The sequence below is a fragment of the [Micrococcus luteus] ATCC 49442 genome (assembly GCF_010367585.1).
GTDB classification, from domain to species: domain Bacteria; phylum Actinomycetota; class Actinomycetes; order Actinomycetales; family Micrococcaceae; genus Arthrobacter; species Arthrobacter luteus_A.
This window is the reverse complement of the sequence record NZ_JAAAXP010000002.1, coordinates 115,344-171,180: the sequence shown is the minus strand read 5'-3', so window position 1 is coordinate 171,180 and position 55,837 is coordinate 115,344. Positions and strand designations below refer to the sequence as shown.

The 55,837-nt window shown below is 60.5% G+C and carries 55 protein-coding genes and 3 pseudogenes (2 of these 58 only partly in view); 32 read left to right on the top strand and 26 right to left on the bottom strand.

From position 1 onward, the window contains the following. The 3 genes in view from GUV69_RS22520 to GUV69_RS22510 are tightly spaced (each overlapping or abutting the next) and all read left to right on the top strand, a layout consistent with a single transcriptional unit that may run on beyond the window. Positions 1–252: the 3' end of a zinc-dependent alcohol dehydrogenase gene (locus GUV69_RS22520; protein WP_164207135.1), read on the top strand. 897 nt of this gene lie to the left of the window's left edge; 252 of the gene's 1,149 nt are visible here — the last part of the coding sequence; its start codon lies off the left edge, out of view; its stop codon occupies positions 250–252. Beyond that, complete coding sequence (locus GUV69_RS22515) at positions 252–959, top strand: 4-carboxy-4-hydroxy-2-oxoadipate aldolase/oxaloacetate decarboxylase (RefSeq protein ID WP_164207133.1); 708 nt, start codon at positions 252–254, stop codon at positions 957–959. Before GUV69_RS22520 ends, GUV69_RS22515 begins: the two co-directional genes overlap by 1 nt. Then, complete coding sequence (locus tag GUV69_RS22510; RefSeq protein WP_164207131.1) at positions 956–1,951, top strand: amidohydrolase family protein; 996 nt, start codon at positions 956–958, stop codon at positions 1,949–1,951. Before GUV69_RS22515 ends, GUV69_RS22510 begins: the two co-directional genes overlap by 4 nt. A 94-nt stretch (positions 1,952–2,045) precedes the next feature. On the opposite strand, the gene GUV69_RS22505 is transcribed toward GUV69_RS22510, so the two are convergent. Then, positions 2,046–3,308 carry an NAD(P)/FAD-dependent oxidoreductase gene (locus GUV69_RS22505; RefSeq protein ID WP_164207129.1) on the bottom strand — a complete coding sequence of 421 codons (1,263 nt, stop codon included), beginning with the start codon at positions 3,306–3,308 and terminating at the stop codon, positions 2,046–2,048. 720 nt (positions 3,309–4,028) lie between these two features. Next, positions 4,029–4,748, bottom strand: coding sequence for a FadR/GntR family transcriptional regulator (locus GUV69_RS22500; RefSeq protein ID WP_208786741.1), 720 nt, complete (start codon positions 4,746–4,748; stop codon positions 4,029–4,031). Positions 4,749–5,547: 799 nt separating this feature from the next. Between GUV69_RS22500 and GUV69_RS22495 the strand changes: the two genes are divergently transcribed. The 4 genes from GUV69_RS22495 (at position 5,548) to GUV69_RS22480 (ending at position 10,278) form a co-directional block, all read left to right on the top strand. Next, on the top strand, positions 5,548–7,068 hold the full coding sequence (locus GUV69_RS22495; protein WP_164207127.1) for a tripartite tricarboxylate transporter permease: 1,521 nt from the start codon (positions 5,548–5,550) through the stop codon (positions 7,066–7,068). Positions 7,069–7,079: 11 nt separating this feature from the next. Next, entirely contained in the window at positions 7,080–7,661 is a 582-nt protein-coding gene (locus GUV69_RS22490; RefSeq protein ID WP_164207125.1) for a tripartite tricarboxylate transporter TctB family protein, read from the top strand. Positions 7,662–7,714: 53 nt separating this feature from the next. After that, entirely contained in the window at positions 7,715–8,764 is a 1,050-nt protein-coding gene (locus GUV69_RS22485) for a Bug family tripartite tricarboxylate transporter substrate binding protein (protein ID WP_164207122.1), read from the top strand. 392 nt (positions 8,765–9,156) lie between these two features. Beyond that, a complete protein-coding gene (locus tag GUV69_RS22480; RefSeq protein ID WP_208786740.1) occupies positions 9,157–10,278 on the top strand; it encodes an MFS transporter in 1,122 nt (373 codons plus the stop codon). A 165-nt stretch (positions 10,279–10,443) separates the two neighbouring features. On the opposite strand, the gene GUV69_RS22475 is transcribed toward GUV69_RS22480, so the two are convergent. From GUV69_RS22475 to GUV69_RS22470, 3 genes are all read right to left on the bottom strand, one after another. Next, a complete protein-coding gene (locus GUV69_RS22475) occupies positions 10,444–10,644 on the bottom strand; it encodes a hypothetical protein (protein ID WP_164207118.1) in 201 nt (66 codons plus the stop codon). 370 nt (positions 10,645–11,014) lie between these two features. Next, entirely contained in the window at positions 11,015–11,137 is a 123-nt protein-coding gene (locus GUV69_RS23490; RefSeq protein ID WP_280113784.1) for a hypothetical protein, read from the bottom strand. 325 nt (positions 11,138–11,462) lie between these two features. Next, the gene (locus tag GUV69_RS22470; RefSeq protein WP_164207116.1) at positions 11,463–11,915 is read right to left on the bottom strand and encodes a MarR family winged helix-turn-helix transcriptional regulator; all 453 of its coding nucleotides are present in this window, start codon (positions 11,913–11,915) and stop codon (positions 11,463–11,465) included. Positions 11,916–12,253: 338 nt separating this feature from the next. Here GUV69_RS22470 and GUV69_RS23035 point away from each other — a divergent pair, with 338 nt between their 5' ends. Beyond that, positions 12,254–12,739 carry a hypothetical protein gene (locus tag GUV69_RS23035; RefSeq protein ID WP_208786739.1) on the top strand — a complete coding sequence of 162 codons (486 nt, stop codon included), beginning with the start codon at positions 12,254–12,256 and terminating at the stop codon, positions 12,737–12,739. Between the two features lie 322 nt (positions 12,740–13,061). On the opposite strand, the gene GUV69_RS22460 is transcribed toward GUV69_RS23035, so the two are convergent. Beyond that, positions 13,062–13,385 (bottom strand): hypothetical protein, encoded by a 324-nt coding sequence (locus GUV69_RS22460; protein ID WP_164207114.1) that lies wholly within the window; start codon positions 13,383–13,385, stop codon positions 13,062–13,064. Positions 13,386–13,587: 202 nt separating this feature from the next. On the opposite strand from GUV69_RS22460, the gene GUV69_RS22455 reads away from it, so the two are divergent. The 5 genes and pseudogenes from GUV69_RS22455 to istB all read left to right on the top strand — a co-directional run bounded on the left by GUV69_RS22455 (position 13,588) and on the right by istB (position 17,331). Continuing rightward, a complete protein-coding gene (locus GUV69_RS22455) occupies positions 13,588–13,791 on the top strand; it encodes a hypothetical protein (RefSeq protein ID WP_164207112.1) in 204 nt (67 codons plus the stop codon). Further along, positions 13,757–14,068 carry a hypothetical protein gene (locus GUV69_RS23370; protein WP_431197137.1) on the top strand — a complete coding sequence of 104 codons (312 nt, stop codon included), beginning with the start codon at positions 13,757–13,759 and terminating at the stop codon, positions 14,066–14,068. The genes GUV69_RS22455 and GUV69_RS23370 overlap by 35 nt, the downstream gene beginning before the upstream one ends. A gap of 16 nt (positions 14,069–14,084) precedes the next feature. After that, on the top strand, positions 14,085–14,582 hold the full coding sequence (locus GUV69_RS22450) for a MarR family winged helix-turn-helix transcriptional regulator (protein ID WP_164207110.1): 498 nt from the start codon (positions 14,085–14,087) through the stop codon (positions 14,580–14,582). 436 nt (positions 14,583–15,018) lie between these two features. Further along, positions 15,019–16,547, top strand: a pseudogene (gene istA / locus GUV69_RS22445) (IS21 family transposase). Then, positions 16,544–17,331 (top strand): annotated as a pseudogene (gene istB, locus GUV69_RS23725) (IS21-like element helper ATPase IstB). The pseudogenes istA and istB overlap by 4 nt, the downstream one beginning before the upstream one ends. A 1,139-nt stretch (positions 17,332–18,470) precedes the next feature. Here istB and GUV69_RS22435 read toward each other — a convergent pair. From GUV69_RS22435 to GUV69_RS22410, 6 genes are read right to left on the bottom strand one after another with little or no spacing between them, the layout of a single operon-like run. Continuing rightward, complete coding sequence (locus tag GUV69_RS22435) at positions 18,471–19,826, bottom strand: dihydroorotase (protein ID WP_164207108.1); 1,356 nt, start codon at positions 19,824–19,826, stop codon at positions 18,471–18,473. Between the two features lie 8 nt (positions 19,827–19,834). Then, entirely contained in the window at positions 19,835–21,331 is a 1,497-nt protein-coding gene (locus GUV69_RS22430) for an aldehyde dehydrogenase family protein (protein ID WP_164207106.1), read from the bottom strand. Further along, a complete protein-coding gene (locus tag GUV69_RS22425; protein ID WP_164207104.1) occupies positions 21,328–22,329 on the bottom strand; it encodes an amidohydrolase family protein in 1,002 nt (333 codons plus the stop codon). The genes GUV69_RS22430 and GUV69_RS22425 overlap by 4 nt, the downstream gene beginning before the upstream one ends. After that, complete coding sequence (locus GUV69_RS22420; RefSeq protein WP_164207102.1) at positions 22,326–22,952, bottom strand: cysteine hydrolase family protein; 627 nt, start codon at positions 22,950–22,952, stop codon at positions 22,326–22,328. Before GUV69_RS22420 ends, GUV69_RS22425 begins: the two co-directional genes overlap by 4 nt. A gap of 8 nt (positions 22,953–22,960) precedes the next feature. Further along, the gene (locus tag GUV69_RS22415) at positions 22,961–24,220 is read right to left on the bottom strand and encodes an alpha/beta hydrolase family protein (protein WP_164207101.1); all 1,260 of its coding nucleotides are present in this window, start codon (positions 24,218–24,220) and stop codon (positions 22,961–22,963) included. Positions 24,221–24,248: 28 nt separating this feature from the next. Beyond that, positions 24,249–25,517 carry an MFS transporter gene (locus tag GUV69_RS22410; RefSeq protein WP_164207100.1) on the bottom strand — a complete coding sequence of 423 codons (1,269 nt, stop codon included), beginning with the start codon at positions 25,515–25,517 and terminating at the stop codon, positions 24,249–24,251. Between the two features lie 39 nt (positions 25,518–25,556). Between GUV69_RS22410 and GUV69_RS22405 the strand changes: the two genes are divergently transcribed. Both GUV69_RS22405 and GUV69_RS22400 read left to right on the top strand, forming a co-directional pair. Further along, positions 25,557–26,639 (top strand): asparaginase, encoded by a 1,083-nt coding sequence (locus GUV69_RS22405; protein ID WP_348272268.1) that lies wholly within the window; start codon positions 25,557–25,559, stop codon positions 26,637–26,639. A gap of 43 nt (positions 26,640–26,682) precedes the next feature. Continuing rightward, positions 26,683–27,357, top strand: coding sequence for a GntR family transcriptional regulator (locus tag GUV69_RS22400; RefSeq protein WP_164207098.1), 675 nt, complete (start codon positions 26,683–26,685; stop codon positions 27,355–27,357). A gap of 789 nt (positions 27,358–28,146) precedes the next feature. Here GUV69_RS22400 and GUV69_RS23475 read toward each other — a convergent pair. Next, on the bottom strand, positions 28,147–28,779 hold the full coding sequence (locus GUV69_RS23475; protein WP_280113782.1) for a GlxA family transcriptional regulator: 633 nt from the start codon (positions 28,777–28,779) through the stop codon (positions 28,147–28,149). Positions 28,780–29,241: 462 nt separating this feature from the next. Here GUV69_RS23475 and GUV69_RS22390 point away from each other — a divergent pair, with 462 nt between their 5' ends. Next, on the top strand, positions 29,242–29,880 hold the full coding sequence (locus GUV69_RS22390; RefSeq protein ID WP_164207097.1) for an HD domain-containing protein: 639 nt from the start codon (positions 29,242–29,244) through the stop codon (positions 29,878–29,880). 411 nt (positions 29,881–30,291) lie between these two features. Here the strand turns inward: GUV69_RS22390 and GUV69_RS22385 are convergent, their stop codons facing one another. The 4 genes from GUV69_RS22385 to GUV69_RS22370 all read right to left on the bottom strand — a co-directional run bounded on the left by GUV69_RS22385 (position 30,292) and on the right by GUV69_RS22370 (position 33,379). Beyond that, complete coding sequence (locus GUV69_RS22385; RefSeq protein WP_164207096.1) at positions 30,292–31,773, bottom strand: NAD-dependent succinate-semialdehyde dehydrogenase; 1,482 nt, start codon at positions 31,771–31,773, stop codon at positions 30,292–30,294. A 197-nt stretch (positions 31,774–31,970) separates the two neighbouring features. Next, on the bottom strand, positions 31,971–32,270 hold the full coding sequence (locus GUV69_RS22380) for a DUF1330 domain-containing protein (RefSeq protein WP_164207095.1): 300 nt from the start codon (positions 32,268–32,270) through the stop codon (positions 31,971–31,973). Between the two features lie 55 nt (positions 32,271–32,325). Next, positions 32,326–32,670, bottom strand: coding sequence for a VOC family protein (locus GUV69_RS23675; protein ID WP_164207093.1), 345 nt, complete (start codon positions 32,668–32,670; stop codon positions 32,326–32,328). A 538-nt stretch (positions 32,671–33,208) separates the two neighbouring features. Next, positions 33,209–33,379, bottom strand: coding sequence for a hypothetical protein (locus tag GUV69_RS22370; protein ID WP_164207090.1), 171 nt, complete (start codon positions 33,377–33,379; stop codon positions 33,209–33,211). A 316-nt stretch (positions 33,380–33,695) separates the two neighbouring features. On the opposite strand from GUV69_RS22370, the gene GUV69_RS22365 reads away from it, so the two are divergent. Next, positions 33,696–34,883, top strand: a complete 1,188-nt coding sequence (locus tag GUV69_RS22365) for a PucR family transcriptional regulator (RefSeq protein ID WP_164207088.1) — start codon at positions 33,696–33,698, stop codon at positions 34,881–34,883. A 262-nt stretch (positions 34,884–35,145) separates the two neighbouring features. Here the strand turns inward: GUV69_RS22365 and GUV69_RS22360 are convergent, their stop codons facing one another. After that, complete coding sequence (locus tag GUV69_RS22360) at positions 35,146–35,355, bottom strand: hypothetical protein (RefSeq protein ID WP_164207086.1); 210 nt, start codon at positions 35,353–35,355, stop codon at positions 35,146–35,148. A gap of 191 nt (positions 35,356–35,546) precedes the next feature. On the opposite strand from GUV69_RS22360, the gene GUV69_RS22355 reads away from it, so the two are divergent. From GUV69_RS22355 to GUV69_RS22345, 3 genes and pseudogenes are all read left to right on the top strand, one after another. Then, entirely contained in the window at positions 35,547–35,963 is a 417-nt protein-coding gene (locus GUV69_RS22355) for a nuclear transport factor 2 family protein (RefSeq protein ID WP_164207084.1), read from the top strand. Positions 35,964–37,054: 1,091 nt separating this feature from the next. Then, a pseudogene (ribB, locus tag GUV69_RS22350) lies at positions 37,055–37,760 on the top strand (3,4-dihydroxy-2-butanone-4-phosphate synthase). A gap of 8 nt (positions 37,761–37,768) precedes the next feature. Then, a complete protein-coding gene (locus GUV69_RS22345) occupies positions 37,769–38,080 on the top strand; it encodes an HAD family hydrolase (protein ID WP_164207081.1) in 312 nt (103 codons plus the stop codon). Between the two features lie 72 nt (positions 38,081–38,152). Here the strand turns inward: GUV69_RS22345 and GUV69_RS22340 are convergent, their stop codons facing one another. From GUV69_RS22340 to GUV69_RS22315, 6 genes are all read right to left on the bottom strand, one after another. Continuing rightward, positions 38,153–38,428: a hypothetical protein gene (locus tag GUV69_RS22340; RefSeq protein ID WP_164207079.1), complete on the bottom strand. Its 276-nt coding sequence runs from the start codon at positions 38,426–38,428 to the stop codon at positions 38,153–38,155. 915 nt (positions 38,429–39,343) lie between these two features. Further along, positions 39,344–39,565, bottom strand: coding sequence for a hypothetical protein (locus GUV69_RS22335; RefSeq protein ID WP_164207077.1), 222 nt, complete (start codon positions 39,563–39,565; stop codon positions 39,344–39,346). Between the two features lie 550 nt (positions 39,566–40,115). Beyond that, positions 40,116–41,267, bottom strand: a complete 1,152-nt coding sequence (locus GUV69_RS22330; RefSeq protein ID WP_164207066.1) for an LLM class flavin-dependent oxidoreductase — start codon at positions 41,265–41,267, stop codon at positions 40,116–40,118. A 477-nt stretch (positions 41,268–41,744) separates the two neighbouring features. Then, positions 41,745–42,155, bottom strand: coding sequence for a RidA family protein (locus GUV69_RS22325; protein ID WP_164207075.1), 411 nt, complete (start codon positions 42,153–42,155; stop codon positions 41,745–41,747). 307 nt (positions 42,156–42,462) lie between these two features. Next, on the bottom strand, positions 42,463–42,957 hold the full coding sequence (locus GUV69_RS22320; protein WP_164207073.1) for a riboflavin kinase: 495 nt from the start codon (positions 42,955–42,957) through the stop codon (positions 42,463–42,465). A gap of 26 nt (positions 42,958–42,983) precedes the next feature. Then, positions 42,984–44,378: an NAD-dependent succinate-semialdehyde dehydrogenase gene (locus GUV69_RS22315; protein WP_164207071.1), complete on the bottom strand. Its 1,395-nt coding sequence runs from the start codon at positions 44,376–44,378 to the stop codon at positions 42,984–42,986. 400 nt (positions 44,379–44,778) lie between these two features. Here GUV69_RS22315 and GUV69_RS23720 point away from each other — a divergent pair, with 400 nt between their 5' ends. The 8 genes from GUV69_RS23720 (at position 44,779) to GUV69_RS22280 (ending at position 51,119) form a co-directional block, all read left to right on the top strand. Continuing rightward, positions 44,779–44,994 carry an RsbRD N-terminal domain-containing protein gene (locus GUV69_RS23720; protein ID WP_488759658.1) on the top strand — a complete coding sequence of 72 codons (216 nt, stop codon included), beginning with the start codon at positions 44,779–44,781 and terminating at the stop codon, positions 44,992–44,994. Positions 44,995–45,041: 47 nt separating this feature from the next. Then, on the top strand, positions 45,042–45,266 hold the full coding sequence (locus GUV69_RS22310) for a hypothetical protein (RefSeq protein ID WP_164207070.1): 225 nt from the start codon (positions 45,042–45,044) through the stop codon (positions 45,264–45,266). Positions 45,267–45,799: 533 nt separating this feature from the next. Next, positions 45,800–46,087 carry a hypothetical protein gene (locus tag GUV69_RS22305; RefSeq protein WP_164207069.1) on the top strand — a complete coding sequence of 96 codons (288 nt, stop codon included), beginning with the start codon at positions 45,800–45,802 and terminating at the stop codon, positions 46,085–46,087. A 24-nt stretch (positions 46,088–46,111) separates the two neighbouring features. Continuing rightward, positions 46,112–46,405, top strand: a complete 294-nt coding sequence (locus GUV69_RS22300; protein WP_164207068.1) for a hypothetical protein — start codon at positions 46,112–46,114, stop codon at positions 46,403–46,405. A gap of 145 nt (positions 46,406–46,550) precedes the next feature. Next, complete coding sequence (locus tag GUV69_RS22295; RefSeq protein WP_244292967.1) at positions 46,551–48,260, top strand: amidohydrolase; 1,710 nt, start codon at positions 46,551–46,553, stop codon at positions 48,258–48,260. Between the two features lie 11 nt (positions 48,261–48,271). Continuing rightward, the gene (locus GUV69_RS22290; protein ID WP_164207067.1) at positions 48,272–48,805 is read left to right on the top strand and encodes a flavin reductase family protein; all 534 of its coding nucleotides are present in this window, start codon (positions 48,272–48,274) and stop codon (positions 48,803–48,805) included. A 620-nt stretch (positions 48,806–49,425) separates the two neighbouring features. After that, positions 49,426–50,577 carry an LLM class flavin-dependent oxidoreductase gene (locus GUV69_RS22285; RefSeq protein ID WP_164207066.1) on the top strand — a complete coding sequence of 384 codons (1,152 nt, stop codon included), beginning with the start codon at positions 49,426–49,428 and terminating at the stop codon, positions 50,575–50,577. A gap of 242 nt (positions 50,578–50,819) precedes the next feature. Then, complete coding sequence (locus GUV69_RS22280; protein ID WP_244292965.1) at positions 50,820–51,119, top strand: FCD domain-containing protein; 300 nt, start codon at positions 50,820–50,822, stop codon at positions 51,117–51,119. A gap of 213 nt (positions 51,120–51,332) precedes the next feature. Here GUV69_RS22280 and GUV69_RS22275 read toward each other — a convergent pair whose 3' ends face one another. Further along, positions 51,333–52,055, bottom strand: a complete 723-nt coding sequence (locus GUV69_RS22275) for a TetR/AcrR family transcriptional regulator C-terminal domain-containing protein (protein ID WP_164207064.1) — start codon at positions 52,053–52,055, stop codon at positions 51,333–51,335. A 231-nt stretch (positions 52,056–52,286) separates the two neighbouring features. On the opposite strand from GUV69_RS22275, the gene GUV69_RS22270 reads away from it, so the two are divergent. The 4 genes from GUV69_RS22270 (at position 52,287) to GUV69_RS22255 (ending at position 55,407) form a co-directional block, all read left to right on the top strand. Further along, a complete protein-coding gene (locus GUV69_RS22270; protein WP_164207063.1) occupies positions 52,287–52,757 on the top strand; it encodes a hypothetical protein in 471 nt (156 codons plus the stop codon). 142 nt (positions 52,758–52,899) lie between these two features. Further along, on the top strand, positions 52,900–53,907 hold the full coding sequence (locus GUV69_RS22265; RefSeq protein WP_164207062.1) for an NAD(P)-dependent alcohol dehydrogenase: 1,008 nt from the start codon (positions 52,900–52,902) through the stop codon (positions 53,905–53,907). Between the two features lie 281 nt (positions 53,908–54,188). Then, positions 54,189–54,788 (top strand): LURP-one-related family protein, encoded by a 600-nt coding sequence (locus tag GUV69_RS22260; protein WP_164207060.1) that lies wholly within the window; start codon positions 54,189–54,191, stop codon positions 54,786–54,788. Positions 54,789–55,158: 370 nt separating this feature from the next. Further along, a complete protein-coding gene (locus GUV69_RS22255; RefSeq protein WP_164207058.1) occupies positions 55,159–55,407 on the top strand; it encodes a hypothetical protein in 249 nt (82 codons plus the stop codon). A 381-nt stretch (positions 55,408–55,788) separates the two neighbouring features. Here the strand turns inward: GUV69_RS22255 and GUV69_RS22250 are convergent, their stop codons facing one another. Then, positions 55,789–55,837, bottom strand: the end of a protein-coding gene (locus GUV69_RS22250; protein ID WP_164207056.1) for an ATP-binding protein. It continues 1,571 nt past the right edge of the window; the window shows 49 of its 1,620 coding nt (coding positions 1,572–1,620); its start codon lies off the right edge, out of view; it ends in the stop codon at positions 55,789–55,791.

The following is a 55,837-nucleotide window of genomic DNA, read 5'->3' as shown; positions in this document are numbered from 1 at the left end:
CCGGTCAAGCAGGTCACCGAGAAAGCAATCACCATCAAATCGGCCCGTGGCCACTCCTTCAAGGCTTGCGAACTTGCGGTGGCTCAGCTTGCCTCCCACCGCTACCCGTTGGAGAAGCTCGCCACACACCGCTACGGCATCGACCAGGTGGACCACGCCATCCGCGTGCTCGCCGGCGAAACCGATGAGGATGCCATCCACGTCTCGATGATGCCCGAACTGATCGGTCAGCCCGGCGGAGCGGTGCACTGATGGCCGGCCTTGTTGTGACTAACCCACCGCGCGCCGAACAGGACATTGTGGACGCCTTCGCCAGCTACGGCGTCGCCACTGTGCATGAGGCCCAGGGTCGCGAGGGCCTGCTCGGCTCCCACATCAACCCTGTGCAGACGGGAGCCCGGATCGCCGGCAACGCCGTCACTGTCACGGTCGCCCCGGGTGACAACACCACCATCGGCGTCGCGGTGGAGCAGTGCGCCGACGGCGATGTGCTGGTTGTTGCACCCACCGCGCCATGCGATATGGGCTACTTCGGCGACCTCCTTGCCACCTCGCTTAAAGCACGCGGCGTACGGGGACTGGTCATCGAAGCGGGGGTGCGGGACGTGGCCGATCTTCAGGAGATGGGATTCCCGGTATGGTCCAAGACCGTATCGGCCGAGGGAACCGGCAAAGGAACCCTTGGCGACGTTAACGTCCCCATCTCGATCGCCGGCCGAATTGTTAATCCCGGTGACGTGGTGATCGCCGACAACGACGGGGTCGTCGTCGTGCCTCGCCTCAAGGCAGCCGAGGTGCTCGCAGCCTCGAAGGCGCGCGAAGAGAAGGAAGCGAGGGCGCGTGCGCGTTACCAAACCGGCGAGATTGCCTTGGACGTCAACAACATGCGTCCGTTGCTTGAAAAGGCTGGCATCCGTTACATCTCCTACGAGGACTGGACACAGGAGGCCCAGAAGTGATCATCGACATCCACGGCCACTACACCACTGAGCCTGCGCAGCTGTTTGCCTTCCGTAAGGCCCAGCTCACGGGTGAGAACGCCGCGCTCCCGGCGATCAGCGACGACGAGCTTCGCGAAAGCGTGGAGCCGAACCAGCTGCGCGTGCTGCGGGAGCGCGGCGGGGACCTCATGGTCTTCTCCCCGCGGGCTTCGGGCATGGAACATCACATCCGGGACGCCAGCATCGCGAATGCCTGGGCGCAGGCCTCGAATGACCTGGTGCATCGTGTGAGCGAGCTGTATCCGGAGCACTTCGCGCCGGTGGCGCAGCTGCCACAGACACCGGAGGGCAACCATGCGGGTGTCATTGCCGAACTGCGACGCACGGTTACCGAGCTCGGCTTCGTGGGCGCGAACCTTAACCCGGATCCCTCAGGGACCTGGGCAGGAAAGCCAGTGACGGACGAGTCCTGGTTTGACCTCTACGAGGTCATCCAGGGACTCGACATCCCCGTCATGATCCACGTGTCCACGGCGTGCAATCCGAACTTCCATACCCTCGGGGCGCACTATCTGAACGCGGACACAAGCGTGTTCATGCAGCTGCTGCAGTCGGACCTCTTCCAGCGCTTCCCGGAACTGCGTTTCGTGATCCCGCACGGCGGCGGCGCAATCCCGTACCACTGGGGTCGTTACCGTGGCCTGTCCATGCGTAACGGCTGGCAGGATCCCTCCGAGCTGCTGAATAACGTCTTCTTCGATACCGCTGTATACCACCAGCCGGGCATCGACCTGCTGACCCGCGTTGTCCCTTCCCGCAACATCCTCTTCGCTTCCGAGATGCTCGGTGCCGTGCGTGGCGCGGACCCGGAGACCGGTGTGGAGTGGGACAACACCCTGGTCTACGTCAAGAGTGCCGGTCTGTCTGAGGAGAATGAACGCCGGATCCTCCTAGAGAACGCCCTTGAGGTCTATCCGGGACTGGCCGCGCGCGTTCCCGCGGCTTCCTGAGTCGAGAATCCCGGCTGTAACGACGGCGCCCCTCACCTCCGCGGAGGTGAGGGGCGCCGTCGTTTGCTGAATGCCGCTCAGACTGCCGGCTGGATCAGACTGTCGGGGCCGCTACGAGGTCCTTGAGCGATATGTTCGTGTCTCCGGCGAGCTCAGCGGGAATGGTGCCGCCGGTGCCGAGGAGCTTGCGGACCGCCATGTAGTCACGGGGGGCATTGATGGAGTCGATCGCGATCAGACGTCCGGCAGCGTAGTAGAGTACCGAGAACTGCTCGGTGTCAGGCTGGCCACGAACCACCACTTCGTCGTATCCGTTGGAGAGGCCAGCAATCTGGAGCTTGAGGTCCGCCTGGTCTGACCAGAACCACGGCACGGCGGCCGGACCCTGCGGGCGTCCCACGAGCGTTGCTGCGGCGATCTGCGCCTGAGCAATTGCGTTCTGGACCGACTCGATGCGGTGGCGCCCTTCCCCGGTGAGCGGGTGGGGGAGCGTGGCGCAGTCGCCAGCGGCCACGATGTTCGGGTTGCTCGTACGTGCGAGCGTGTCCACGACGATTCCACGATCGATCTCGAGGCCGAGTGTCACGGCGAGATCGGTGTGTGCCATGAGCCCGATGCCCACGAGTACGATGTCGGCCGGCAGCACCGTGCCGTCGGCGAGGCGGATGCCGGTCACGGTATTCTTCTCGTCGCCCTCGATCGCGTCGATGCCGGTGGACAGGAGCACCTTGGTGCCGCGGCGCCGGTGTGCTGTCAGGTAGAACGCCGAGACCTCCGGGGCCACGGCTCGGCCCAGAAGCCGATCGGCGACGTCGACCACGGTTACGTCTTTGCCAGCGGCCGTCGCGGCGGCAGCCGCTTCCAGTCCGATGAACCCGCCACCGATGACGACGACATTGGACGCCGCCTCCAAGCGGGTGCGCAGATCATCAGCGTGCGCAATATCGCGCAGCACGCAGACGCCCTCGAGATCGGCGCCGCGAATTGGGAGCCGGCGCGGCGTGCCGCCCACGGTGAGTGCAAGGCGGGCGAACAGGAGCTTCTCTCCGGTGCTGGTGACGGCGACGCCGCTGCCCGAGCCGGGGACGTCAAGCTCGATGTTCTCGATGTGGGTGGAGAGGCGTAGTTCGATCTGCTTCTCGGCGTACCAGTCCAGTGAGCGGAAGCCGAGGGACTCGACCGTTGCCTTGCCAGCCAAGTAGGCCTTGGACAGTGGCGGGCGCTGGTACGGGGCAACGTCTTCGTTGCCGACCAGGACGATGGGGTCGGTGTCGCCGAATTCGCGCAGCGACGTTGCGATCTGCAAGCCGGCCTGGCTGGCGCCGATGATGAGGGTTCCGGGAGCGGAGATGGTCATGTAGTCCTCCTTTGGTTAGTCCATTATACCTTAGTGCCGAAGATGCCCCTTGGGGAAGTTGAAGTGCAAAAATGTCGCGAACTTTGGAAACTTTGGGGGCTGTGGTTACGGATTGAATTCGAGGCTGGAGCGAGGCGCTGGTCTGCCGATGCAGGATTACGAAGTTTTATGCGTTCCAACACGAAAACCCTTACCTTGCGGCGACTTCCCGGGAACTAAATTCCCGACGCGACGGCCTACATCGCATTAACGGATCGTCAGACGAAGAATGCTCGCTTGGTGGTCTTCTCAAGAGCAGCGGGGAGGGCCTTCTACCAGTACGACTTGGGCGACACTTGGCTGCACCGGATTGACCTCAGCCGCCGGCGCCGTGGGCCTCAATGGCGCCCGACGCGGCCAGCTGGAAAATATCGGGGAATGCGTGGACGTGTCGGCAGACCCGCCCGTGAGGCCACGATCAGGCATGGCCTGGGTAGCCGGGGCCACCGCCGACATGCCGTTCGCCATCAGATTCCTGAACGTAGCGGAAACCAGCCGCGCCTCAAACAGTAACAACACTGGTTGCTGGCACAGAGCCCGCCTGGAGATGAATCTCCCGGCCCCGACTCACGGCAACCACCAATAGCGGGTATCGCACTAGGGCCTCCTAGCCAGACCCGGCGCGGCGACCTTTCCGGGTCGCCTTAAGACTCTAGGGGTGATTCTTTGCCCGGGCCCGTCCTAGAAGATGTGAGTGCGAACGCGCTCGGCAGTCCTGCCGAGGTGCTCGGTCATGACCGTTCGCGCGGCTTCAAGGTCGCGCGCTTCAATGGCCTCGGCAAGCCTGCGGTGCTCTGCAACACCCTGCTGACCCATGGGCGCGGAAATGTGCGATTCCTCGAGCGACATCCGCATGGGGCCGTTGAAGCTCTGCATCAGCATCTCGATCGCCGGGTTGTGTGTGCACTGCGCGATCCGAGTGTGGAACGCGGCGGAGAGCTCCACGTTGTACCGACCCGCCTTAACGGCCTGCTCGGCCTCCTCGACCATCGCGAAAAGAGCGGCGACATCCTCCTCCGCGGCCCGCTCGACCGCCAGAGGCAGGGTGCCGAGCTCGACGATGAAGCGCGCTTCGGTGACGTTGTGTGCCGTGACAGGCGCGAGCGAAATGAGGTCGGCCAGACCCACGCCGAGTCGCTCGGCCGTAGGGCTGGTGAGGAAGGCGCCACCATGGGAGCCGACGCGGATGGTGAGCAGTCCGTTCGTCTCGAGCACCCTTAACGCCTCGCGGACGGTCACACGACTGACATTGAACCGCTGGCACAACTCGCGTTCGCTGGGCAGCCGATCGCCCGGCTGTAACTTACCCGCGCGAATGAGAACTTTGATCTGGTCGACGATGACCTGGGAAGCCCGGTCGACGTTGACGGGGACGAACATATCCGGGGTATCGGTGGCCATTGTCCCCCTATCGACCGTCAATCAGACGGTGTGGCGATGCGATCAGAACAAGAATGTCAGCCTTCCCGCGATCACTACGGGGTAAATAAGCCTAATCGAATGATACAGCAATGGAATAATAAATAGACTCTTGCCGCGCCAGCAGAGTTCGGTGTCCTGCGACTTCATTTCGCTGTGTGCCCCGCTGTCACCGTCGATGGTCTAATGGATCCACCATGAGGCGTTCAGCTCACAGTGGTCACGTCTGCTCTCCTCTGCGGGGAAACGGGTACGTGCCCCACGCCCCCCACATGTCGGGGACGGGCCTCTCCGGCCCCGGCAACTCGACTTCGGTCCGAGGCCGCTCCAGTGTCGCGAAACCAGCGCGGGGGAGGCCAGGGTTCGGAACCGGGTGCAGACTCGGGCGGGTCGCGGCATAGAGGCCCGCTCGACAGCGCGATGAGGCCGGCAAGGTTCCCATGTCGGCCTTTGTACCCTGGCGGCGGGAACGTCAACCAGCAGGCGCTGCGTCTTCGCCTGCTCCGCAACATGATGGTAGGGCCGTTGATAATCTACTTGCCCCAGCACGACCTGCTCCGGCGCGGCCAGAGATCCGTGCTACGAGGCGGGAGATCATGGGCCGCCCGGCATACGCCCGCAAGGAAGTTCTCCACAAAGTTACGGAGAAATGTAACGGGCATCGCGTTCTTATGGCATATTGGTTAGTCCAAGGCCAAGATGTGATGCAGTGCATACGCAAAAGCTTTTGTCCGGGCGCGATGAGGCGCCTCGGAGGACATGAGAGTAGGTAACCTTTTCAATGCTTGAAGCAATATCCAATGGCCTCACAGAGGTTCTACAGCCAGCCACCTTGGCGATCATGCTGCTGGGCATACTTATCGGATTCCTGGTGGGTATACTCCCGGGCCTTGGGGGCGCCGTCACACTGGCGATCATGCTGCCGTTCACCTTCGGCATGGAACCAGTCCAGGGATTCGCATTTCTCCTCGGCATGTGGGTGGTGACCTCAACTACAGGGGACCTCACCTCCGTCCTCTTCGGCGTACCGGGAGAGGCCACCTCCGCAGCGGCAGTAATGGATGGCTATCCACTCACCAAAAAGGGCCAAGGGGGAAGGGCCCTCGGTGCCGTGCTCACCAGCTCTGCGATGGGCGCCATCTTCGGTGCCGTCGTTCTTGCCTTGTCGATTACTCTCATCCGGCCCGTGGTGCTCGCCCTCGGCGCCCCTGAGTTCTTCGCACTGACGATTCTCGGCCTCACCTTTGTTATTACTCTGGCCGGAAAGAACCTCATTAAGGGCTTCATCATGGTATCCATAGGCCTGTTGGTCGCCCTGGTAGGTGTCGATCCGCAGGTCGGAGTCGAGCGGTTTACCTTCGGCCAGTTGTACCTCTGGGATGGTATCAACCTGATTCCGATCGTTGTCGGCTTGTTCGGAGGCGCTGAAGTGCTGCAGCTCATGCTCAGCAAGAGCAGCATCGCCCAGCCCTCCGGCCCTGGGCAGAACAAACTGCATGGGACTGGACAGGGAGTGCTGGACGTATTCAGGCACTGGAGCTTGGTTCTTCGTTCTGCCGGCATAGGGGCCCTTATAGGAATGCTGCCCGGACTGGGCGGATCTGTCGCTCAATGGATGGCGTACGGACATGCCAGACAAACCTCGAAAAGCCCAGAGCAGTTCGGGAAAGGCGCCATCGACGGCCTCATTGCCGCCGGTGCCACCAACAACGCCAAGGACGGGGGGTCACTCATTCCAACAATCGCCTTCGGCATTCCTGGAGGGGCAGCAACCGCTGTCCTGCTCGGCGGCTTCATGATCCTGGGACTTACCCCCGGCAAGGAAATGCTCACCACCAGGCTGGATGTCACCATGTCCATGGTCTGGATTGCAATCATTTCAAATCTCGTCGCAGTAGGCATCGCGCTCCTGTTCATCCGTCCGTTGATGAAACTGACCAGACTTCAAGGCCCGGTCCTTATTCCGGCACTTGTACTGCTCCTCGTCATCGGCTCCTACACGGCAACGAACAGTTTCGCAGACGTACTGGTCATGATTGCAGCCTCCGCCCTCGGCGTCGTGTGTCTGCGATGGGACTGGCCGCGGGTTCCATTCCTACTCGCCGTTGTTCTCGGCGGGTTCGCTGAAACCTACCTCAACCTCGCCACGTCAATGTTCGGCACAAGCTGGGTAACACGTCCCATCGTGCTGGGACTCGGCGTCATCATCCTCGCCTCCATTGTTTACGGTATCCGTACAAACCGGCGCGCCGCTTCCCGGCTGGAACCTGAGCCTTCTTCCCCGGCCCGTACTTCGAAGTGAGGAAAGCTGATATGAAAACCGCACCGACGATAGGTTCCTCCGTGACAGCTTCTGCTGGTACATCCCTGAATTCGTCCAGAAGAGCAGACATGGTCTTTACGCTCACGGTTGCCGTAATCATGTGTGCAGCTCTTATACAGACCTTCACTTGGCCGTCCCAAGCAGCCGTTTTCCCCAGAGTGGTTATTGTCTCCGGCCTGGTGTTCAGCCTTGGACTGGCTGCGATCATCGGCTGGAAACAGCTTCGACGCAGGAATACGGGCGAGCTCCCAGCTGAAGCAAGCGGTGACAGGCCAGATCATAACCAAGATGACGACGCCGAGAGCGACGAGGCCGAATATGTATTTGCCACAGCGGGAACGCGGGCTTGGGTCAAGGCACTGCTCTGGGTCACAGGCTTTCTCATCTTGACAGGGATTCTGGGAATATTCGCTTCCAGCGGTATTTTCGCCCTGTTCTACCTTCGATGGGGGGCGCACAAGTCCTGGAAGTTTTCAGGAATCTACGCAGTCGTTCTGACCCTATGCCTTCTGACTATGTTCCGGTGGCTACTCTACATTCCCACCCCGGTAGGAATTCTAACAAGCCTATAGCGCTTTCCAATTACCCCCCCATTATCCATTTTACAAAAAAGGCAGGAACAAGAATGCGTCATATATCCCTCGCGCGTCGGTTGAGCATAGGTGCTCTCGCGACCTCGGCAACACTAGCTATTGCCGGATGCGGTGGCGCGTCCGGCAATCCTCAGTCCGGGCCATCGGCTGAGGGTTGTGAAAGCCTCGAAGGCAAAACCATTTCAGTGGTTGTTCCGTTCGCTCCTGGCGGCGGCTATGACAGTTATGCCCGCTTGATTGCCCCCAATCTGGGGAAGGCTTTGAACGCCCAGGTGATTGTCAAGAACCAGCCTGGGGCCGGCGGGCTGGTGGCCATCAACAGCTTGGTTCATGCAAAAGGCGACGGCACCCAAATCGCAATCATGAACGGTGCAGGCGTTGCTGCAGCCGTTCTTGCGGAAGCCGAGGGAGCCGGGTTCAGCCTGGATGACCTGAGCTACATAGGCCGTGTTGGTGAAAATAACACTGTGCTCGTAACTGGGGCCGAAAGTAAATACGAGACTTGGGACGACGTGAAGGCATCTGAGGGCTTCCGGTTCGGTTCTTCCGGCCGCGGGTCATCGGACTTCATCACTCCTTCGATCCTCATGGAAGCGTTCGATCTCAAAAACGCCCAAATAGTGACGGGATTCGGAGGCCAGAGTGAAGTCGAACTCGCTCTCCTCCAAGGGAATGTTGACGGCCTTGCAGGTCCTGCAGACTCCCGTCGTGCGGGCATTGCCAGCGGAGAACAGACGCCCTTGTTATCTATAGCATCTGAACGGGTCCCGGAAGCCCCGGAGACACCGGTGTTCAGTGAGCTGGACCTGACCGAAAGACAGGAAATGCTTCTGACCGCGCACCAGACGGTAAACGAGCTAGGACGGCCGCTGGTCGGACCTGCGAATATGGACCCGGCTGCGCTGGAGTGTCTTCGCGACGCTCTCGGCACAATTGCCAGCGACGAAAACCTGTTGGCTGAGGGGGAAAAGCAGTTCCGACCAATTAGCTACGTCCCCGGAAAAGACCTGGAAGAACAGGTGATCAACAAGATAAAGAAATTGCCTGAGGAATACCTCTCTGTCTTGAAAAAATCGTTCTAATCCTTCACCAGCCCTCGACGGTATAGCTGTCGTACTCAGCCCTCCGCCACCATTCCGGCCCGGTAACGGCCAAAGGGGGTTTCTACCGCGAGGACTTGGCGGTAGGAACCCCCCCAATGGTCACAGGTCTGAACCGGAAAACGCAGTGTTCTGGCTGGCACCGAGCGCTGAGGGCGGAGCATTAGTCAAAGCTCCTATATCAATTAATAAACGTTGAGACTTTATCCAATTGAGCTGGGCTAAGAAGCTAACTCACTGCTGCACAAGCGAATCGGCCATTTGCTTCGCGAGAGTAATCAGGTTGAGCTTAAGCAGCCAAGGCCTTCTTCTTTCGGTAAACTAATTCAACAAATCAATCAGGGAAGGCTATGGCGCCAGGGAAAAGAGATCGCGTGCTGAGCCTCCTGATGGCAATGATGTTCTCATTTGCCCTCAGCAGTCTTGCGCTCGTGGTGCCTTTGGTAGCAGTGAGCATTGGATATGACGCGGCACAGGTTGGTCTTCTCGTAGCGTTAGCCGCTGTCACCCAGATCGGCACGCGGTTGTTGATGGGGCCGCTTATGCGGAGGGTGGCAGACAAGATGTTATTAACAATGTCTGCCATGCTGATTGCCCTGTCCTGCGGCCTGATTTTGCTCTCGACGACGTTGTTCATTTTCGTCGCTTCCCAGCTTGTTCAAGGAGCCGCCCGCGCTCTTTTCTGGACAAGCGCTCAGACGCACGCGGTGCGTTCAGCGTCGACGTCCGTCAAGGGCTTGCAGCGGTTGAACCTCGCCGCCGGAGTAGGCTCTCTGGCCGGCCCCGCATGCGCCGGACTTCTTTGGGGCGTATCCCCACCCTTGCCACTTCTGGTTGCAGCGATTGTGGGGTGCGTCGCAATCATACCTGCGGCCTTACTTCACCGATTTCCGTTGTTCGCGAGCACGGTCTCTTCAGAGGGCAGGAACAAGAACATTTGGCAGCGGCCGGGCGTCGGTGCTGCATGCGGGATGAATGTTGCAGCGGGTGCCTGGCGAAGCATTGTTGACTCTTATATTCCAGTCGCCCTTTCCCTGGCCGGCCAACCCGCTGTCGTTATAGGCCTGCTTCTCACCCTTGCGAACGGCGCCATGCTGGCAGGAAGTGCGGCCAGTAGTTGGATTCGGAAACGAGGAATCAGAGCTTCCTTCGCTACGGGCCTGCTGTGCACGGGACTCGGCCTGGCGGCCACCGCACCCCTAGCGGCCCTCACCCTTGCCGCTGCTGCTTCACTCGCCCTGTCGGGGCTCGGTGCAGGAATCCTCCAAACAGTCGGTCCCGCGATTGCAACCGACCAGGTGGGGCCCGAAGAAAAAGGCGAGGCGCTGGCACTTACTGGTACTTATCGAGCTGTCGCGCTCCTCCTGGCACCAATCGGAATGGCCGGAATACTCGTCTTCATGCCTTTGGCTCCATCCCTAATCTTGGCCGGGACCCTCATCACAACGCCAGCCGCAATAGCCCTACGACCACATCAGAAGTGGAGAAGGATCTAAACCTTCACCCACTTGCGGCAACGATATCCAGCTGGAAGGTTGGTGCGGCGCACCTCCGGATTAGCGTGAGGTTACGGTCCAACGACGCTTGCCGTATCTCGTAACCCTCTCTTTCTCTACCCGGGTGCGTCAAGCCAAAGACACGGAAGGAGAGACAGTTAGGCCCTATATCCTGCCGTGCCATGCCAGGACAACGCCCTCACCGAATGCGGGACTCGACCCGGCGGCATACCGCAATACGGCTTTGACGCGAGGCAAGCCTTTCAGCGCCTGTTCGGCCTTGGCCAAGGCGTCATGGAAGTCGCGGCTGTCGATGGTGGAACGACCGACAGCATGATGGGTCACGTACTCAATGAAGTACGCCATGAACTTCAGTCTGGTACGTGTCCGCCACCTGATACAGAGGCCTTGGTCACCTCTACTGGTCAGCGTGAGTCCACGGTGCGATCCCTCCTGTCCCCCCAACTCCGCAGAGGTCTTAAGGAGCAAACGCGGGCCCCATCGAAGATACCGGGAACCGCTGGTCGCTGCTAAGGCGCGGCCCATAGCTTGACGGAATCCTCCTTACCGGCGCTTCGAAAACCTGCGGGAGAGTGCCCGAAGAGGGGCGCGTCAGAGGCCGTTGCTCGACTTTATTGACGCGAAAGACGGCGGCTTAGAAGTGGTCAGCCAAGGCGGTGCGCCCTCTGGCCGCCGTTTGAATTTAGCGGGGTGTCTTCCTATCGCTTTGGCGGATCTAGCGGGATTGGAGAGCATCCAGTGCCACTGCCATGGCCGCGGCAATCCGGCCATCAAGTCGGGCGCCGGGGAGGGTGATGAGGTAGCGGTCGCGCAGGGACCGTCCCCGTTCTGATGTCATGAGCACTTCTCCTTTCGGGTCGATGAAGTCGAAGTGGAAACGGAAGGGCGAAGGGATCACGTCTCCCAGAGTCGCCGGGTGATCCCCAGGATGAAGTTCCGGTGCGTCTGAAACCGCGAAACTCTGCATGCACGCCTAGGCCACCCGACCTATGCTCAAAACCGCTCGGCATTGCAACGCCTTCCCGCTGCGGCTCCCGAATGAGAAGTACTCCCAGCCTTTTCGAGCGAGGCTGAAGGGTAACGATGGTGCGTTCCTGGCGCCGACGTCGCGGGCGAACTGTCTGCCTTTCAAGCGGACACACAGTTCAAGCGGCCCCCGTACGTCAGAGTTCGACCCGGGCCGACCGAGCCAGTCGGGTCATACGCTCCTGCAGGTCTTCGGCCTCCGCCCGGGTGAGACCCAACGTTTCCAATATGGCGCCGGGCACGGTAAGGGCCCTGTCTCGCAGGGCGGCTCCCTCGGGGGTCAGCGCCACTGCCAGGGATCGTTCATTTCCCACGGCCCGTTCACGGGTGAGATACCCGTGACCCTCGAGCCGCTTGAGTAAAGGCGAAAGGGTCGCTGATCCCAGCAGCAGCGTCTGGCTAAGGTCCTTCACCGAGCGCGGACTTTTCTGCCACAGGGCCAGCATCACCAAATATTGCGGATGGGTGAGGTTTAGTTCCTCCAGCAAGGGTGTGTAGGCATGGATGACGGTGCGCGCAGCGACGGCCAGGGCGAAACACAGCTGCCGTTCGAGCAAAAGATCATCTTCGCTCCCTGAAGGGGAAGTCATGCCTGCAATGGTAACGGTCCAGTTCCGCCAACAATGAATGACAAGCATTTCGAGCACGAATAGTTCGTGTACGAATCTATGCTATTTTGGTCACCGGTTCCACTCCCGGCATGCTCTATCCCCCAATGCAGGCCTGCCGGGGGTGGAACCCTGCCGTGACCGTTTCTCTGCATGTATTGCAGAAGCTCGGCTCAGAAGGCACCCCTTCCATGCCACCCACCTCTTCACCTGGACAACGTCAAGAGCTCAAGAGAGGACGGACCAGCAATCGCAAACAACACTGATCTGCCCAAAAGACAGCAAAAAACTTTCCAAGACTCTCGGAGCAGGACAACAAGATGATCACCACCGTCCAGGCGGGTAGTGCGTGGCACGTCAAGGGCGACAATCCGCGGTCGATCCAGGAAGACCTAAGCTCCGCCGTTGAAATCGCCCGTCAACAAGCGATGAAAAATGGCCAGCACGGCATCTTGGTCACGCGCCTCGGGCCAGGATCCTTCACAGTGGCGCTGAGCACCAAGGTTCCCTACGGAACAACTCAGGAATCCTGCCAAATGACATCCAGGCAGCGACGACTAGGCCCAGAACCTAAATCGATGAAAGCCGACCTTGAGGCCGTTCCCGGAATCCCGGACCCTAATGAAATTCTGGACGCTCTGCTGATCCGCGTTGAAGTGGCTATCCAGGAGACTGCGAAGGCCGCCAGCGGCATGCCGCTCATTGCTATCGAGGCGGACCTCGCCGAAAGGCTCCACATTGCCTTGCCGGACGCGCGCTTTTCCCCGGAGGACATCAGGGCCTGGTCAGCACAAATCTCCAGCTGAGATGAAATGCCGGTCGGCAGCTACGGGCTCCCTGCGAACTGTCTGCATGCAGTGGATCGGTCTCGTTCGCCTTCACGCGCAGTCTGTTGCCTGGGGAGGACGGATCATGCCCGAACCACGGATCCAGGGCGACAATGTGGGTCAGCAATAGCGCAAGCAGCTCCTGGCCCAAGGCAGGGAGCATGGCATCGGCCTCGTCGGTCCTGACGGGCACTTGCACCGGTTGACTGCAAAAGGGCATGGGACGCAGAAGCGCGCGAGTGGGTGATCACGCAATTGGCCGCCGCGGCCGAGGAACAGCAGGACACCGAAGGCTGCAAACCTAGGGCACGTATCCGGGGCCGGGAAGGCAGGCTGCGGGGGAGAGGCCCCACCAGGTGGACCCACCGCAAGGGGTGGTGGCCGCAACGGAAAGGGTGGGTTGTGCAGACAGTATCTGCACGTCTTCTTCGTCGTTCTCCCCTTGGATGCCGAGAAGGCCGAAGGTGGTGAGGGGTGCCGGGCTATCGTGCTGTAGATCCTCGACCTCCACGTGCTGAATGTTGGAACTGACAGCGGGGTCTTCCGGGTGTTGGAACAGAGCCCAGAGCTGCAGATCATCCCCGTGCCGGGACGCGAACCTCACACCCTCGAAGTCCGCCATCATAGAGCAAGGAGGCAACCGCCTGGGTCAGGCGCCGCCAGCTTGCGTCCTTCAGCGCCGTGGCGTCAAAAATCCCCGAGCCCCAGGCACAGCGACAGGCCAACGAAGCGCGGGGGCAGGGAGCGATAGCCTCTCCCGTTTCATTAGTGCACTAACTCTTAGTACACTAACAGTGTCGCCAGTAGGAAAATTCGGAAGGAAGCGCATGATCAGTAAAGAGACCCCGGTTCAGAAGTTCATGCGTCGGACAGGGAAGCTTCGGGCCATTTTCGGGCCTGCCCAGCAGGGCTCCGTTCAGGGGCGCGTGATAGTTCGGCAGGACGCGGCCCAGCGCCAACGCGAAGAGCAATTGCGCCAATGGACCACGGTGCGCAATGCCGACGGCACAGACTACCTCGTGCCCCGATAGACACTCTTGTAGAAAACGGAAGCACAGGAAACACCGATGGCTTTTGTGGAGAAAATGGGTGAACGCAACGGGCAAGTTACGGGCCGTCTTCGGACCCGTCCACCACAGAACTTCCCTTGATCACGACATGACGAGTGCGAACAGGGAACTGCCGGAAAAGCGCCAAGCCGAGACACCGCAGTGGGAAACCCTTCACCGTCCGGACGGCAGCATCTACGTTGTGCCGAAGAATACTGAGGACAAGTGCCTGCCTCATCACGTCCGAGCGGACGATTAGTGGTTTGGAGATTGTAATGACTGAGTTGAGCATCCGGCATACCGAAAGAGCAGGCGTTGAGGAAGACCTTCTGCTGGAGAAGCAATTGTGCTTTTCCTTGACAGTCGCAGCCCGCAACGTTGTCGCGGCGTACAAACCTGTGCTCGACCGCTTAGGGCTCACGCACCCCCAATATCTGGTGATGCTGGCACTATGGGAAAAGAGCCCCAGGTCAGTGCGTGAAATCAGCACAGAATTGGACCTTGAACCCGCAACGATATCTCCGTTGCTCCGACGCCTCGAAGCCTCCGGATTTCTCTCCCGCCGCAGGGCAGAAGGGAACGAACGCTCCCTAGCTGTCGAACTGACGGACGCCGGCGCCGCACTCAAGAAGGAAGCGATGTCCGTGCCCGAAACCATGATGCAGAAACTGGGATTAGAGCGCGAGGACGTTGTACAGCTGCACAGGGCAATGACACGGCTCATCGCTGTAACAAAGACTGAACCTACGACCGCAGAGACGAGCAACTCCTAACGCCTCAGCCCCGTCAGGGACACGGGAGTGGAATGTCACCGAGCTCCAGGTGGGTCCGGCCCAACCCCTTAAGCGCCGGATCCCTCCAGACGTTCACTCAACTTGATGGCGACGAGGGACGACGCCTCGACCGAGCCCGCATAGTTTCCGCCACGCAACGTGGGTAATTAGCTCCAAAGTCCGCGGCATCTACGAAAGAACAAGCACCGCGCCGAAAGGGGCGGCCTCGACAAATCAGGGTGTTAGCGGCCATGAAAAACTGCCCGTAGGCGGCCACGAAAATGCCCACTGACGGCCAGTAAAATTGCCCGCCGGTGGCCATGAGATCTGCCCACTTCCTTACTGAACCTGCCGCGTCTTAAGCGGCGGGGGCCTCTCCCCGGGATTTGATGACGGTGTCTAGTCGCACCAAATGTCGCCCAGGAAGAGGCCCTGTATGAAGCATGACGGAGAAATCATGGAAATTCTTGCTGCCTACGATCTGACCGGATCGTTGCGCGCCACGGCGGAGCTCACGGGCTGCTCGCACCACACTGTTGCCAGGCATGTCGCGGCGCGGGACGCCGGCCGGCCGATCGCCGAACCGGCGCCCCGGCCACGGGTCACCGACTCCTACCTGCCCAAGATCGAGGAATGGATCGAGGCGTCCAAAGGGCGGATCCGCGCTGATAAAGCCCACGAGAAGCTCCTCGCCCTGGGCTATACGGGTTCGGAGCGGTCCACCCGCCGGGCCATCGCACAGGTCAAAGCCGCATGGCGACTGGGCCACACCCGCGTTCACCGGCCATGGATCACAGAGCCAGGGATGTGGCTGCAGTACGACTTCGGCGACGGGCCCCGGATCGGCGGGGTGAAGACCATCCTGTTCGTGGCCTGGCTGGCGTTCTCGCGGTTCCGGATCGTGATCCCGTTGCGTGACAGGACCGCGCCGAGTGTCTTCGCGGCCTTGGACCGCTGCTTCCGGATCTTGGGCGGGGCACCGACCTATGTTCTGACGGACAACGAGAAAACCGTCACCACCGCCCACGTCGCCGGGGTCCCGGTGCGGAACCAGCAGACCCTGGACTTCGCCCGGCACTACGGGATCACCGTGCTGACGTGCCAGCCCGCGGACCCCGCCACGAAGGGCGGCGTCGAAGCGTCCGTGAAACTTGCCAAGGCCGACCTCGTGCCCAAGGACACTAACCTCCGGCCCGAGTACGGTTCTTTCGCCGAGCTCGAGACCGGCTGCCAGGCATTCATGGACGAAGTGAACAACCGGGAACACCGGGCGACCCGCCGCAAACCGGCCACGGTCCTGGACGAGGAAGCGCCAAGGCTGCACCGGATCCCGGAACCGCGCACACGGTCGCGTTCGGACTGGCCCGTATCGTTCCGGAGAATACCCCGATGGTCACCTTTGAAAACGCTCAGTACTCCGTGCCCGCGCACCTGCTCGGAGCCCGGGTGTTCGTCCGCTCCCACGGCACCGGGCCCGACGAACAGATCGTCATCGTCCACCACGGCTCCGCCGGCCCGGTCGAGGTAGCCCGCCATCACCGGGCCAGGCCCGGCAGCCCCGCGATCATCGATGAGCACTTTCCCGGGACCAGGACCAGAATCCCGGGCGACTATGCCGTGAAGGCCCGCAACGCCGGTGAGGCCGAGTTCCTGGCCATCGGCGAGGGCGCCAAGACCTGGCTTCTGGAGGCCGCCGCTGCCGGCACCGCCAGGATGAACGTGAAGATGGCCGAGGCCGTGACCCTGGCCAAAATCGCCGGCACCGCCGAAGTTGATAAAGCCCTGGGCAACGCGGCAGTCCACGGCCGATTCGCCCACCCGGACCTCGCCTCGATACTGAACGCCAATATCCAACGCACCACCGCCCACTCCGCGGACGAGACCCGGTCCCTGACCCAGGGCACCGGCGCCTGGGCAGCTATGGGCGCCGGACCGTTCGCTACGCCGAAGGAGCAGAACCGATGAGCCCGGTTACCACCACGAACACCACCGCACCGGCACTGCCGGCAGACCTCGAAGCGCTGATGCGCCAGTTGAAAATGCCCCACGCCCGGGCCCTCGCCCCGGAACTCATCGCCACCGCACGGGCCCAGCGCTGGGAACCGGCCGAGGTCATCAAGGCCCTGTTCACCGAAGAAACAGCTGGCCGGGCCCGGTCCATGCTCGCCACCCGCCGCAAAGCAGCAGGCTTCCCCACGGGTAAGACATTCGACGCATGGGACCCCGCAGCCTCTTCGATCCCGGCCCCGACCCAGCTGGCATTACGGACGCTGGAATGGATCACCCGGCGGGAAAACCTCGTCGTCTGCGGGCCGTCCGGGACCGGGAAAACGTTCTTCCTCGAAGCCCTCGGCCAGCAGGCCGTCGAAGCCGGGATGCGCGTGGCGTGGTTCCGGCTCGAGGACCTCGGAGCCCTGATCCGGGCCCACCGCACCGATGACAGCGTCACCCGCGCGGTCTCCAGAATCCTCCGCGCCGAACTCGTGGTGATCGATGACATTGGCCTGTGCCCGTGGCCACCGACGCCGCCGAGGGCCTCTACAGGGTCGTGGATGCAGCCTACGAAAAACGCTCCGTCGCGATCAGCTCGAACCTGCACCCGGCCGGCTTCGACGAGCTCATGCCCAAAACCTTGGCGACGGCCACCGTCGACCGGCTCCTGCACCACGCCCACGTCTGCCAAACCAGCGGCGACTCCATCCGCCTCACCCAGGCCCTCGCCGGAAAAGGAGTAACCCAACTGAACTAACGCGACCCGAGATGGCCAATCCCGCCGAACCATTCAGTGGGCAGATCTATTGGCCATCACCGGGCAGTTTTACTGGCCATCAGCGGGCACATTCACTGGCCGCCGGTGGGCAGAAACTAATGGCCATTGACATCAGGGGACACATCATGGAAGATCCGCGACTCACGGCACTAAATCTCATCCGACAGGACAGGAGTTACCTCGACGAACTCTGGCTAAAGTATTGGGCCCAGGGCGGAAGCGCCGGTTCAGCCCGATTTGAGGCGTACCTGCACGGCCTGACCCGGCGCGACAGCTACGATCTACAGATCCTCCGTTGGGCGATCGCTGACATAAGCTCCGCTGCTCGTCCTCGGCTCTCACCTGCGCCAGGAGAAAGTCAAAACGTGTAAGCCCGGTTTATCAGGCTTCTTCGGTGTGCTCTAGAAGGCAGTCAGTACTGCAGCTACGCCCCTTTTGAATACACAAGGATGTTCTGGTCCTTTGGCCGGCTGGACCTCTACAGACGCCCATCGCCAGAGGTATCATCCCCGACCAGAACAGCCCTTGCAATGACCGGGCCGACTGCGGCGGACTAGATCCTTTCCAGTACGCCCGGCCTCGCAAGAGGTGACGGCCTCCTGACTTCCTCGACCTCGGGCTGAGGGACTGATTCGAAGCATCCAAGGGGCGGCTTCCCAAGCACTTAGACGCGCCGGTAACGGATATTCTGTCAAGCTCGCTGGTGTCAGGCTGAGGTGTGTCTTGACAGAAGGGGACTCTCAGTGTCTGCGGGCAACGTCGGCTGTGACTCACGGTGGTAACTGGCGGTCTTTCTGCGGCGCTAAAAGTCGCCCTACCCTGCAGACTGTTCTCACGGCTTCAACGGCCGGTCAATCCACTTGTCCTTAGCTTGGTGTACTTCAACGCAGGGCTCCAGTCGCGCAGCTGGTGTTCAACATGTTCACCTCTGGGTAGGGGCTGAATACGGCGATCCCAAGAGGGGCCTGTCCTCCGCTGGGGGCGTGGAGAGCGTTGGTCGAAAGGGACTGGCACCCAATATTGGTGCCAGTCCCTTGTTGTACAATCCACAGATTTCAAGCAGGGCACTTGCCAGTACTAAACCAGTCCTCCTTGCGATTCTTGTCGGGATAAGTTTCTTAGCGCCCGGAGAAACCTCCGCCGGGGGTAAAGCGGCCTGTCCTTTCGTCGACGGGTTTCCCGTTTTCCGCGATGAGGTTGCCGCGCAGGAAAGTCTTTAGGACCTGACCCGAAACCTTGCGCCCGTCGAACGGTGTCCATCCGGCTTTCGATATCACTGCTTCGTTGCTAAGTATTCGTGAAGCTTCAGGATCAACGACGATAATGTCAGCGTCGGCTCCTGGGGCAATACGGCCCTTTTGAGGCCATAGACCATAGGTTTTTGCCGGCGTTTCGCTGTAAACGCGAACCACGTCCTCGTAAGCCAGATGCCCGCGGGCCGCGGCGTCGAGAACTATTGCCATGGTGCTGTCGAGACCGGGGAGGCCGAAGTGAACATTCCAGATGTCACCGTCTGCTTTCTGCTCCAAGGTTGAGGGCGCGTGGTCGCTGGACATGTGGGTCAGGACGCCTTGGCGAAGCAGGCGCCACATTTGAGTTTCATCATCATCGATGCGCGCGCGCGCCGGAGGCGTGAATTTACGCAGGGTGCCGTGCCTGTGAACCTCAGCTTCGCGCAGGAGAAAGTACTGTGGGCATGCTTCAGCTCCCAGTTTTGCTCCTTTGGCCCTTTCGGCAGCAAGGTAGGAGGCGACTTCCTGGTTGCTCACATGCGCTGCTACTGCTCGTGCGCCCGTCCGCCGGACCAGCAGGGCAGCAACGGCCGCCGCGACGAGTTCGGCATCCAGGCTTCGCCATTCTGGTAATACGCCCGGGTCCTTCCGTCCTTGTCCCTGCAAGAGGGCTTCCGCGGCCTCGGTCAGGGATTCGTCTTCGCAGTGTAAGAGGCTCACAGCGTCGATCATTGCCGTGGCTTCGAGATGGCTTTTCAGGGTGGCGGCGTTATGACCCGGTACGCCATGGGTCGTGCAGGTGAAAACCTTAAAGAAGGCCACGCCGGCCGCCCATAGTTCCGGGATCACCTGGGTCTGGCCGGGCCAGGCATGGGCGGCGAGGCCAAAGTCAACGTTTGATCGGCCATCAAGGTAGTCGATTTTTTCCTGCAAATCTGCCGTGGTGCGGACAGGTCTGCCATGGGTGTGTTCGATGATGGTGGTTACTCCGGAGGCGGCCGCGGCTCGTGTACCAGTGGGAAAGTCCTCCCGGTCCGGGCTTCCTGGGTCCATCAGGTGAACGTGGGTGTCGATTCCGCCCGGCATCACAAGCAGGCCTGATGCGTCGAAGATTTCTCGGGACTGTGGGAGCTCGTGGCCGACAGAAAGTATTTTGCCGTCCTTTATTCCGATGTTTGTCAGCATTCTGCCCCGCGGGCCGACGACGGTTCCGTTGGCGATCAGCAGGTCCAATTCAGGCATGCAGGCTCCTAGGAGTAGCGCAGGTCTTCAACTGATGCGAACCAGTCGAAGTGCGAGTCGGATGTGTTGATGATGAGGCTCTGTTTCTTGGTACAGGCGTTGTAAGCATCCAGACCGTTCTCTGAGCCAAGACCGCTGTCTTTGAAACCACCCCATGGTGACGCTGGGTCGATTCTATGGTGGTCATTGATCCAGACGATTCCGCACTGCAGTGCTTTGCTGACGCGGATGGCCCGGCCTATCTCTTGCGTCCACACGGACGCCGCGAGGCCGAACGGGGAATCGTTGGCCTGCTGGATTGCGTCCGCTTCATTGTCAAAGGGGACTACAAGTGTCACGGGTCCGAATACTTCTTCGTACCAAAGGTCCTGTAGCGGTCCGACATCGGCGACCAAGGTGGGTTCGTAGAACCACCCTCTTTCGTACTGTTGGCCTTCCGGGGCTCTGCCCCCGGATAGCACGGTGGCTCCCTGAGCCCGTGCCCTGTTGACTGCATCGGCAGTCTTCTCCCGTTGAGCCTCTGAGACCATCGGGCCCATTTGGGTTTGCAGGTCGAGGGGATCACCGAGACGCAGGGCAGACACACGTTTGGTTAGTGCTTCTACGAAGTCGCCGTAGATGCGGCGGTCGACCAGGATCCGGGCCCCTTGAACGCACGTTTGGCCTGTGGCGATGAAGGCGGCAAAGAGCGCACCGGCCGCTGCCCGGTTGATATCGACGTCTTCGAAAACGAGAACCGGTGCCTTGCCGCCCAGTTCAGCGGTGACAGGGATCAGGGAGTGGCCCGCGTTCGCGGCAATGACCCGTCCTGTTTCTGTCCCTCCAGTGAAGTCCAGCTTTGCCAGGCCAGGGTGCTCGGAAAGCGCCTTGCCTGTTGTTCTGCCAAGTCCGGGGATTACATTGACCACTCCGGCGGGCACGCCGGCTTCTTCGAGGAGTTTGGCAAGCAGGACAGGTACGACGGGTCCAAGTTCACTGGGTTTAATGACCACCGAGTTGCCCGCAGCGAGGGCGGCTGAAAGCTTCTTCATGGTGATGAGGAGCGGATGATTCCACGGGGTGATTAGACCGATCACCCCGATCGGGACCCGTCGGACGACGTTCAGGTGTTCGGCACCGAAGTTGGGACCGGTGTCTTCAGCGGTCTGGGCGACTGCCCCGAAGTACTCCAGCCACTCGGGCAGGCGGCGAAGCTGGGCACGCATTTCCCTGAGGGTGCGTCCGATCTGCACAGTCTCCAGCCTTGCCAGTTCGTCGATGCGCTCAGTCAGAAGCGCCGCGGCGCGGTTCAGGACCCGTGCTCTTTCGCGGGCGGGGACGTCCCTCCACCGTCCGTCCTCAAAGGCTCGCTGGCCAGATTGAATGGCTGCGTCGACGTCATCGGGCGTGGCGTGCGACACGGCATACGGTTCTTCGCCTGTGGCTGGGTTCTTTACCGAGAACACCGCTCCGTCGCTGGAGGGGACGTCTTGGCCGTTGATGTGTAGGAGGATCTTTTCGGTCATGAGTGGTGTGTCCTGTTCAGTGAGAAGAGGTATTCGGCGTTTCCGCCAGCTATTGCTTGCCTGTCCTCGTCGCTTCCGGTGAAGTCTCCCAACTGCTCGTTGAGGGCTGGACCGCACATATCAAAAGGTGTGTCTGTGCCGAACAGCACCCTGTCCGCACCCACCTTCTCGATCAGCCATTGGGTGGATTCGGGGTGGTGGGTCAGTGTGTCGTAGTGGAACCGACGGAGGTAGCTGCTCGGCGGCTGTTCAGGGGTTTTTGCCTCAGGACGCACTTTATGGCCGTGATCCAGGCGTCCGATCTGGTACGGCAGGTGCCCGCCACCGTGGACCAGGACAAGATCAAGGTCCGGCAATTCGTCGAGGGCTCCGGAAAGGATCATTCGGGAGGCGCAAACGGCCGTTTGCCAAGGATTTCCTTGAAGATTTGTCAGATAAAAGTCGTCCAGGCCTGGGGAGGAGCCAACATAGTAAGGATGGATCACCAGTGGCACACCCAACTCTTCGGCGGCTTCAAGGACCGGCCGAAGGGATGGGTCATCCAGTGGGACGCCCTCGATGTTGGCCCCAACCTGAGCCCCTTTTAGTCCGAGCTCTTCAACTGCCCGGCGCAGTTCAACTACAGCCTCTGCCGGGTCCTGCATCGGCAGTGTGGCGATACCTGCGAAACGGTCCGGGGCCATACCAACCATCTGCGCGATCGCATCATTAATGGTTTGCGCCGCGGCACGGGCGCTGCTTCCTTCGATCCAGTAAAGGAACAGCGGCGGTGCAACCGAAAGGACCGCGATGTCAACGTTTTCGGCATCCATCGCAGCGATTCGGGAAGGCACGTCGTGGAAGCTTTCGAGCAATGGGTACTGGTAGCCCTGCCGGTGAACAACCCATGGCTGACCATCCCGGTCTTCAATGCGGATGCCGTCCGGCGCGTTGCCCTCCCTCATTTTTTTCACTAAGGCGGGCGGGATAACGTGGGAGTGTATATCTATGACCGTCACAGCGCGGCGAGCACCTCTTCGGTGGTTCCGACCCAGCCGAAGGCCTGCCGGATGATTTTCAATGCCGATTCGTGCAGCGTGCGGTCCATGGTGTCAACACATTCTTCGACGACGACGACAGAGTAGTCCAGGGCATTCCCTGCCACGGTCGTAGCCAAAACGCAGCTGTTCGTGTTGACGCCCGTCAGCAGGATGGTGTCAATGCCCCGGCTTCGAAGGACGTGGTCCAGTTCACTGGAGGTGAAAGCGTCGTAGCGCTTCTTAGTGTCGACGACTATGTCGTAGCCGGGATCCAGCACATCGGGCATGACTTCCAGGCCGGGGCTGCCCGGCAGCTGATGGTTGAGAACGTTGGCCCGGGTGGCGTCTGTTCCGGCAACTGACTTCCACCAGGGGTTCGCGGCTATCTCTTCGACACCATGATAGGAAGTTACGACGTGAACGACGGGGATTCCCTTCTCCCGCGCAGCATTGACGAGTACGGCATTTGCCTTGGTTACCCGGGCGGCCGCTTCGGCTGGAAGGGGCATGGTAGCCACCTCGGGGTCAAGGTGTCCACGGTGCACATCGATGGTGACGACAGCGACGCTGTGGCGGTCAAGAAAGGGGAGGTTCGTGGTCATGGCGGTCCTTAGTTCTCAGAGTTGATCAGAATTTTGGGGTGGGGCCGGCGTTCGATCTGCCCGGTGGGCAGAACGTAGTCGACAAAGTCTTCCGCAGGAACGCCATTCACCCGGTCCAACAGCCAATCGGCAGAGTACGTCAGCCAGTTGGGACCATTGGCCACTGAAGGCGTGGGCAGAGACAGCGCATGCCGTCCCTGCTGATACACGAGCATGGGGGAGGGGCTGGGGCTCCGCCCTGCCAAGTCGTAACTGTGCTCCATTGGGGAGAGCTCGTCTTCGTCACCGGCGATCACCAGCCAGGGGATTTCCATCTTGGGCATGACCGGCCGCAGGTCGATCTCCTGGGCCATTTTGTCAAAGGTGTCTTCGTCGTTTTCGAGGCCGGACATCCACATGTAGCGTGCTTTGAAGCTCGGTGATGCCATTTCGAAGATCATGTGCCCGCCAGGTTCGTGACAGACAAGACCAACTGCTGCGCCTTTCAGTTCAGGCTGGGTGGCGGCTATTTGCGACATCCAGTAGGACCCGAAGGAAAGACCAAAACCAACGATTTTGTTGTTGTCAATTTCTTCGCGTCCGCGGCACCAGTCCATGATCGCGTCGCCTGCTTCGACCCAGGCTGTCGGTGTGAACTTGACTCCGCGGATGGGTGCTTCGCCCTGGCCTGGGCCGTCAAAGGAAAGCACAGCAAAGCCTCGTTGAAGAAGCTTGTCTCCGTAGAGGTTGACGTTCAGTTCCTTGGCGGCATCCATTCCACCGCAGGCCAAGACGGTGTGGATTGCGCCGCCGGAGTACCCGGGGGGCAGGTGAAACCAGCCCGGGATGTAGGCATCTCCGAAGGGGATTTCCACCCGCTCCACGTGGTGGTCGGCAAGCCTGGCGTAGGAGCTGTAGCACTCGTTTTTTCGGTCATCGAGTGCGGTCAGGGCCGGTGAGTCTTCCCAGATGGGCCATTCAGCGCTGGCGTACAGCAAGGCAGCATGGAAGTAGTGCTCGCGTGCGGAGATGTTACGGCCCTCTGCTTCGGCCTGCTTGGCTTTGCCTTCCCGGCGTTCTGCCAGGGCAGTGAACACGGGCGTGATGTCAGCGAACTTGCTAATGCTGGACCTTGCGACCGCAAAGTCGGGGTTCGCGTCAACTCCCATGGGCCGAAGGGTGTAGGCAATCCTGGGCTGGTCCCATTCGAGGCCGTCGGTGCGAAGAACGGAGTCGATAACCCATCGCTGTTCGTGCCAGCGGCGCGGTCCTGATTTGGTGGTGATCATAGAAAGGCCTTTCGGGTCGTGACAGATGTCAGTGGGCAGTCTTGGTAGCTGAGTTGGACAGTTTTTTGGTGTCGACGAAGAGCATGGCAGCAACGCCGATGAGGGGAAGAACTGAAAGTTGCCAGAATCCGGCGCCGCCCCAGTTGACTGCTCCGACCAGGGCTGAGAAAAGGTAGCCGGCGATGGAAGCGGGAATGTAGAAGCAGCTGACGAAGAAGCCGGAGGCCCGACCAATCATGTGGGGGCGGACGGAGCGCTGCAGGGCGGCGTAGAGCCCCACGAAGCAGAATCCGCTCGCTACCGCTCCCTCGCAGAAGGAAAGAAGGTACTGCCAGCCGGCAGCAGTGGGTCCGTTAAAAATCAGATATCCGATGACCGAACCGGTGAGCAGTGCACCGATGAGGACGTAGCGCTGGTTCAACTTATCGCTGAGGTAGCCCGCCGGAAGTCCCACCATGGCTCCGAGGCCGAACATGCTGGCGGCAGTTCCAGCTTCAGTGACGCTAAGACCCAGAACGCTTTGCAGGAACGTGGGGTACAAGCCGATGAAGCCGTACATCGCCAGGCCCACGACGGCGGCGGTCACTCCGAGCATCACCACGTTGCGGTTCAGGAACCGCTCAGGAACATGTTCGAAGCTAACCGCCTGCTGCTCCGCGGAAGCCCCCTCGACTTGCTCGGTGAACCGTTTGCTGATGAAGATCCAAATGATGGCTACAAATACGAATCCGATAATTCCGTAAACATAGAACGGCGCCTGCCAGCCGCCCATGGCGACGGAGAACTGCGCGCCCAGTAGCGGGCCCAGGAATCCACCCAGACCGAAGGCGAAGTTCAGGCCACCGATCGCCAGTGCACGGTTGGCAAAGAAATAGGCTCCAACAGCCGAGAACAGGGCCGCGTTCTGCATGGCTTCCCCGATCCCGGTGATCGCCCGGAACAGCATCATGTCAAAGAATCCGGTGGCCACCGCGGTAAGAATTGTGAAGGCCGAGTACACAGCAATGCCAAGCAACATGACCGTTTTGCGGGATACCCGGTCAAGAAGGAACCCCGTGGGCACCCCGGCTAAGCCGATGCCCAGCGTAAAGATGGTTGCGGTAAGTCCGCCCTCGGCAAGCGTGTAACCCAGGTCATTGCGGATCGCGGGAAGAAGCACAGGGAATACCTGGCGGTCCATGGCATTGATGACGTAAGACAGCGCGACGACGACGAAACTGGTGATTGCCACTGACTTGGTAAGACGGTCCATACCGCTCTGCACGGTCCCCGTTTTCGATGCTGAGATGCTGCTCATCTGACCTCATTCGATTGTTATTGTTGCCGACGTCACATAATGTATATCTTATATAATCGATTTCGCAAGAGCTGTTTGCCGCCGCAGGGTAAGGGAGAGTTAATGAAAAAGCCTCAGATAGCGTTGGCGTCAATGGGGGGCACTATCACCATGACCACTGACGGCACAGGTGGAGGCGTCAAGCCGGCGCTGGATGCCTCCGCCTTGGTAGCCGACATCAATGGTCTTGGCGATGTGGCTGACCTTTGCGCCACAACGCTGTTCACGATCCCAGGAGCTTCTCTTAGCTTCGGTCAGCTCGCCGAAGCGTTGACCTGGGCGCGTTTAGCAGTGGAAGAGGGCGCGAACGGCGTCGTCCTTGTGCAGGGTACGGACACCCTTGAAGAAACGGCATATTTCTTTGATCTCTATTGGGACCGGCCCGAACCTCTGGTTCTGACCGGTGCGATGCGTCCGCCGCAAGTGCCTGGTGCTGATGGTCCTGCCAATCTTCTGGCAGCGGTGCAGGTGGCAGCGGATCCTTCCTCCCGCAGCCAGGGGGTCCTGGTCGTGATGAATGATGAGGTTCACTCAGCCGCTCGCGTGCGAAAGATACGCGCCAGCGGCCTCGGAGCGTTCAGCTCTCCGTCCTTCGGGCCTCTCGGCCAGGTCCAAGAAGGGCGGGTTATCTATGGGAACCGGACACGGCGACCTGGCCCCCTGCTTCTGCCGGAACCCAGTCGGCCGATGCGGATAGCGCTTTTAGAGACACATCTCGGCGATCAGGGAGATCTACTTCAACTGGCCGTTGATGCGGGGTTCGACGGGGCTGTTGTGGAAGCTTTCGGTGTTGGCCATGTTTCCCATAAGCTTGCCGACGTGATTAGTGCCGCCCTGCCCCGGGTGCCGGTCGTGTTTACCACACGGACCGGCGCTGGCACGACCTTCAGCGGGACCTACGGGTTCTCCGGCTCGGAGGGGGATCTTCTGGAGCGCGGAGTTATTCCAGCCGGGTGGTTGGACGGCCGCAAAGCGGCTGTGCTGCTCAGGGCCGTACTCGACGCAGGTTTCGACCGTGAATCGATACGCACCGAGTTTGAGGTTCGAGGTTCCTACGTAGGGAATTTGGTTCACGTTGAGTAATTTGGGTAATTTTGTTGCACCTCAGCCGACGGGAAGTAGATCTATGGTGATCCCAAGGCAGGCCGGATCGCCCGGACGGAGCCGCACTGCCCATGAATATGTTCTGCGTGCCTTGCGTGAAGCGATAGTGGACGGGCAGATGACCGGGGGTACGCGCATCATTCAGTCGGAGATCGCCAGCCAACTCGAGGTCAGCGTGACTCCGGTCAGGGAGGCTTTGCGCGACCTGGCGGCAGAGGGACTCGTGATCTTTGACCCCCATCGTGGCGCCCTCGTGCGTAGCCTCGATCTGGAGGAAGTTAAGGAAGTGTACGAACTCCGGATGGTTTTAGAGCCCCTTCTAGTCCGCCGCTCGATGGACAAGATTTCCGCCGCGCAGATCGCCCGTGCGGAGGAGTTGTGCACTGCGATGGAGTCGACGGAAAGCGTAACGGCATGGGCCGAGCTAAACCGTCAGTTCCACGAGGCGCTGGCCCTTCCGGGCGAAAGCAGCAAGCTGTCGTCAATTATCGCGGGTCTCCGTGACAGCGCAGCCGCGTTCGTTGGCATCTCACTGCGCGCCAATCCCCAACGGTTGGCCCAGTCAAATGATGAACATGCTCGCCTCGTGGAGCTCTACCGACAACGGGACGTGGAAGGTGTCGTCAGCCTAACGGTTGAGCACCTCAGAACAACGTTGGTCACCATCGAAGAAGGACACGAACGAGGCGTTCTCTAACGCACCGTTGAATCCGAGTTGCGTTACACCTACTCGTTATACCCGGGGGACAAAATGCTGACCAGAACGTTTTCTGGGTCCTGACAGCAGTTGTCCTTGGTTTTGGTTGGTCGGTGCCTAGCCAAAATGGGGGCTTGGTGGGCAAGAGAAAGCCCTCGCGGAGGGGTAGCTGCCGAATGATGCCCAATATGCGGCGTAGAACCATCGGAAACCAGGGGCGCTATGGGCCTCAGGCGTCCGTCAGCACTTCAGTCTCCACTCTGAATGGCAATTATCCTGCGTTCTACAGGCAGTTGGCGCAGGCAGTGCGAGGCGTAGGTCCCGCTCCAGGTCGGCTACTAAAGAAGGTCTTCCGAAGAGGGCACCAGTCAATAACGAGGCGGAGTTGTGCCGCGGCGTCTCAGCGCGCCTTCGGGGACAGCGCAAGCATTCGCACGGGAGCGTGAACAGCTTATCGAGGAAGGTAGATCCTTCGAGTCCATCTAAACATCGACGAAAACCACGCGCCGTCCCGCCTGCAGCTGAGAGCACCTGTCGAAGTCTGGCGGCCCGACCTGGTGATCCAGTATCGGGGGTGAATGCTGAACGCAACCACCGCGCTAGGCCCTTTTACAATCACTCCCTCCCGCGCCTACTTTTTCAAAGAGCCGATAATTATGATTCCGTCAAGCGACCTGGAGAGGTGGGATGGAACGGCACCAGCGACCGGCCGCGGTCCTCGGCGAACACTTTGCGACGAGAGGGGCAATAGCCGCGACAAACGGGTAGGCGGTATGCCTCAGCGCAAGATTAGGTGGTCCAATTTCCTGTGGACCTGAAGCGTTTCTGATATGCCCCCGGCGCCACGCCATAGGTGGCACCAAAGAGCCGGCGGAGGGTCTCATCACTGCCTAGCCCGCTGCGCATCGCAGCTGATGTGACGGAATGGCCAGCTTCGAGCATCTCCCGGGCCGCTTCGACGCGGACTGCTGCAACTACTTTCGCTGGCGGGCTTCCCCATTCGGCCTGAAACTTCCGAGCGAGCTGCCGGGTGCTCAGTCCCGCCCGGCGGGCAAGGTCGGTGACACTGTGACCGGCAGCAGGGTTTGCCCTGACAGCGTCAAGGATCTTCCGGAGGCCATCGTCACCTGTCCTCTGCGTTTCGCCCGGGCTGGCGAACTGTGATTGACCGCCCTCGCGGCGCATGAAAACAACCAGCTCCCGCGCCACGTCCCGGGCAGCAGCTGCCCCGTGGTCCTCCTCCACAAGAGCCAAGGCGAGGTCAATCCCGGCCGTCACGCCCGCGCTGGTGAAGATCCTGCCGGATCCAATAAAGATTGAATCCTCCTGGACGGCAACACGTGGATATTGCAGACGCAGTTGCGGAGCGAAACGCCAATGCGTGGTCGCTTTCAGACCATCGAGGTAGCCGGCCTCTGCCAACAGAAAAGCCCCCGTGCAGATCGACGCAATCCGACGGTGCGTCCTTAGCTAGGGTCAGCAGTGCGGGCTGCAGGGTGGTGAGCAGGGACCGGCTCCCCGGAAGGGTGTCTGAGCCGGCAAGGATCAGGGTGTCCAGGACTGGAGAATCGACTGCCGCGCCGTGGACGGCGAGGCGGACGCCGGCCGAGGAGGTCACGTCGTTCCCGTCAGGGGAATACAGGTTTAGAGCGTAACCGGCTGCGTGGAAGACTTCCGCGGGTCCTGTGACATCCAGCAACTGAACGCCGTCGAAAACGAAGATACCGGCGTGGCGTTTGCTGCTGGCGGGCGAGAGAGACGTCTGTGTCTGAATCTGTGGGGTATTGGTCTGAAAAGACATGGCAACAGAACTGTATCGCGGCCAGGATGGATATTGGGCCTTTCTCAGTCTGGAACGGCCCGTGACTGTCTGAGGAGAATGCTTTGACCGAGGTAATTGCTGGAATTCCTGTCCCGGATACGCGGCTCGTGGCTGAGGCCACAGCATTTGTGCGGGACGCCACGAACGATCTGCTGTTCCATCACTCGCGCCGGGTTTATCTGTTCGGCGCGATCCAGGGGCAGCGGCGCGGCTTGGACGTGGACTTGGAGCAGTTGTATGTCGGGGCCATGTTCCACGACCTGGGCCTGACAGATGCCCACGGAACGGACCATCTGAGGTTCGAAGTCGACGGGGCCAATGCCGCCCGGGACTTCCTCAGACGCCACGGGGTTCCGGAAGAAAAGGTCACCAATGTATGGACAGCAGTCGCTCTTCATACGACTCCAGGGATCCCGGAATTTTTATCTCCAGAGATAGCTTTGGTGACTGCCGGCGTCGAGACGGACGTCTTGGGAATCGGTTATCAGGATCTCGATCCGGACGTGTTGCATGCCGTCACAGATGCCCACCCCCGGCCTGATTTCAAGCGCCAGATCCTCGAAGCCTTCCGGGACGGCAATGTTCACCGCCCCGGCACAACCTTCGGGAACGTCAACGCAGATGTTCTGACACACTTTTGCCCGGATTTTAACCGTACCGACTTCGTTGACGTCATCCGCACCTCGAGCTGGCCGGAATAGAAGCAGTCAACGCTGCCAAGTCCTGCCTGCCTACGCTGGAACTGTAGGCATCAACTACGCCTTTGCCTACAGTTCCATGTACTGAACACCCGAACGAACCGCAGCAGTTCGGCGAGCTGTTCGGCGCGCGATGTTTCTGCCGGAGGCTTTGTCAGTGCAAACCCCGTCAAGAACGAGGCGGTCATGCTGGCGCTGCCCGCTCCGGTCCAGAGTGCTCACCCGCACGTACATGATCCGCTTAGTCAGGTTGGGGTGTACTTCAAGCCGTTGTTCGCTCAGCTGCAACGGACGCCAGTGCGCGAGCGGCGGGCTGCAAGATCTGATCCAGAACCGTTCCGAACAAGGGGCCTCCCAGGCTGCGAGGATGGGAGACCCCTTGCGATTTCGGGGTGTACGGGAACTGCCCGAACGTTAACCGGCGTGGGGGTCGGCGATGCCGATGTACTGGGTGTAGAGGTATTCTTCGATGCCTTCGAGGCCGCCTTCACGCCCCAGTCCGGACTGCTTGACCCCGCCGAACGGTGCCGCGGCGTTGGAGACGACGCCGGCGTTCAGGCCCAGCATCCCGGTCTCGAGCCGCTCGCCCATCCGAATGCCGCGGTTGAGGTCCCGGGTGAAGACGTAGGCCACCAGACCGTATTCGGTGTTGTTGGCCAGCCGCACGGCCTCGTTCTCGGAGGCGAAGGTGATGACCGGGGCGACGGGGCCGAAGATCTCCTCGGACAGGATCCGGGTCCCCTCGCGCACGTCGAGGAGGAGGGTGGGCTGGTAGAAGTAGCCCGGTCCGTCCGCCGGTGCCCCACCCATGATTAGGACGGCACCATCGCTGACGGCGTCGGTGACGAGCTCGTGGACCTTGTCCCGGCTCTTGGCATCGATCAGCGGGCCGACCCTGGACTCGGCCTCGGTGCCGCGTCCGGTGGTCATCTCCGCCATCTTCGCGGCGAACTTCTGTGCGAACTCCTGCGCGACGGACTCGTGGACGATGAAGCGGTTCGCCGCGGTGCAGGCCTCGCCCATGTTGCGCAGCTTCGCGATCATCGCCCCGGCGACGGCGGCGTCGACGTCGGCGTCCTCGAACACCACGAACGGGGCGTTGCCGCCGAGCTCCATCGAGGTCCGCAGCACCGTCTCCGACGCGTCGGCGAGCAGGCGGCGCCCGACCTCGGTGGACCCGGTGAATGAGAGCTTGCGCAGCCGGGTGTCCTTGATCAGCGGGCCCGTGGTGGCGCCGGCAGTGGAGGTTGGGATCAGGTTCAGGACGCCGGCGGGCAATCCGGCCTCCTGCATGACGGCCGCGAACAGCTGGGAGGTCAGCGGGGTCAGGTTCGCAGACTTCAGCACCATGGTGCAGCCGGCGGCGACGGCCGGGGCGACCTTCCGGGTGGCCATCGCGAGCGGGAAGTTCCACGGCGTGATCAGCAGGCACGGGCCCACCGGCTTCTTCGTCACCAGCAGCCGGGACTTCCCGTCCGGCGATACCGAATACCGGCCAAAGGCCCGCACGGCCTCCTCGGAGAACCAGCGCAGGAACTCCGCCCCGTAGGCGACTTCACCGCGGGCCTCGGCCAGCGGCTTGCCCATCTCCAGGGTCATCAGCAGGGCGAAGTCCTCCGCCCGCCCGATGACGAGCTCGAACGCGCGGCGCAGGATCTCGCCGCGTTCCCGCGGCGGGACCTTAGCCCAGGACTCCTGCGCCGCGGCGGCGGCGTCCAGCGCGGCGGCACCGTCCTCGGGTCCGGCGTCGGCGATGCTCAGCAGGACCTTGCCGGTGGCCGGGTCCTCCACGTCGAACGTCCTGGCCGAGGCGGCCGGACGCCACTCACCGTTGATCAGCAGGCCGGTGGGAACAGAGGTCAGCAGGGCGCTCTCACAGGTAGAGAATTTAGTCATTATTATCCTTCACTAGTCGCATTGGGGACGCACCGGGATCATCTGCGGATACAGATCCCAAGCAACCATCCAAGTTTCGGCTGAAACGTCACCGCTCCTGTGGCCTTGCGTTGTCGTTCCATAGCCGCGGAGACCTGCGATTCGAGGAACCTGAGCTGAGGTTTCGGGCGGAGCAACCGCAGGTGGCCCGGCTAAGCTCAGGCCAGGGCGAGCCCCTTGACCGTGACCATGAACTTGGTATCTGCGGCAGCGTGTCTGAGCGGGAGTGCGCGTTGGTATTCGGGCGAGCTGTACCAACTACGTGCCCTTTCGGGTGACTCGAAGCGCAGTATCACAATGCGTTCCGAAGGAGCTACCCCTTCAATCACTTCGAGCTCACTTGAGGATGCCAGTACGTCGACGCTGTACAGACCAAAGCTGTCTGCCACTTTCTCAACGTACTCGGCGAACTGTTCTTCCTCATTGACTTCCAAAGCAACAACAACATAGGCAGACATTAGTACCAATCCTTAAGTGAGTTCATATACCGCGGAGAAAACTGTTTTGGGCCGCTCATTTCGGTCCGTAAACGATCAATGAGTTTCCCCATGGATCTGTGGCTACAGCGCGGAGTTCATGGGGTCCGGCTTCGGCGCCTCGAACCACGGACCCTCCCGCTGCTACAATCGTTTGGAGAGCCCCCTGTACGTCGTCCACCTTGAACGACGCGGCAACTCTGCCATCGGTGATGTCTTCCTCTGCCCCGGCCAGGGCCAAGGTAGTGCCGCCGGCGTCCAACGCCGTGTAACGGTTTCCATCAACGAATTTCGCCTCTAGACCAAATGCCGAATAGTAAAAAGATAGGGCTCTTTCTATATCCCCAACCGGGTAGTGAACATTGCCAATCCTGCTAGACATCCCAACTCCGCTCCAAGCACCTCACCTTTACTCGTACACCACTCATTACGCGGTGCATCTCTGCCCGACGTCTCATCTCTAGAGTATTCTTGATCATTTAATGCTTCCGATAGGTGTTTTTGCCGCAGACATCTGCCGTTCTACCGGCGACCATTATGCAGATGCACAAAAGCGACTAATCGTATATAGCTGGTAGATGGACTGCGCTCGTGCGAGTGCACGGGCTAGAGGCCGCAGGGGGTGCGGGTCGCGGCGGCCCCGGAGCGGAGAAGCATCTAGATTGGATCTTGTCGTTCCGGACCGCCAAAGCTGCTGTCGCGTGGGGTTAACTCGGGCTCCCCCGGCTTCGAGCGGTCAAGCCAGTCGGTTACCAACGCTCTGCGTCTGCTCAGAGCAAGACAACGACGGACCAGACTCTTACTCAGCCCGGTGCGTCGTGCCACAGCAGCGGGATCTGTTGCGCGTCTTCCGGCTTGGCGATCGGACTCAAGCACAGTTGTTACTCGCTGCAGTGCCCATACAGGGACACTTTGCCCACTCATGTCAGGACCCCCGTGTTCATTTCTTTGCACCGTATATGGGAGCACGCGGAGCGGCTCAAGGCCTCGGCGGTCTCCGCGTCGGTGGCCTGCTTGAAGTCCTTCTCTACCTTCCCGGTGGCCGAGTTGAAAATGGCGTATGCACCGGTGCTGGTCTGTGCCGTAGTCAAGGGGGTCCTTCATCTTTCGGGGGTGGGGTTTAGGGCTGTGGGCTTGCCAGCGATGATGATGGCGGGCAGGCCCGGTTCGGCAAGCGCGTGCAAGAACTGGCGGCGGCTGCCCAGTCGTTCCTGATCACGCTCGTGGCTTGCAGCCATGTCCAGGTCCGGGCCATGTCCAGCTGCCTGCCGTAGTTACGGTCCGAGAGAGCAAGCCTGGGCGGGTGGCGCTTGTGAGCGGCATCTCTTGTCTAAAGTATTGTTGATTGCTTAGCCCTGCTGGTAGGTGGATTTGCCACTGGATTTCGCCCGAATCGGGAATTGGAGTATGCAGATGCACAACGTTGTTCATATCCCGGATCATTTGGAAGACAGGTGGGCCGAACTTGTCGGCCAGGCCCGGGCAGATGTCGGCACCCTCGTGGAGCAGTTCGCCGAACGTGTCGGTCAAATGGAGGTGTACCGGGCCGGGGTCGTGTCGATGGAGCAGGTCAAGGTGGATGCATTCGGGGCGTTCGGATACCTCTTGGGCCAGATAAGGGGGAACGGTGACTTCAAGGCGGAGGTCATCTGGACGGCACGACGGTTTGGTCGCGCCCGCGCGCGAATTGGCATACCGCTAAACGACCTGCTCACCGCGGTCCGGCTCAATTTCCAGGTTCTATGGGCAGCTTTCCGTTTCTACGCTGGCCCCGAAGACCGGGAACTCCTCGTGGCCGGAGTGGAAAAGATCTGGGCGGCTGTCGAAAGTTATTCAAACGAGGTCCAAAGCGGATATCTCGAAGAGGCATCCAAAATGGCCGACAAACGGCATAGCGAACGTGCCCGGCTGATGACGGCCATCTTGAACAGTGAAGTTCCCGACACGGAAGAGCTCCACAACCTCGGCCGGGCGCTCGGGGTGGACGTCGAGAGCTACTTCGTCGTGGTTGCCACCCGTGTGCAACACGACAATGAGCTAAACAAAGTCGCGGGTCACCTGAGAGCGTCCAGCCACACGGTCCACATTCACTCCACCGGAGACCACAGCCTGCTCATCTCAAACTGGAAAGGCGAGGATCTACAGCCCTTGAGGAGGCTACTCTCTGCATCGATCTGTGGGGTGGCCCCGGTGATTCACGGACTCTCCGGCCTAGCCCGAGCCTGCCGGCTTGCCGTGGAGATCGTGGAATTGAACGTATCGGAAGTTCGCGGCCCGACTGAACTCAAGGATCTCTGGTTGCCATTCCTTGCGGCCCGACTGCGTGACGCCGCCCCCGAGCTAGTGGCCTCCGTTCTGGCGGGGTTTAAAGGGACCTCGGAGGCGGAACAACAACGATTGACCGAAGTAGCATTGGCTTTCGCGCATTCTGGCTCTATGACCAAAGCCGGGTTGCAGATGTACTGCCATCGAAACACGGTGCTGAATAGACTTAGAAAACTCGAAGAAATCACTGGCTACGATATGGCCGTGCCCGCCGACGCCGCTCTCCTCTTGCTCGCCATCACGGCCGCACAGGCCGAAACTGCCAGTTGAACCCCGCACTCTCCGCCCGGCAATAATTCGTTCTGTGCTTCGAAGCGGCAATCGAGGATCGTCTGTAGGCGCGCTTCCTTTGGCCCCGAAAATGTCGTCTCGCAACTCCACTCGACTGGGACGAACCTGAACCGCCGGCGGCGCTGGAATGCGGAGCAGCCACGCAGCAAACCCGTCAACATATGCGGTTAGGAATGCGCCGCTGATGGGACCAAGGCCGTGGCCGTTGGAGCCCCAGCGCAAATTCGCTCGTCGTTCCCCCTTATCTGGCCCAGGAATATCCGAACGCCGAGAATGCGTCCACCTTGACCTGCTCCATCGACACGACCCCGGCCCGGTACACCTCCATTTGACCGACACGTTCGGCGAACTGCTCCACGAGGGTGCCGACATCTGCCCGGGCCTGGCCGACAAGTTCGGCCCACCTGTCTTCCAAATGATCCGGGATATGAACAACGTTGTGCATCTGCATACTCCAATTCCCGATTCGGGCAAAATGCAGTGGCAAAACCACCTAGCAGTAGACCGCCGGATCAACAATACTTTGTGGAAGAGATGCCGGTCACAAGTACCTCCAGAGGTAAATTGCTTGTCGTTGCGTTGTGAAACGACTTCTCGGCTTCGCCAGTACTTATGAAAATGATTAGGAGAGGGGTCCCGTTAATGAGCGACAAGGACGTCACAGCTCTTTACCAGAGCTGGTGCAGCGCTTTCCAGACGTTGGATGCGCCGCGAATGAAGAGCCTTTTTGACCAGTCTTTCGATGGATTAATCTACCAGCCGGAAGAAGCGCCGGATCCCATGTTCACCTGGGATGAGATCGACAAATACTGGGATGCCATCCCACTTGTTGTGGAATCGATACCCGAGTGGCGTGAGCTGACGAGCCGGGTAAGCGTGGACGGCGATTCGGCACTGGTTTACCTGAAACTGCAGACGCATATTGAACTTATCGGTGCGAAACAGCCCCTTATCGGGCAGCTGCGGGTGACACTTGGGGCGCACAAGACAGACGATTACTGGAAACTGATTAAGGTGCATGAATCACGCCACGTCGATTTATCTGATCTCTTCGAATAAGCCCAGATCAGTTCAGTCTGAGGCGGTCCCGACAATTCAGCGGAATTCCATGGACCGTGGAGAACGCGACCCCTCGCCCTGGCGGTTGGCCTCTTGGATCCCATTTTCGCTGGATTAACTGGTTGACGGAGGCGATTATGTCACCGCCCTGGGCACGGTACGCAATGTCGACACCAGCGGAGGCAAACCCCTAACGTACTGGCGGCGGACCTTCGGCACACATGTACCGGTTAGTGAATCGTGACGGCGGGTGACGCTACGATCCTCCCGAAAACCCTGTCAGACTCCCGATGCTGGCAGGCGAAATGGCTGGTAGTCCGCAGCAATTGGTTGAAGCCGGGGGTCCGGGACGGGTCGTGCCCCGCAACCATGACCTGAAACTGTGGCCGGGCCCGCGGAGCTGACAAAGGGTGTGACAGTCCGAAGCCACGGCACGTCTAACCGCCGCAATCGCCGGCCCTTGGCGCTGTGGGTTATTGCGTAAAGGAAACGCCCCTGGCCTTTCCCTTCGACTCAATAAGTTCCCCTTCGCCTGATCACGCCAAGCCCACAAGCACGTCGATAGTGATTTTTAGACGAACCGTAGAGCTGACTACCGGGTGCAATGTCACGGCAAGAGAAATTTTCCAGAGAGGAAGACAATCATGACGATTCTCGACCATCCAGTGCCGACGATTCTGAACTGTCCGGCGCCAAGAACAACCGTTTACCGATCAGTTGTGGCCCCGGCGGAATCGACCGCCAGCTCCTGGGACGGCACATCCGGACGGTTTACATCCTCGCCTTGGGAGGGCCTCTGCTGGGAGGCCGATCCGCCCATAGAAGCGAGATGCGACGAGAACGGGACTCTTGATGGCGCACTGGGGCGCTTCCTGATGAGCCTCATGTACGGCGAATAATCACCAAGGCAGATCGCGAAATCTTGGAGAGGCGCGCCCGGCCGGTCTCGTCTGATCCGCACAGATTAAGCGTTCCCCGCCAGGAGTGGATGCCATCATCTGGCGACACGCTTTTCTTGGACATACGAGTTTCGTTGGCCGATACCCATCGGCTGACCAGGACAGAGGACGGGCAGGCTATGGAACGAGCAACTGACAAGACGGTGGCGCGGTGACGTCCCTGGACCTGGTGGCGACGCTGTCGCCGCCATCGCAGCCGGTAGGCCGGTGCTGGTGGTTGACAATGAAAACCGCGAAAATGAAGGCGATATCATCTTCGCAGCGCAGTTCGCCACGCCTGCCCTAATGGGCTGGACCATCCGTTACAGCTCTGGAGTAGTGTGCGTCCCGATGAGCGGCGCGCGCGGACGCGCTAGCTCTGCTGCCCATGGTCGAGCTCAATCAGGACGCCAAGGGCACCGCCTACACGGTCTCTTGTGATGCCGCTACCGGCGTAAGTACGGGTATCAGTGCCAGCGACCGCGCCCGTACCGCAGCCGTCCTTGCCGCAGCCGGAAGCAGGCCGTCAGATCTGACCCGCCCCGGGCACATCTTTCCGCTCCGCGCCGTGGACGGGGGCGTCAGACAGCGCCCAGGCCACACGGAGGCCGCCGTGGAGCTGTGCCGCCTGGCCCGTTGTGAGCCAGTTGGGGTAATCGCTGAAGTCATACACGACGACGGGGCAATGATGCGGCTGGGCGCTCTGCGCAACTTCGCTGACGAGCACGGATGTCTGCTGATTTCAATTGAAGAACTCACGCAGTACGTCGCTGCCGCCGCCGGCGCGAGCCCGGGCGTGTTACGGGCTTCGACGGCACTGCCCGCTGCGGGGAGCCGTCTACGCATGTCCCCACAATGATGAGACTCATGAGAGAAACACCTGACGAGCCCGTCTCCCTCGTGGACATGGACGAAACCTGGCTTCAATGGGGTACCCGCCTTAACGAAATCTTGCTGGGCTTGGACCCCTCCCACCCCGTCGTCGACAATGACAAGCGGAACGGCTACATCAATCTGGAGCCCGTTCCGTTTGCCGTCGAGTCCATCCTGGAGATGGTCGACGAGGGCTGGGACGTGCACCAGTGCTCCACCCGACCTGGTCCAATTATGGGTGCGTTCCGGGAAAGCTCGCCGCCATCGACCAGCACTTCGGCCCGTCTCCGGGGACCTGACCGGTGAAGTGATGAAGCGCGTGAGCGCCTCGGCGCCGATCACCGCGCCTGTGTCAAGGCAGGATGGGCTGGGACGCTGTCACCAAGGTCCGTCGGTGAGTACCCCTTCGGCGCGGGCCCTGACTTCACAGGCCCTGACTTCTTCAGCCGCAAGGCTCCCTGCTGCGCTGCGGTCCACAGGGCGGCCTATTCCCTCGAAGCCCGAATCTTCTCCGGTTTCCTCTGGTCGGGGCCTGCCGGAGACTTCGACGGCGACCTCGCTGCCGTCCCGGTGACGGGCGGGGATCACGAGCCCTGCCCGCACCGCCTCCGGGCCGGTCTTCCGTGCAGTTCTCAGGTCATTCAGGGCGACCACCAGGCTGCAGGGACGGCCAAGCAGCTAGGACGGTTCGTAGCCGAGCAGGTCGCGGCTCGCCGGGCTGGAAAACGTGAAGCGGCCGTTGCTCCTACGGCCCACAAGCATCCACGGGTTACGCTGAGGACCGTATCCATGAGCCGCGCGGTATTGGACGCCTGGGCCAGTTCATTATGTTGTTGCCGCAGTAGACGCCAAGCAACATGCAGGACCACGAAAAACAGCAGCACTGCCACAAGCGCCGGGACGATGGCGGGGCCGTCGAAGCTGTCCCGGGGTTCGTAGCCGAAAGCCATCGTCAGCCGAAGGGACAGCGCGAACACCGTGTCGACGCACACGACAACGAGCAGCCAGCAACCAGCCGGAGACAACAGACCGAGTTTGGCGGCACCCTTTGAAGCCCGGGATACCCGCTTCGGGCGCCGGCTGGCAGGACATTCCCTGAGCCGTTTATCTGCCGCATCAATGCGCCGTCCGGGCGGCTACCGGGCTAACGGGCGGTCCCGGAGTTCGAAGGTTTCCGACCATGACCCACCGACCACGGTCGACGAGGCAACCTTCACGGATCCGGGGAGACGACGATCTGCACGGGATCACTTTCGTGCACCAGGCGCCTGCCGGCCCCATTGTCCAGCCAGATCCAGCAGGCTGAACCATCGGACATGCACACGTCAATAACACCGCTCCCCAAATGTCGGCCATCACTGAGCAGGCGAACGCGGCTTCCCTCCGGGATGGGTTCAGATTCAGCAATCATGGGTTCACAGTCTCGACTTCCTTGCGACACACGCCCACGACCGGGCTGCGTCAGTCACAGAGGGGGTATCCGGATCCGGACGGGGCAATCGGATCTCGTCAGCTTTCTGCACCATCGTTATCCTCCGCGATCGATGGGCATTGCTGTCGAGAGATGTGTCAGTAGTGCTCGCATTCCTGGGTGACTCCGTAGGGGACATCGCCGCTCGCAGCCACGGTAAAGGACGCTGGCCCATGCCGCGTGACGAGGACACCGTGCTTGCCCTCTCCCATGGCGTGTTGTTGGGCTAATTCGACCGCCGTGTTCAGGTCCTCCCTGACCGTACGCGGCGTGTCTCCCGTGACGCGATAAACACGCCCGGTCTCGATAGTCGTAATCACTGTGCAGTTCCTTCTCTCTGTGGGCCTTGGGATCCTGGACATACCGCTCTCTCAGCTGGATCAGGACGCCGAAGTGAGGTTCCAACAACTCTGCGTGGCCTTCTCCGGCTCCCCGCAACCGGAACCGTGCTGCCCGAAAGGGGCCGATAAGAACCAGCAGTTGTTATAGGTCGGGCGTGAATTCAGAACACTCACCAGGCCGGACCCCACATGAACCGGGCCACACGTTTCTGTCTCTCTGAGGCTCTGAGAATCAGCTTCGTAGGAAATCCTGCGGCTGGCCGTGTTGGGTGAAAGGCGGCGAAGACGTCCATTTTGTGCAGACTTGGACGATAAGTGGGCCATTCTGTGCATAAAGGAGCGAATACCAAACCCGGGCAGGATCGGTCTTGTTAGTGACCCAGGTCGTACTTATCTTCTCGTCCGACAAGGCCAGGTTCGTGACAGGCTCCAGTTACACCGGCGATGCGCCCTGCTCGGGCCGCCCGCTATGTAGGGCGGCCCGAGCAGGGCTTGATGAATTAGTTGCAGAAGGAAGCTATCGAGAGGCTCAGATGAGGAACGACTTCGCCGCCACTCCCCGCTGCTCAAAATCATTATTCGGGATGAACGAGGGGTGCTTCACAGCCGGAATCACGTACTTCGCAAACATTTCCATGGCGCGGAGGTTGTTCCGATGGCCGTGGTTGTCGAACTTGCAAATGATCTCGTTGTAGCCCATCTTCTCGAGTCGCTGGATACGCTCGATCAGCTCGTCTGGGGTGCCGACCATGGCAGTTGGCGAGTGCTCAATCAGAGCCTCGATGTCCTTCGTGAAAGGCAAAATTTTCTCCGCCAGATCCAGCAGGTATCCGTACGATTTCCCGCCCTGTTCCTTCTCGTTCTCCGCCACAGTCTGGTACAGGTCAGCGAGATGGGCAACCAAGCCCAGCGTCGATTCCCGCGCCTGGTCGATCGCTTTGTCATGAGTTTCCGCGACATGGCACGGGAACGTAAAGAATGCCCGCCCCGGATTCGGCGCGTACAAACCACCAATGGGAGCGGCGCTCTTGAAGCCTTCAATGTGAGCCGCAGCTATATCTTTGGCGTAGTCCCAGCCCAAGAAGCTTTCGAGCGACAGCACTCCGATACCGAGCTCACCCATCAGCCTGTGGGACTCGACACTAGAAGCCGCGGTCCAAACCGGCGGCGGCACCATGGAGTACGGGCGCGGCGACACGTGGAACGGTCCATCAATGTTGTAGATCTCGCCCTTGAAGCTAAAAGGGTCCTCCTGCATCGCGCGCAGCGTGGCTTCGACCGTCTCGCGCCATTGCTCCCGAGTCGTCGTGGGGTCAATGCCGAAAGCGTCTTGGTAGGCAGCGTTATTGGAGCGGGCGGTGCCGAACTCGACCCTGCCTTGGGAAATGGCATCCAAGGTCGCGAGCCGCTCCGCAACGAGAATGGGGTGACCCAGCTCCTTAAGCGTGATCACCGACATTGTACGGAGCTTGATTCGCTTCGTCAGCGCCGCAACCGCGCCATAGATCGCCTGCGGGGACGAAATAGTCCACGAACTCTCCACCAAGTGCTGTTCAGAGCAACCCCAGTAATCGAAGCCGAGCTTATCGGCGTGCACCGCCTCATCGATAACCTCTTGGATGCGCACCGCGTGCGTTGTGCCTTTCGTAACCTGGCCCTCGTTAATAGCTCCGAACTTCATTTCGGTTTTCTCCTTATATGTGATTTAGCGCCGACGAGACTCAATCCGAGTATTGATATTGGATAGATCGCGGCGACATTCTCGGTAATCCGATTTCTTGATTTGCATGGGCTCCCGCCGGCTACTGTCGGGCCCGCCTGGCCGAGGACCCGCACCTATGGGTCACCGACCTCGGGGCCTACCAGACCTTCACGGGACAACTGCTGCAGCTGCGCCCGATGTACCAGCACTGCCACCCCACCGCCGGGCGGGCCGTGGCGGTGATCGAGCACCCGCCTAGGGAGGAGACCCTGTGGGACTGGGTCGAGCTGCCCAACCGCCCGCCTCCGGGGGTGCCGGGCGAACGGGCCTGTCAAGTTGATTGTGTAAGTTCGAGACTCATCCTCACAGGTCAGGATTCAGCCAACCTTCAGCAGTCCCCGGCTTCTGAGGTCACTCATAAAGCTGAAGGTCCTGACCACTCGCTGCGTCGCTTCATCAGCCATTAACAACGGCAATAGCCTCAAGCTCGATCAGACTGCCCCCGATGAGGCCATCCACCAGGACAGTCGTGGCCGGCGGTGGGCAGTCCGAAACCCCCTCATGGGAATAGGCTGCTATTCGTGCGTCGCGATACTGGGCAAGATTATCTCTGCCCACGATGAAGGCCCGCAGAATACAGATATGCGCAAAGTCGGAGCCGACGCCCTCGAGAGTGCGCTTGAGCGCCGAAAGCACGAAATCTGCTTGTTCCCGGAAGTCATCACTGACCGGAGTTGCGGTTTCGTTAAGTGGAAGGTGCCCCGCTACATAGACTGTTGTGGATCCTGGTGCCGCCACAGCGACCGTCGAATATTGTCCTACCGGAGGCGGACTGCCCTCTGGATTGAGAAATTTCAAGGAGCTCATCTCAGACTTCCTGCCTCGCTTAAGTGCTCTGCGCACTTCTTGATTACCAATATGTTCATGTCATCTTTCGCTAGGAACGGTAGACGCCTGCACGTTTGCTTTCCTGGCAGCCGGTGCTATGTTCCACCGTTCGGACGGGGCTAGCCATGCGAACTGTGTGCGGCCAGGCAACGACGGACAAGGTTCTTGTTCAGTCCGGTGAGACGGACCAGAGAGGCCAGATTTGTGGCCGAGGTTCCGGCCCGGCGCTCGGATTCGATCACGGAATGACCCGTTGTAAGGCCCAGCCGGGGACCCGGTTGCCCCCTCATGAGTGAAGTCTTTCGTTCCGGCTCGGCATGTTTGCCGCTGGGAACGCCGAATAGTGCTTGGCCGCCCAGGTGCGGGTGGCTTCGACGTCACTTCGAAGCTGCTCCGTCAGGTCGTCGATCGAGGCGAAGCTGCGCTGGGTCCGCAGTTTCTGGTATAGCCTGACCCGTAGCTGCTCGCCGTAGATGTCTTGGTCGAAGTCCAGGAGGTGCGCTTCGAGTAACCGCTCTCCTTCCGTGTAGAAGGTTCTGCGTCGGCCGATTGACACTGCCGCGATGACAGATCCACGGGAAGAGACTTCAACAACCGCCGTCCACACTCCGTCCGGAATCTGTTCGTCGTGCAGCGTGAGGTTAGCGGTGGGGAACCCCAGCAGCCTTCCCCTCGCATCACCAGGTTCTACGGTTCCTTCCACGAGCGTCCCTGTTGCCTCAAAGGTCCTGACAGCCAGGAACTTCGCGGCGGGGACCCTGAACAATGGTTGTATTCCCATTCCTCATCCTCTCCGGGTTAAAAGGTTCAGCGCTTGACACGGACGAGCTTTTTGTTGACGAACTCGTCCATTCCGTACTTGCCCAGTTCGCGTCCGAACCCGGATCGCTTAACACCCCCGAATGGCAGCTCGGCGGCTGTCCCGGAAGGTTCGTTGATGTAAACCATTCCGGTGTCGAGCCGATCGGCGATCCGTTGCGCGCGCTCCTCGTCGTCACACTCCACGACAGCACTTAACCCGTAGTCGGTGTCGTTGGCCAGCGCAATGGCAGCATCCTCGTCGGCCACCATATAAATCACTGCAGCTGGGCCGAAGAGTTCTTCAGAATATGCCCGCATACCCTCGGTGACCCCCGTGAGGACGGTCGGAGTGTACCAAGCGCCGTCGCGCTCGATCCGTTTGCCGCCGGCCAGGATCGTGGCACCTTGCGCGACGGCGTCCTCGACCTGCGCGGCGAGGTTTTCTACTGCCTGCGGTGATGAGAGAGGCCCCATGACTGTTTGGGGGTCGGCAGGATCACCAGGTTCGATCGCCCTGACCTGCGCGGTGAATTTCTCAACGAAAGCATCGTAATGCTCTTCAGTCACGATGATCCGCTTGGCTGCGTTGCAGGCCTGTCCTGCGTTGAAGAAACGACCGGCGGCTGCATCCTTCGCGGCCCGTTCAAGGTCTACGGGCCCGAGCACGAGAAACGGGTCGGAGCCTCCCAGTTCGAGAACCACCTTTTTGAGGTTGCGCCCGGCGATCTCGGCTACGGCAGCACCGGCACGTTCGGACCCGGTCAGGGATACACCCTGTATCCGTGGATCGGCAATGATGTCGGCCACTTGGTCATTGGAAGCGAAAATGTTGATGTAGGCACCGGCAGGAAGACCAGCATCCGCAAAGATCTGTTCCATAGCCAGGGCCGATTCAGGGCACTGCGGGGCAGGCTTGAGCAGAACGGTGTTGCCCAACACAAGGTTCGGGGCCGCGAAGCGGGCGACTTGGTAGTAGGGGAAGTTCCACGGCATGATACCGAGCAGCGGACCCACAGCCTCTTTGCGGATAACAGCGGTTCCCCCGGCAACGACGTCGAGCTCTTCGTCCTGGAGGAATTCGGGCGCTTTCTCGGCATAGAAGCGGTAGATGCTGGTTACCAGGTCGATCTCCATCTGTGCCTGGGTAATCGGCTTGCCCATTTCCCGGGTAACCACCGCCGCAAGGGAGTCCCGGCGTTCCTCGTAGAGGTCAGCGACACGGCGCAGCATAGTTGTGCGATCCTCCACCCTGCTTCGACGCCAAGAGGTGAAAGCGGTGTGGGTGCGCGCAAGCGCGTCCGCAATCTCCGCGTCAGAGGTCTGGTCGAATTCCTCTTCGACCGCACCGGTGGCCGGGTTGCATACGGCGTATGCGCTGGTAGCGATCTGTGCAGTGCTCATAAAATTTCCCTCTCTGGGCGATGGGGCTTCATGGGAGTTGGTGAACTGGTGAGCTGACCGGTCCAGCGTTTCCCCAAGGCGGGACACCTGTGAAGTTCATCTCAGTTCAAAGTATTGTTGAGTAGTTGGCCCAACGGCTAGATGCTTTTGCCACCGGTATAACCTTCTCGCCCGCGCTTGGAGTGTGCAGTTGCACAACATCGTCCGTATCCCTGACAGTTTGCAAGGCAGGTGGGCTGAGCTCGTAGAGCAGGCTCGCGCTGACATCGGGTCACTTGCTGACCTATTCGTTGCGTATGTCGGGCTACTCGACGGTACCGCGACGGCATCGTGCCGATGAAGTGGGTCCGGGTGGACTCCCTGTCTTCACTTAGTACCAGACGAGTTCAAGGCCGATGTCATCTGGACAGCGCGGCGGTTCGGCAGCGACCGGGCCCGTATCGGTATACCGCTCAATAACCTGCTAGCGGCGGGGCGCCTCGACTTCAAGGTCTTGTGGGAAGCCTTCCGTTCCAACGCCAGTCCCGCTGATCGCGAGCTGCTCGTTGCGGGAAGTGGAGAAGATCTGGGCGGCAATCGAACGCTATTCGATCGAGGTCCAGACCGGTTACCTTGAAGAAGCGTCGCGCTTGGTCGATAGGCGGCTCAGCGAACGGGCCGCTGATGACGGCGATCTTGAACAGTGACTCTCCTGCTGAGGAAGATCTCCATAATCTGGCCCTGGCGATCGACGCGGATCTGGACAGCAACTTCGTCGTTGTTGCCGCCACTGTGCAAGGGGACCATGAGTTGCGCAAAGCGGCGGGCCGTCTGGCGGCTACCGGTCACCCCGCTTACATCCACTCAACCGGCCACTTCAGCCTGCTCGTCTCGGACTGGAAGGGTTAAGATACCCAGCCGCTAAGGCAACTGCTCTTCCCGTCCACCTGCGGAGTGGCACCGGTGATCCACGGGTTTTCAGGCTTGGCCCGAGCATGCCGGCTAGCCATGGAGATCGTTGAACTGAGTGCGTTAGGAGCCCGTGGCCCGGCTGAACTCAAGGATCTCTAGCTGCCGTTCCTGACAGTCAGGCTGCATGATGCCGCGCCGGAGCTTGTGGCGTCTGTGCTGGCAGGATTCGACACTGCTTCGGAGGCGGAGAAAGAGCGCTTGACTGAAGTGGCCTGGACTTTTGCCGTTTCCGGGTCGATAACGAAGACTACCTCACAATTATATATCGTCACCGCAACAGGGTCCTGAACTGTCTGCGTCGGCTCAAGGCACTGACCGGGCAGGACATTACGGTTCCGGCCGACGCCGCGCTCCTGATGCTGGCGTTCCTAGCTGCAAAGCCGGGGGCAATCAACGACTGAACTCTCGTAAGACGGAAATCTGCGTGCGCCGGCGGGCGGTTCGCAGAGTTTGGGGCCAGAGGAGTGCCGATGACCAATAACCCCGCCGGCCGTTCCCAGCCCGGCGCTGCTACGGCCAAACGCTGGCACATTGTGACTGGATGTGGCGACTGGCCGAGCAGCCGCATGCTCTCGGGCCCGCCCCTGATTGATTTCACTGACAGGGTGTTGGTAAGCCCGTTTCAAACTACCGCGGAACGGGAAGTGCCCACCGAGGCAAATTTTGTGCATCTGCATACGAAGGGGCCTAAAGGCACCGGTATCCCGTGGCAAACGCATCTAGCGCTCGATCGCGCCTTCAACAATACTTTGACTTGAGATACCGATCACACCTACCAACTAATGTTCGACATTCTCGAACTCGAGAAATTCGAGGACGAAATTGATTACCTGATTGAGGCCAGCCCGACCATTCTTGTCGGAACGCCGAATGACGTTATAAAACGCATCCAGCGTCTCGAGAAAATTGGCGTCGACGAGATGATCCTGAAGATCAACAACTACGGCCACGCCGCCAATATGCCCAGCATCGAGATGTTCGGCAAGTACGTCTTCCGTGCGATCGACAACCCGCGGGCGGTTCCCGACAGCGAATGGGAAGGCCTTGGCGTAGCCGGAAAGAACTTCCTCTTTTAGGGCATTTACCTAGCCCCAAGCGAATCCGGGAGGGCGCGCATCGTAAGCTGGCCGGCCACTAGCATGCGCGTCCCACCCTTCGCTCCCAAATCCAGCGGATACGAATACGACGGCTCTGCAACACCCCTGCCAGGGGGTGAAGCGCATGTCCCGCTCCAACATGAGAATTGAGATGCAACGAATGGAAGTTGACCTGTTAGTCCACAACGCAGATATCATCACCATGGACGAGTTTCGCCCACGGGCTACCTCCCTTGCTGTACTGCATGGCAGGATCGTCGCTGTTGGGGACACCGCTGGCCTGAGTGCCAAGCGCACCCTCGACGCACAAGGGACAACGATCATTCCGGGACTCGGAGATAGCCACAATCATATGGCGTGGTACGGGATGGGCCTGTCGGAGATCGATCTCTCCGGCGTCCGCGACCTATCCACACTGTATTCGCTTGTTGCCGCACGGGCCGCCGAACTGGAGCCCGGGGAATTCGTCATCGGAAACGGGTACTACCATGCCAAAACTGGGGGACATCCTAGGCGTGAAGAACTGGATCGAGCGGCTGGCGGCCGGCCGGTATGGCTGAAACACGGATCCGGACATATGGCCGCAGTCAACACTGCGGTCTTGGAGATGGCTGGCGTTTTTGATGGAACCGCGGTCGTACCGGACGGGGGAGTCGTTGAGCGCGATGACTCCGGCGTTCCTACCGGAATTCTTGAAGAACAGGCACAAAAGCTGGTCGTGGATTTGGTTACGCCGTATTCCTTGGATCACCTCAGCGACTCCCTTGAGCGGGCTGCCGCCCGCTATGCGGCGGAGGGCCTAACCCATGTGACCGAGGCAGGCATAGGTGGGGGCTGGGTCGGAAAGACCCCCATCGAACTCGCGGCCTACCAACGGGTGCGGGACCGCGGAGGACTGCGCGTTCGTGTCCAGCTCATGCCCACTGTTGAGGCTCTTCACCCCTTGCTATCCCATCCGGACGACCACGTGGATTTCGGCTTGGACCTAGGTATCACCAGCGGATTCGGAGACGATCTCCTGCGTATCGGACCGATGAAGATCTGGCTCGACGGCGGTCTAGCCAGCCGGACTGCGCACGTCTACGAGCCGTTCTGTGACAGACATAGCCACGGGTATTTCCACGACGATCCGGAAGCTCTCAGAACTCAAATACTCCAGGCACACCGGTCCGGCTGGAGGATAGCGGCCCACGCGATCGGCGACCGCACCATCGACTTCGCCCTTGACGTTTTCGAAGAAGCGCAGAAGCGCTGGCCGCGGCCTACTGTGCGGCATCGGTTTGAGCACGCGGCCATCACGTCTCCGGAACAGATTGAGCGCATGGCACAGCTGGGCATCACACCGGTGCCACAAGCCCATTTCATCCACGACCTGGGCGACACGATGTCCGCGGCACTCGGCCCGCAGCGCAGCAACTCACTGTACCGGGTCGCCAGCTTTCTGAAGGCCGGACTCCGTGTCCCGGGCAGTTCCGACCGGCCCGTCGCCAACGGAGCCCCATTGGCAGGAATACAGTCCATGGTGGAACGCCTCACCGAGACGGGCGCATGCCTCGGCCCCGCCGAACGAGTAGACGTCCACACCGCCCTCCGCTCATACACGATCGACACAGCATGGATAGCGGGCCAGGAGAACGAATGGGGCAGGATCCGGACAGGGATGGCAGCCGACTTCGTCCTGCTCGGAGACGACATCACCAAAGTCGCGACGGAACGGATCTCCCAGACCCAGGTTGTCGCCACCTTTCTCGGCGGAGAATGCACCCATGGCAACTCTGCCCTGCAGTGGCAAGCTTCCAGCACCCCACCCCTGCAAAATCTCATCAGCAACTGAAAGGAGCAAAGATGCTCAGCTCAAACTCCACAAAAATCCACGGTTCGCAACACCTCACAGGTATCGACCTGGAAGAGCTGCAAACGGTCTTCAGAAGGGCTATGGCCAGCGTTGCCACCCCCGTATCAGTAGTGACCGCGCTCAAGAACGGAAACGCCCACGGCAGCACCGTCAGCGCCTTCGCATCACTATCGATGAATCCACCTATGGTCATGGTCGCCCTGGATCGAAACTCCGATTTGTTGAGCATTCTCCGCGAGACAGGCGAGTACGGAGTGAACCTCCTGGGAGATGAACATTCCGAATGGGCCAGTGCGTTCGCCAGGAAAGGTCCTGACAAGTTCACCGGGATTCCCTGGACCGTTGAGAACGGCCTGCCCCGGCTTCCTGGTGCCTGCTGGGTAGCGTGTTCAGTAGAGTCTTTGATCGACGGCGGCGACCACGTCATTGTCCTCGGATCCGTCCTGAACGTCGATCTCAGCGACAACAAACCACTGACCTACTGCCAACGGACCTTCGGCACACACGCACCTATCGGCGTCTGAACCGTCTACCCCTCCTGACAAGGACCACACCTGGCTCTGCTGAGAATCGCACCCCTGTTTCACAGCGGAGCCACTCGGCCAAGGTCCGGCCGGGAGGACCGCGTAACCCGCGTAGACCGTTAGTTCGTCCGCGCGAACCACGGCAGGGAGAGGCCGCATGTTTCATGACGTGCACAGCATATCCGTCTTCGAGCACAAGTGAGCCGAACGTCCGTGGAATTCCGCGAGGGATCGACCGCTATTTCTTGCGCTGACGCAGGGTCGTTTCTCATAGCGCCGACGATTACGAGCCCTAGGACGGAGGAAGCTGAGAACAGAAGGTGAGTTTGGTCCATCGATCGTGTGCCGCCAATCAGGGCGGCGGCCCTGTCGGGATCACGTTGGGACCAGAGTATGGATGCCATAATCCACCAGCCTGAAAATAGCCAGCAGGCACGGCTGACCTGGGCAAGGTCGGCTCCTCTTGGGAGGCCAGCCGAACCGTCATTGCGGATACACGCCGGCGGGAGCCCATGCAAATCAAGAAATCGGATTACCGAGAATGTCGCCGCGATCTATCCAATATCAATACTCGGATTGAGTCTCGTCGGCGCTAAATCACATATAAGGAGAAAACCGAAATGAAGTTCGGAGCTATTAACGAGGGCCAGGTTACGAAAGGCACAACGCACGCGGTGCGCATCCAAGAGGTTATCGATGAGGCGGTGCACGCCGATAAGCTCGGCTTCGATTACTGGGGTTGCTCTGAACAGCACTTGGTGGAGAGTTCGTGGACTATTTCGTCCCCGCAGGCGATCTATGGCGCGGTTGCGGCGCTGACGAAGCGAATCAAGCTCCGTACAATGTCGGTGATCACGCTTAAGGAGCTGGGTCACCCCATTCTCGTTGCGGAGCGGCTCGCGACCTTGGATGCCATTTCCCAAGGCAGGGTCGAGTTCGGCACCGCCCGCTCCAATAACGCTGCCTACCAAGACGCTTTCGGCATTGACCCCACGACGACTCGGGAGCAATGGCGCGAGACGGTCGAAGCCACGCTGCGCGCGATGCAGGAGGACCCTTTTAGCTTCAAGGGCGAGATCTACAACATTGATGGACCGTTCCACGTGTCGCCGCGCCCGTACTCCATGGTGCCGCCGCCGGTTTGGACCGCGGCTTCTAGTGTCGAGTCCCACAGGCTGATGGGTGAGCTCGGTATCGGAGTGCTGTCGCTCGAAAGCTTCTTGGGCTGGGACTACGCCAAAGATATAGCTGCGGCTCACATTGAAGGCTTCAAGAGCGCCGCTCCCATTGGTGGTTTGTACGCGCCGAATCCGGGGCGGGCATTCTTTACGTTCCCGTGCCATGTCGCGGAAACTCATGACAAAGCGATCGACCAGGCGCGGGAATCGACGCTGGGCTTGGTTGCCCATCTCGCTGACCTGTACCAGACTGTGGCGGAGAACGAGAAGGAACAGGGCGGGAAATCGTACGGATACCTGCTGGATCTGGCGGAGAAAATTTTGCCTTTCACGAAGGACATCGAGGCTCTGATTGAGCACTCGCCAACTGCCATGGTCGGCACCCCAGACGAGCTGATCGAGCGTATCCAGCGACTCGAGAAGATGGGCTACAACGAGATCATTTGCAAGTTCGACAACCACGGCCATCGGAACAACCTCCGCGCCATGGAAATGTTTGCGAAGTACGTGATTCCGGCTGTGAAGCACCCCTCGTTCATCCCGAATAATGATTTTGAGCAGCGGGGAGTGGCGGCGAAGTCGTTCCTCATCTGAGCCTCTCGATAGCTTCCTTCTGCAACTAATTCATCAAGCCCTGCTCGGGCCGCCCTACATAGCGGGCGGCCCGAGCAGGGCCGCTTTCGGACTCCTCTTAGAGCGTGTTTTGAAATTGGGGCTTCTACACGGGAGGAACTCCTGCTATGCCGATAATTGTCTATCTCACCGGTTGCGAGGAGTTCCTCCCTTGCGATCTTCGTCCAGAATGAGCAATTCACGTTAGGCAGCTACCTGAAACGGTGAAGGAGACCCACCACCTGATTGTCGGTGCCGCCGCCAACGACTACCTCGCCGATGCCCTGGCGCCGGCGCAGGCTCTCTCAAGACGCTTCTGGATCGCCCACATGCGGGACGAGGAGCACCAGGTCTCTCTCGGATCCGCGCTTCACACAAAAATTCTGGAAGCGATTCTCGCCAGAGACCCATCAGCGGCCAAGGCCGCCTCCCAGGCTCGCAACGACTACCCGGTGGACTTTGCCTACGCCGCCCTCGGTCATCAGAGGCCGCACCGAACAAGGATTCGTCCGCCGCCTGATTGATGACGACGCCGGTGGATGGGACCGATCGGGAGGGGTGTGCGGCAAACGTCGCGTCCCTCACGACGGGAGTTCTCGCATCCACTTCTACTCCCGTGCTTTAAACGCCGATAACCGGCCTTTTGTCAGCCTGAGCTGGGGGAGGGGCGCCCAAATGGCGCCTCTTTCCTTGAGGAGTTCCGTCAACGCGGCTTGTATGCGGCGGATCGGTGTCACTTAGGCCTGGCGGGGTTTCGCGTTCGCAGAGTTCCAGCCCTCGCGGTGGAGCTTGTCGAATCCGTCCAGGAGTATGTCCAGTGCGAACTCGAACTCGAACTGATCATCACATCCATGTCCGATTATTGAGTCTGGGTCGTGGGGAGTGGCTGTGGCGATTGTGACGATGTTGGGGTAGCGCTGGGCCATCTGGGCGAACATTTCCGCCTGCGCTTCAGGGGCAGGCTGCGGCGGCGCCTCGGCTGCTGAACTATCAAATAGTTCTTGGGTGAATCCCCACATCCGGCCGCCCAGGGCGTGCATGGCGTGGTGGGCGAGGTCGGGTGAGAACCCGCCGGCGAGAAACAGTCCGGCGAAGGACTCCTGGTAGTCGAGGACAGACGGTGTGGGTTTCGTGCGGGATTCGATCGCCAGCCTCGCCGAGCTATGCCTTTGGAGAGCGCGGCGGGCTGATAGAACGCGTGTCCGGATCGCCGTCTTCCAGTCGGCGTTGGTCTGGGGCGGGCCAATCTCGCCGATGATGACCTCGACCATTCCGTCAAGGAGGTCTTCTTTGTCGGAGACGTGCTTGTACAGCGCCATCGGGACGACATGGAGCTCTTGGGCCAGCCGTCGCATGCTGAGCGCGTCGATACCTATGGTGTCGGCCAGCGCTACGGCCGCGGTGAGCACCCGCTTCCTGTTCAGGCGCACGCGCTCTGCCGTCTTCACCTGCTGGGTCATTCAAGGTCACCTTAACACCGTTGAGAATAGAGCCATTGACAAGTGTACGCGGTACACCTTAGGGTCGCCATATCAAGGTGTACGCCCTACACCTCATTTGAAGGCAATCGTCCCCATCGCTCGCGTTCCCAGTTTTCGGGGCAGAGCTGTTGCCCCGTCGCCCAAAGGCCGCGCACCGCCAGCAAAAAGGAACTTCTCTCGGTCTCGGAGTATTCGGACAAGGAGTCTGCAATGTCATCACCGGCAACATCCCAACCCCAACCGACGATCGCGGCAAGGACCCGGGACGAAGCTTCGCTGTCACTCCTGCGTCTGTACCTGCTGCGCGCCGGCTACCTGTTGATGGCGGTCGGACTGGCGCTCACCCGGTGGCCCCTACTGATCGGGCACGACGCGTCCTGGGCGCTGATGGACAGTGTTGTTGTCTGCATGCTCGTCGCGCAGTCCCTGCTGTTCTTCCTCGGCGTCCGTTACCCGGTGAAGATGATCCCGATCCTGCTGTTCGAAATGACCTGGAAGGTGATCTGGCTAAGCACGGTGGCGCTGCCGCTCTGGTTTGCGGGTGCGCTCAACGACGCCACCGCCAGTGTGGCAATTAATTGCTCCCTGGTTGTGATCGTCCTCGTCATCCTTCCCTGGCCGTACCTGCTCCGGCAGTACGTGACCAGACGCGGTGACCCGTGGCTGACCACAGCCCGATGAAACCTCCAACCCCCTCGCCACAGGAGCTGATCATGACCATGTCAGAAGCCGGAACGACCAAGACCCGCCCGATGGCTTCTCACCGGAAGGCCGTCACCAAGCTCACCGCTACAGGCACTGACGCGAGGGAGGGGATCGCAGGATGAGGGCCGCCGTCTATCGCCGCTTCGGCGGTCCGGATGTGGTTCGGCTTGAGGAACAGCCCAAACCCGTACCTCAGCGTGGCGAGCTCCTGGTCAAGGTCCAGGCAGCCACTGTCAGTGCCGCTGATTACCGGGCACGGACCAAAAACGTTCCACGAGGGCTGAAGCTTCTCAGCTCGGTCACCCTCGGCTTTAGTACCCCGCGCATCCCGGTCCTAGGCATGGACATCGCCGGGGTTGTCGAATCAGTCGGTCCCGACGTCACCCGTTTCAAGCCCGGTGACGAGGTGATCGCGATGCTGGGCGGGACGTTCGGCGGCCACGCCGAATACGTCACCGTCCCGCAGGACGGCGCCGTCACAGCGAAGCCGGCGAACCTGACGTTCGAGGAAGCCGCGGCGCTGGTCTTCGGCGGGATCACTGCCCAGGCGTTCCTCGGCAGAACCAGTATCGGGCCAGGGATGTCGGTGCTCGTCAACGGGGCCTCAGGTGCCGTCGGAACCGCAGCCGTGCAGCTCGCCCACATCGCAGGTACCCACGTCACGGCAGTATGCAGCGGAGCCAACGCTGACCTGGTTCGTTCCCTTGGCGCCGAGACCGTAATCGACTACACCCAGGACGACTTCACCCAGACAGGGGTGGCCTACGACATCATCGTGGACTGTGTCGGCAACGTACCGTTCCGGCAATTGCAGCCACTGGTCAAGCGTGGGGGAGCGCTGCTGGCTGTCGCTGCCGACCTCCTCGGGGTTCTTACCGCAGGGGTGCGCTCACGCCGGACCGGCATCCACATCACCGCCGGCAACGTCCCGTTCATCGCCGCCGACCTCACCCACATCGCGCAGCTCGCAGAAACCGGACACTTCGGCCCCGTCATCGACCGTTCCTTTGACCTCAGCGACATCGACGAGGCACACCGGCGCGTCAGCACCGGCCGCAAAACAGGCAACGTCGTTGTGCGGGTCGCTGCCCCGTCCACGCAAGAGCCGACGATCGAAACCAGGTAACACCTTTCCATACAGGCAGCCCTCAAAGTGCCGTAAACCTACACTTAGCTCTTAGACCACTGACGGGTTACCCAGATGCCTGGGGAGGAGCGGTGAACTTCATTGAGCTGCCCATGGCAAATCCCCATGGAACGGCACCGGTGTTGAAGGAAACGCCATGGTGCAAACGGCCAGCCGGGGGAACAAAGGACCGGTCCTTCAACAGGAGCCGGTCAAGGCAAAGGACATAGCAACCGGCGGACCGCACACTGTTCGGGACCGCCTTAACCACGAGGACGCACATGAGCGCAGAACTTGCCCAGGGCATCGACCGTTTCACGGTCATACAGAAGCTCACCCTGATGGTGAACCGGTACGAAATACGTTCCGTGACCACGGAAGGGCAACCCGGCCACCTGCTCGCCGTCGCACAGCAGAAGCGGGCCGCTTTCAAGGAACAGGTGACCTTCTACCAGGACGAGTCACGGACCATGCCGCTTTTCTCCTTCAAAGCCCGGCAGCGCCTTGACCTCGCCGCAACGTACGACGTGCTGGACGCCAATGGACAACGGATCGGCAGCTTCCGGAAAGACTTTGGCAAGTCCCTGCTGCGATCGACCTGGCACCTCGAAGCAGACGGGCTCACAGTCACCGGCAGTGAACGCAGCCTCGGCGTCGCCATCGGCCGCCGCATCTGGGAAGCGACACCTCTGGGAGACGTGATCCCTTCGCCCTTCCGTTTCCACTTCGACTTCATCGACCCGAAAGGAGAAGTGCTCATGACATCAGAACGGGGACGGTCCCTGCGCGACCGCTACCTCATCACCCTCCCCGGCGCCCGACTTGATGGCCGGATTGCCGCGGCGATGGCAGTGGCACTGGATGCTCTCCAGTCCCGCTAGATCCGCCAAAGCGATAGGAAGACACCCCGCTAAATTCAAACGGCGGCCAGAGGGCGCACCGCCTTGGCTGACCACTTCTAAGCCGCCGTCTTTCGCGTCAATAAAGTCGAGCAACGGCCTCTGACGCGCCCTTCCTCGGGCACTCTCCCGCAGGTTTTCGAAGCGCCGGTAAGGAGGATTCCGTCAAGCTATGGGCCGCGCCTTAGCAGCGACCAGCGGTTCCCGGTATCTTCGATGGGGCCCGCGTTTGCTCCTTAAGGCCTCTGCGGAGTTGGGGGAACAGGAGGGATCGCACCGTGGACTCACGCTGACCAGTAGAGGTGACCAAGGCCTCTGTATCAGGTGGCGGACACGTACCAGACTGAAGTTCATGGCGTACTTCATTGAGTACGTGACCCATCATGCTGTCGGTCGTTCCATCATCGACAGCGGCGACTTCCATGACGCCTTGGCCAAGGCCCAACAGGCGCTGAAAGGCTTGCCTGGCATCAAAGCCGTATTGCGGTATGCAGCCGGGTCGAGTCCCGCATTCGGTGAGGGCGTTGTCCTGGCAGCCTTCACGTGGGCCGAAGGATGGCAGATGCATGAGGCGGACCCGGACTCCTCCGCCTTCACTTAGCCGCAGACAGCCCGCTGCCGAACGCATAGCCGTGAGCCACAGGCAAAAATGGCACCAGCGATGGCAAGAAACAGCCCCTTCTGCAGGCACTCCCCTGCCCTTTTTGGAACGCCGATAACGGACGTTACGTAAAGTAAGTAGGCTGATAGTTGCATACGACTCTTAGTTCATACTAGCTTGCGCCCGCCGCGACCGTCATCTTCAGGGACAAGCACCAGGGCAGGACGCAGCCGTACTCCGAATTCATTCAATGGACCTTGCGAGCCATTTTCGGCATGCCTATGGGAAGTCTTAAGAGCGATTAACCGTTATCCGATAAGCGTCCAGTGTGGAGCATCTCAAGTCGCCGAGCATAGCCACATTTGCTGTCATCTCAGTCAGTCAGCAGGGCTCACAGGGTCTCCAGCCCGTGCTGTATTGAGGACCATCA

Excerpts from the sequence above, each read along its gene's own strand:
- GUV69_RS22515 (WP_164207133.1), top strand. The coding sequence starts at position 252 with ATGGCCGGCCTTGTTGTGACTAACCCACCGCGCGCCGAACAGGACATT.
- GUV69_RS22505 (WP_164207129.1), bottom strand. The coding sequence starts at position 3,308 with ATGACCATCTCCGCTCCCGGAACCCTCATCATCGGCGCCAGCCAGGCC.
- GUV69_RS22500 (WP_208786741.1), bottom strand. The coding sequence starts at position 4,748 with ATGGCCACCGATACCCCGGATATGTTCGTCCCCGTCAACGTCGACCGG.
- GUV69_RS22495 (WP_164207127.1), top strand. The coding sequence starts at position 5,548 with ATGCTTGAAGCAATATCCAATGGCCTCACAGAGGTTCTACAGCCAGCC.
- GUV69_RS22490 (WP_164207125.1), top strand. The coding sequence starts at position 7,080 with ATGAAAACCGCACCGACGATAGGTTCCTCCGTGACAGCTTCTGCTGGT.
- GUV69_RS22485 (WP_164207122.1), top strand. The coding sequence starts at position 7,715 with ATGCGTCATATATCCCTCGCGCGTCGGTTGAGCATAGGTGCTCTCGCG.
- GUV69_RS22475 (WP_164207118.1), bottom strand. The coding sequence starts at position 10,644 with ATGGCGTACTTCATTGAGTACGTGACCCATCATGCTGTCGGTCGTTCC.
- GUV69_RS23490 (WP_280113784.1), bottom strand. The coding sequence starts at position 11,137 with ATGACATCAGAACGGGGACGGTCCCTGCGCGACCGCTACCTCATCACC.
- GUV69_RS22470 (WP_164207116.1), bottom strand. The coding sequence starts at position 11,915 with ATGACTTCCCCTTCAGGGAGCGAAGATGATCTTTTGCTCGAACGGCAG.
- GUV69_RS23035 (WP_208786739.1), top strand. The coding sequence starts at position 12,254 with ATGATCACCACCGTCCAGGCGGGTAGTGCGTGGCACGTCAAGGGCGAC.
- GUV69_RS22460 (WP_164207114.1), bottom strand. The coding sequence starts at position 13,385 with ATGATGGCGGACTTCGAGGGTGTGAGGTTCGCGTCCCGGCACGGGGAT.
- GUV69_RS22455 (WP_164207112.1), top strand. The coding sequence starts at position 13,588 with ATGATCAGTAAAGAGACCCCGGTTCAGAAGTTCATGCGTCGGACAGGG.
- GUV69_RS23370 (WP_431197137.1), top strand. The coding sequence starts at position 13,757 with ATGCCGACGGCACAGACTACCTCGTGCCCCGATAGACACTCTTGTAGA.
- GUV69_RS22450 (WP_164207110.1), top strand. The coding sequence starts at position 14,085 with ATGACTGAGTTGAGCATCCGGCATACCGAAAGAGCAGGCGTTGAGGAA.
- GUV69_RS22435 (WP_164207108.1), bottom strand. The coding sequence starts at position 19,826 with ATGCCTGAATTGGACCTGCTGATCGCCAACGGAACCGTCGTCGGCCCG.
- GUV69_RS22430 (WP_164207106.1), bottom strand. The coding sequence starts at position 21,331 with ATGACCGAAAAGATCCTCCTACACATCAACGGCCAAGACGTCCCCTCC.
- GUV69_RS22420 (WP_164207102.1), bottom strand. The coding sequence starts at position 22,952 with ATGACCACGAACCTCCCCTTTCTTGACCGCCACAGCGTCGCTGTCGTC.
- GUV69_RS22415 (WP_164207101.1), bottom strand. The coding sequence starts at position 24,220 with ATGATCACCACCAAATCAGGACCGCGCCGCTGGCACGAACAGCGATGG.
- GUV69_RS22410 (WP_164207100.1), bottom strand. The coding sequence starts at position 25,517 with ATGAGCAGCATCTCAGCATCGAAAACGGGGACCGTGCAGAGCGGTATG.
- GUV69_RS22405 (WP_348272268.1), top strand. The coding sequence starts at position 25,557 with ATGTATATCTTATATAATCGATTTCGCAAGAGCTGTTTGCCGCCGCAG.
- GUV69_RS22400 (WP_164207098.1), top strand. The coding sequence starts at position 26,683 with ATGGTGATCCCAAGGCAGGCCGGATCGCCCGGACGGAGCCGCACTGCC.
- GUV69_RS22385 (WP_164207096.1), bottom strand. The coding sequence starts at position 31,773 with ATGACTAAATTCTCTACCTGTGAGAGCGCCCTGCTGACCTCTGTTCCC.
- GUV69_RS22380 (WP_164207095.1), bottom strand. The coding sequence starts at position 32,270 with ATGTCTGCCTATGTTGTTGTTGCTTTGGAAGTCAATGAGGAAGAACAG.
- GUV69_RS23675 (WP_164207093.1), bottom strand. The coding sequence starts at position 32,670 with ATGTCTAGCAGGATTGGCAATGTTCACTACCCGGTTGGGGATATAGAA.
- GUV69_RS22365 (WP_164207088.1), top strand. The coding sequence starts at position 33,696 with ATGCAGATGCACAACGTTGTTCATATCCCGGATCATTTGGAAGACAGG.
- GUV69_RS22360 (WP_164207086.1), bottom strand. The coding sequence starts at position 35,355 with ATGCAGATGCACAACGTTGTTCATATCCCGGATCATTTGGAAGACAGG.
- GUV69_RS22355 (WP_164207084.1), top strand. The coding sequence starts at position 35,547 with ATGAGCGACAAGGACGTCACAGCTCTTTACCAGAGCTGGTGCAGCGCT.
- GUV69_RS22345 (WP_164207081.1), top strand. The coding sequence starts at position 37,769 with ATGAGAGAAACACCTGACGAGCCCGTCTCCCTCGTGGACATGGACGAA.
- GUV69_RS22330 (WP_164207066.1), bottom strand. The coding sequence starts at position 41,267 with ATGAAGTTCGGAGCTATTAACGAGGGCCAGGTTACGAAAGGCACAACG.
- GUV69_RS22325 (WP_164207075.1), bottom strand. The coding sequence starts at position 42,155 with ATGAGCTCCTTGAAATTTCTCAATCCAGAGGGCAGTCCGCCTCCGGTA.
- GUV69_RS22320 (WP_164207073.1), bottom strand. The coding sequence starts at position 42,957 with ATGGGAATACAACCATTGTTCAGGGTCCCCGCCGCGAAGTTCCTGGCT.
- GUV69_RS22315 (WP_164207071.1), bottom strand. The coding sequence starts at position 44,378 with ATGAGCACTGCACAGATCGCTACCAGCGCATACGCCGTATGCAACCCG.
- GUV69_RS22310 (WP_164207070.1), top strand. The coding sequence starts at position 45,042 with ATGACGGCGATCTTGAACAGTGACTCTCCTGCTGAGGAAGATCTCCAT.
- GUV69_RS22305 (WP_164207069.1), top strand. The coding sequence starts at position 45,800 with ATGACCAATAACCCCGCCGGCCGTTCCCAGCCCGGCGCTGCTACGGCC.
- GUV69_RS22300 (WP_164207068.1), top strand. The coding sequence starts at position 46,112 with ATGTTCGACATTCTCGAACTCGAGAAATTCGAGGACGAAATTGATTAC.
- GUV69_RS22295 (WP_244292967.1), top strand. The coding sequence starts at position 46,551 with ATGTCCCGCTCCAACATGAGAATTGAGATGCAACGAATGGAAGTTGAC.
- GUV69_RS22290 (WP_164207067.1), top strand. The coding sequence starts at position 48,272 with ATGCTCAGCTCAAACTCCACAAAAATCCACGGTTCGCAACACCTCACA.
- GUV69_RS22285 (WP_164207066.1), top strand. The coding sequence starts at position 49,426 with ATGAAGTTCGGAGCTATTAACGAGGGCCAGGTTACGAAAGGCACAACG.
- GUV69_RS22275 (WP_164207064.1), bottom strand. The coding sequence starts at position 52,055 with ATGACCCAGCAGGTGAAGACGGCAGAGCGCGTGCGCCTGAACAGGAAG.
- GUV69_RS22270 (WP_164207063.1), top strand. The coding sequence starts at position 52,287 with ATGTCATCACCGGCAACATCCCAACCCCAACCGACGATCGCGGCAAGG.
- GUV69_RS22265 (WP_164207062.1), top strand. The coding sequence starts at position 52,900 with ATGAGGGCCGCCGTCTATCGCCGCTTCGGCGGTCCGGATGTGGTTCGG.
- GUV69_RS22260 (WP_164207060.1), top strand. The coding sequence starts at position 54,189 with ATGAGCGCAGAACTTGCCCAGGGCATCGACCGTTTCACGGTCATACAG.
- GUV69_RS22255 (WP_164207058.1), top strand. The coding sequence starts at position 55,159 with ATGGCGTACTTCATTGAGTACGTGACCCATCATGCTGTCGGTCGTTCC.